The organism is Marinobacter sp. ANT_B65 (assembly GCF_002407605.1).
Taxonomy (GTDB): domain Bacteria; phylum Pseudomonadota; class Gammaproteobacteria; order Pseudomonadales; family Oleiphilaceae; genus Marinobacter.
Genome location: NZ_NXGV01000004.1, coordinates 56,856 through 114,106, shown reverse-complemented (window position 1 = coordinate 114,106; position 57,251 = coordinate 56,856). Strand labels below are relative to the sequence as shown.

Annotated in this window: 54 protein-coding genes (2 of these 54 cut by a window edge); 28 read left to right on the top strand and 26 right to left on the bottom strand. The window is 54.4% G+C overall.

Annotation, left to right across the window (positions count from 1 at the left end; genetic code table 11):
- The 7 genes from CPA50_RS16600 to CPA50_RS16570 form a co-directional block, all read left to right on the top strand.
- Window positions 1-453 carry the 3' portion of a class I adenylate cyclase gene (locus CPA50_RS16600; protein WP_227519700.1) on the top strand. The gene continues 2,451 nt to the left of window position 1, outside the view, so the window shows 453 of its 2,904 coding nt (coding positions 2,452-2,904); its start codon lies off the left edge, out of view; its stop codon occupies window positions 451-453.
- Between the two features lie 70 nt (window positions 454-523).
- Window positions 524-679, top strand: coding sequence for an LPS translocon maturation chaperone LptM (gene lptM, locus CPA50_RS16595; protein ID WP_143750760.1), 156 nt, complete (start codon window positions 524-526; stop codon window positions 677-679).
- Window positions 666-1,916, top strand: a complete 1,251-nt coding sequence (gene lysA, locus CPA50_RS16590; protein WP_096783648.1) for a diaminopimelate decarboxylase — start codon at window positions 666-668, stop codon at window positions 1,914-1,916. The genes lptM and lysA overlap by 14 nt, the downstream gene beginning before the upstream one ends.
- A 62-nt stretch (window positions 1,917-1,978) precedes the next feature.
- A complete protein-coding gene (gene dapF / locus CPA50_RS16585) occupies window positions 1,979-2,848 on the top strand; it encodes a diaminopimelate epimerase (RefSeq protein ID WP_264754021.1) in 870 nt (289 codons plus the stop codon).
- 16 nt (window positions 2,849-2,864) lie between these two features.
- Window positions 2,865-3,611, top strand: coding sequence for a DUF484 family protein (locus tag CPA50_RS16580; RefSeq protein ID WP_096783647.1), 747 nt, complete (start codon window positions 2,865-2,867; stop codon window positions 3,609-3,611).
- Between the two features lie 28 nt (window positions 3,612-3,639).
- Window positions 3,640-4,587, top strand: coding sequence for a tyrosine recombinase XerC (gene xerC / locus CPA50_RS16575; RefSeq protein WP_096783798.1), 948 nt, complete (start codon window positions 3,640-3,642; stop codon window positions 4,585-4,587).
- Window positions 4,587-6,059, top strand: coding sequence for a GGDEF domain-containing protein (locus CPA50_RS16570; protein WP_096783646.1), 1,473 nt, complete (start codon window positions 4,587-4,589; stop codon window positions 6,057-6,059). Before xerC ends, CPA50_RS16570 begins: the two co-directional genes overlap by 1 nt.
- Here CPA50_RS16570 and CPA50_RS16565 read toward each other — a convergent pair.
- Window positions 6,056-6,289 (bottom strand): DUF2789 domain-containing protein, encoded by a 234-nt coding sequence (locus CPA50_RS16565; protein ID WP_096783645.1) that lies wholly within the window; start codon window positions 6,287-6,289, stop codon window positions 6,056-6,058. The two genes, CPA50_RS16570 and CPA50_RS16565, sit on opposite strands and share 4 nt — an antisense overlap.
- Window positions 6,290-6,384: 95 nt before the next feature.
- On the opposite strand from CPA50_RS16565, the gene CPA50_RS16560 reads away from it, so the two are divergent.
- Window positions 6,385-9,168, top strand: coding sequence for an ATP-binding protein (locus CPA50_RS16560; protein WP_096783644.1), 2,784 nt, complete (start codon window positions 6,385-6,387; stop codon window positions 9,166-9,168).
- Window positions 9,169-9,198: 30 nt separating this feature from the next.
- Here the strand turns inward: CPA50_RS16560 and CPA50_RS16555 are convergent, their stop codons facing one another.
- On the bottom strand, window positions 9,199-9,564 hold the full coding sequence (locus tag CPA50_RS16555) for a hypothetical protein (RefSeq protein ID WP_096783643.1): 366 nt from the start codon (window positions 9,562-9,564) through the stop codon (window positions 9,199-9,201).
- Between the two features lie 226 nt (window positions 9,565-9,790).
- Between CPA50_RS16555 and CPA50_RS16550 the strand changes: the two genes are divergently transcribed.
- Entirely contained in the window at window positions 9,791-10,381 is a 591-nt protein-coding gene (locus CPA50_RS16550; RefSeq protein ID WP_096783642.1) for a hypothetical protein, read from the top strand.
- 49 nt (window positions 10,382-10,430) lie between these two features.
- Complete coding sequence (locus CPA50_RS16545) at window positions 10,431-12,626, top strand: patatin-like phospholipase family protein (RefSeq protein ID WP_096783797.1); 2,196 nt, start codon at window positions 10,431-10,433, stop codon at window positions 12,624-12,626.
- 29 nt (window positions 12,627-12,655) lie between these two features.
- On the opposite strand, the gene cls is transcribed toward CPA50_RS16545, so the two are convergent.
- Window positions 12,656-14,086, bottom strand: a complete 1,431-nt coding sequence (cls, locus tag CPA50_RS16540; RefSeq protein WP_096783796.1) for a cardiolipin synthase — start codon at window positions 14,084-14,086, stop codon at window positions 12,656-12,658.
- The gene (locus CPA50_RS16535) at window positions 14,086-15,135 is read right to left on the bottom strand and encodes an AraC family transcriptional regulator (RefSeq protein WP_096783641.1); all 1,050 of its coding nucleotides are present in this window, start codon (window positions 15,133-15,135) and stop codon (window positions 14,086-14,088) included. Before CPA50_RS16535 ends, cls begins: the two co-directional genes overlap by 1 nt.
- A gap of 389 nt (window positions 15,136-15,524) precedes the next feature.
- Between CPA50_RS16535 and CPA50_RS16530 the strand changes: the two genes are divergently transcribed.
- The 4 genes from CPA50_RS16530 (at window position 15,525) to CPA50_RS16515 (ending at window position 18,997) form a co-directional block, all read left to right on the top strand.
- Window positions 15,525-16,337 (top strand): alpha/beta fold hydrolase, encoded by an 813-nt coding sequence (locus CPA50_RS16530; RefSeq protein WP_096783640.1) that lies wholly within the window; start codon window positions 15,525-15,527, stop codon window positions 16,335-16,337.
- Window positions 16,338-16,367: 30 nt separating this feature from the next.
- Window positions 16,368-17,450, top strand: coding sequence for an SMP-30/gluconolactonase/LRE family protein (locus CPA50_RS16525; RefSeq protein ID WP_096783639.1), 1,083 nt, complete (start codon window positions 16,368-16,370; stop codon window positions 17,448-17,450).
- Window positions 17,450-17,911, top strand: coding sequence for an acyl-CoA thioesterase (locus CPA50_RS16520; protein ID WP_096783638.1), 462 nt, complete (start codon window positions 17,450-17,452; stop codon window positions 17,909-17,911). The genes CPA50_RS16525 and CPA50_RS16520 overlap by 1 nt, the downstream gene beginning before the upstream one ends.
- A 102-nt stretch (window positions 17,912-18,013) precedes the next feature.
- Window positions 18,014-18,997 (top strand): NADP-dependent oxidoreductase, encoded by a 984-nt coding sequence (locus CPA50_RS16515; protein WP_096783637.1) that lies wholly within the window; start codon window positions 18,014-18,016, stop codon window positions 18,995-18,997.
- A 3-nt stretch (window positions 18,998-19,000) separates the two neighbouring features.
- Here the strand turns inward: CPA50_RS16515 and CPA50_RS16510 are convergent, their stop codons facing one another.
- The 5 genes from CPA50_RS16510 to speA form a co-directional block, all read right to left on the bottom strand.
- Complete coding sequence (locus CPA50_RS16510) at window positions 19,001-20,887, bottom strand: cation:proton antiporter (protein WP_096783636.1); 1,887 nt, start codon at window positions 20,885-20,887, stop codon at window positions 19,001-19,003.
- Window positions 20,888-20,908: 21 nt separating this feature from the next.
- Window positions 20,909-21,700 (bottom strand): tRNA cyclic N6-threonylcarbamoyladenosine(37) synthase TcdA, encoded by a 792-nt coding sequence (tcdA, locus tag CPA50_RS16505; protein WP_179397252.1) that lies wholly within the window; start codon window positions 21,698-21,700, stop codon window positions 20,909-20,911.
- Between the two features lie 128 nt (window positions 21,701-21,828).
- Window positions 21,829-22,467: a ChrR family anti-sigma-E factor gene (locus CPA50_RS16500; RefSeq protein WP_096783635.1), complete on the bottom strand. Its 639-nt coding sequence runs from the start codon at window positions 22,465-22,467 to the stop codon at window positions 21,829-21,831.
- On the bottom strand, window positions 22,464-23,063 hold the full coding sequence (locus CPA50_RS16495) for a sigma-70 family RNA polymerase sigma factor (protein ID WP_096783794.1): 600 nt from the start codon (window positions 23,061-23,063) through the stop codon (window positions 22,464-22,466). The genes CPA50_RS16500 and CPA50_RS16495 overlap by 4 nt, the downstream gene beginning before the upstream one ends.
- 171 nt (window positions 23,064-23,234) lie before the next feature.
- Window positions 23,235-25,145 (bottom strand): biosynthetic arginine decarboxylase, encoded by a 1,911-nt coding sequence (gene speA, locus CPA50_RS16490; protein ID WP_096783634.1) that lies wholly within the window; start codon window positions 25,143-25,145, stop codon window positions 23,235-23,237.
- Window positions 25,146-25,361: 216 nt separating this feature from the next.
- Between speA and speE the strand changes: the two genes are divergently transcribed.
- Window positions 25,362-26,243 (top strand): polyamine aminopropyltransferase, encoded by an 882-nt coding sequence (speE, locus tag CPA50_RS16485; protein ID WP_096783633.1) that lies wholly within the window; start codon window positions 25,362-25,364, stop codon window positions 26,241-26,243.
- 74 nt (window positions 26,244-26,317) lie between these two features.
- On the opposite strand, the gene CPA50_RS16480 is transcribed toward speE, so the two are convergent.
- On the bottom strand, window positions 26,318-27,586 hold the full coding sequence (locus CPA50_RS16480) for an ammonium transporter (protein WP_096783632.1): 1,269 nt from the start codon (window positions 27,584-27,586) through the stop codon (window positions 26,318-26,320).
- Between the two features lie 70 nt (window positions 27,587-27,656).
- Window positions 27,657-27,995, bottom strand: coding sequence for a P-II family nitrogen regulator (glnK, locus tag CPA50_RS16475; protein ID WP_071264623.1), 339 nt, complete (start codon window positions 27,993-27,995; stop codon window positions 27,657-27,659).
- A 391-nt stretch (window positions 27,996-28,386) separates the two neighbouring features.
- Here glnK and CPA50_RS16470 point away from each other — a divergent pair, with 391 nt between their 5' ends.
- From CPA50_RS16470 to trmB, 3 genes are all read left to right on the top strand, one after another.
- Window positions 28,387-28,641 (top strand): accessory factor UbiK family protein, encoded by a 255-nt coding sequence (locus CPA50_RS16470; protein ID WP_096783631.1) that lies wholly within the window; start codon window positions 28,387-28,389, stop codon window positions 28,639-28,641.
- Window positions 28,642-28,722: 81 nt separating this feature from the next.
- Complete coding sequence (locus CPA50_RS16465) at window positions 28,723-30,249, top strand: YifB family Mg chelatase-like AAA ATPase (RefSeq protein ID WP_096783630.1); 1,527 nt, start codon at window positions 28,723-28,725, stop codon at window positions 30,247-30,249.
- A gap of 71 nt (window positions 30,250-30,320) precedes the next feature.
- On the top strand, window positions 30,321-31,037 hold the full coding sequence (trmB, locus tag CPA50_RS16460) for a tRNA (guanosine(46)-N7)-methyltransferase TrmB (RefSeq protein WP_096783629.1): 717 nt from the start codon (window positions 30,321-30,323) through the stop codon (window positions 31,035-31,037).
- Window positions 31,038-31,081: 44 nt separating this feature from the next.
- Here trmB and CPA50_RS16455 read toward each other — a convergent pair whose 3' ends face one another.
- The 10 genes from CPA50_RS16455 to CPA50_RS16410 all read right to left on the bottom strand — a co-directional run bounded on the left by CPA50_RS16455 (window position 31,082) and on the right by CPA50_RS16410 (window position 40,128).
- On the bottom strand, window positions 31,082-31,615 hold the full coding sequence (locus CPA50_RS16455) for a hypothetical protein (protein ID WP_096783628.1): 534 nt from the start codon (window positions 31,613-31,615) through the stop codon (window positions 31,082-31,084).
- Window positions 31,615-32,763 (bottom strand): radical SAM family heme chaperone HemW, encoded by a 1,149-nt coding sequence (hemW, locus tag CPA50_RS16450; RefSeq protein WP_202971777.1) that lies wholly within the window; start codon window positions 32,761-32,763, stop codon window positions 31,615-31,617. Before hemW ends, CPA50_RS16455 begins: the two co-directional genes overlap by 1 nt.
- Window positions 32,760-33,359, bottom strand: a complete 600-nt coding sequence (gene rdgB, locus CPA50_RS16445; protein WP_096783627.1) for an RdgB/HAM1 family non-canonical purine NTP pyrophosphatase — start codon at window positions 33,357-33,359, stop codon at window positions 32,760-32,762. The genes hemW and rdgB overlap by 4 nt, the downstream gene beginning before the upstream one ends.
- Before the next feature lie 7 nt (window positions 33,360-33,366).
- Entirely contained in the window at window positions 33,367-33,792 is a 426-nt protein-coding gene (locus tag CPA50_RS16440) for a DUF4426 domain-containing protein (protein WP_413772174.1), read from the bottom strand.
- A gap of 32 nt (window positions 33,793-33,824) precedes the next feature.
- Window positions 33,825-34,427 (bottom strand): methionine biosynthesis protein MetW, encoded by a 603-nt coding sequence (gene metW, locus CPA50_RS16435; RefSeq protein WP_096783626.1) that lies wholly within the window; start codon window positions 34,425-34,427, stop codon window positions 33,825-33,827.
- Window positions 34,424-35,572 carry a homoserine O-succinyltransferase MetX gene (metX, locus tag CPA50_RS16430; protein WP_096783625.1) on the bottom strand — a complete coding sequence of 383 codons (1,149 nt, stop codon included), beginning with the start codon at window positions 35,570-35,572 and terminating at the stop codon, window positions 34,424-34,426. The genes metW and metX overlap by 4 nt, the downstream gene beginning before the upstream one ends.
- A 114-nt stretch (window positions 35,573-35,686) precedes the next feature.
- Entirely contained in the window at window positions 35,687-37,660 is a 1,974-nt protein-coding gene (locus CPA50_RS16425) for a dynamin family protein (RefSeq protein ID WP_096783624.1), read from the bottom strand.
- 252 nt (window positions 37,661-37,912) lie between these two features.
- On the bottom strand, window positions 37,913-38,497 hold the full coding sequence (locus CPA50_RS16420; RefSeq protein WP_096783623.1) for a YggT family protein: 585 nt from the start codon (window positions 38,495-38,497) through the stop codon (window positions 37,913-37,915).
- 30 nt (window positions 38,498-38,527) lie between these two features.
- Window positions 38,528-39,361: a pyrroline-5-carboxylate reductase gene (gene proC / locus CPA50_RS16415; protein WP_096783791.1), complete on the bottom strand. Its 834-nt coding sequence runs from the start codon at window positions 39,359-39,361 to the stop codon at window positions 38,528-38,530.
- Between the two features lie 62 nt (window positions 39,362-39,423).
- Window positions 39,424-40,128 carry a YggS family pyridoxal phosphate-dependent enzyme gene (locus tag CPA50_RS16410; RefSeq protein WP_096783622.1) on the bottom strand — a complete coding sequence of 235 codons (705 nt, stop codon included), beginning with the start codon at window positions 40,126-40,128 and terminating at the stop codon, window positions 39,424-39,426.
- A 138-nt stretch (window positions 40,129-40,266) separates the two neighbouring features.
- On the opposite strand from CPA50_RS16410, the gene CPA50_RS16405 reads away from it, so the two are divergent.
- The 3 genes from CPA50_RS16405 (at window position 40,267) to CPA50_RS16395 (ending at window position 44,064) form a co-directional block, all read left to right on the top strand.
- Window positions 40,267-41,301, top strand: coding sequence for a type IV pilus twitching motility protein PilT (locus CPA50_RS16405; protein WP_096783621.1), 1,035 nt, complete (start codon window positions 40,267-40,269; stop codon window positions 41,299-41,301).
- Between the two features lie 49 nt (window positions 41,302-41,350).
- Window positions 41,351-42,472 carry a PilT/PilU family type 4a pilus ATPase gene (locus tag CPA50_RS16400; RefSeq protein WP_096783620.1) on the top strand — a complete coding sequence of 374 codons (1,122 nt, stop codon included), beginning with the start codon at window positions 41,351-41,353 and terminating at the stop codon, window positions 42,470-42,472.
- Window positions 42,473-42,594: 122 nt separating this feature from the next.
- Entirely contained in the window at window positions 42,595-44,064 is a 1,470-nt protein-coding gene (locus CPA50_RS16395) for an OmpP1/FadL family transporter (protein WP_096783619.1), read from the top strand.
- Window positions 44,065-44,097: 33 nt separating this feature from the next.
- On the opposite strand, the gene CPA50_RS16390 is transcribed toward CPA50_RS16395, so the two are convergent.
- Together CPA50_RS16390 and polA are read right to left on the bottom strand one after the other, a co-directional pair.
- A complete protein-coding gene (locus CPA50_RS16390; RefSeq protein WP_096783790.1) occupies window positions 44,098-44,460 on the bottom strand; it encodes a hypothetical protein in 363 nt (120 codons plus the stop codon).
- Window positions 44,461-44,653: 193 nt separating this feature from the next.
- On the bottom strand, window positions 44,654-47,404 hold the full coding sequence (gene polA / locus CPA50_RS16385; RefSeq protein ID WP_096783618.1) for a DNA polymerase I: 2,751 nt from the start codon (window positions 47,402-47,404) through the stop codon (window positions 44,654-44,656).
- A gap of 91 nt (window positions 47,405-47,495) precedes the next feature.
- Here polA and CPA50_RS16380 point away from each other — a divergent pair, with 91 nt between their 5' ends.
- The 3 genes from CPA50_RS16380 to CPA50_RS16360 all read left to right on the top strand — a co-directional run bounded on the left by CPA50_RS16380 (window position 47,496) and on the right by CPA50_RS16360 (window position 49,925).
- Window positions 47,496-47,834 (top strand): DUF2782 domain-containing protein, encoded by a 339-nt coding sequence (locus CPA50_RS16380; protein WP_096783617.1) that lies wholly within the window; start codon window positions 47,496-47,498, stop codon window positions 47,832-47,834.
- Between the two features lie 190 nt (window positions 47,835-48,024).
- Entirely contained in the window at window positions 48,025-48,684 is a 660-nt protein-coding gene (locus CPA50_RS16375) for a hypothetical protein (RefSeq protein WP_096783616.1), read from the top strand.
- 821 nt (window positions 48,685-49,505) lie between these two features.
- Window positions 49,506-49,925, top strand: coding sequence for a hypothetical protein (locus tag CPA50_RS16360; RefSeq protein WP_096783613.1), 420 nt, complete (start codon window positions 49,506-49,508; stop codon window positions 49,923-49,925).
- Between the two features lie 127 nt (window positions 49,926-50,052).
- On the opposite strand, the gene CPA50_RS16355 is transcribed toward CPA50_RS16360, so the two are convergent.
- Together CPA50_RS16355 and pyrE are read right to left on the bottom strand one after the other, a co-directional pair.
- Entirely contained in the window at window positions 50,053-50,706 is a 654-nt protein-coding gene (locus tag CPA50_RS16355) for a DUF4124 domain-containing protein (RefSeq protein WP_096783612.1), read from the bottom strand.
- A 3-nt stretch (window positions 50,707-50,709) separates the two neighbouring features.
- Window positions 50,710-51,348 (bottom strand): orotate phosphoribosyltransferase, encoded by a 639-nt coding sequence (gene pyrE / locus CPA50_RS16350; protein WP_096783611.1) that lies wholly within the window; start codon window positions 51,346-51,348, stop codon window positions 50,710-50,712.
- A gap of 81 nt (window positions 51,349-51,429) precedes the next feature.
- On the opposite strand from pyrE, the gene CPA50_RS16345 reads away from it, so the two are divergent.
- Window positions 51,430-52,236, top strand: a complete 807-nt coding sequence (locus CPA50_RS16345) for an exodeoxyribonuclease III (RefSeq protein WP_096783610.1) — start codon at window positions 51,430-51,432, stop codon at window positions 52,234-52,236.
- Between the two features lie 74 nt (window positions 52,237-52,310).
- Here CPA50_RS16345 and rph read toward each other — a convergent pair whose 3' ends face one another.
- The gene (gene rph, locus CPA50_RS16340; protein WP_096783609.1) at window positions 52,311-53,027 is read right to left on the bottom strand and encodes a ribonuclease PH; all 717 of its coding nucleotides are present in this window, start codon (window positions 53,025-53,027) and stop codon (window positions 52,311-52,313) included.
- Window positions 53,028-53,208: 181 nt separating this feature from the next.
- Here rph and CPA50_RS16335 point away from each other — a divergent pair, with 181 nt between their 5' ends.
- The 3 genes from CPA50_RS16335 to CPA50_RS16325 all read left to right on the top strand — a co-directional run.
- Window positions 53,209-54,075 (top strand): YicC/YloC family endoribonuclease, encoded by an 867-nt coding sequence (locus CPA50_RS16335; RefSeq protein WP_096783789.1) that lies wholly within the window; start codon window positions 53,209-53,211, stop codon window positions 54,073-54,075.
- 217 nt (window positions 54,076-54,292) lie between these two features.
- A complete protein-coding gene (locus tag CPA50_RS16330; RefSeq protein WP_096783608.1) occupies window positions 54,293-56,206 on the top strand; it encodes a TonB-dependent receptor domain-containing protein in 1,914 nt (637 codons plus the stop codon).
- Window positions 56,207-56,281: 75 nt separating this feature from the next.
- Window positions 56,282-57,251 carry the 5' portion of an alpha/beta hydrolase-fold protein gene (locus CPA50_RS16325; protein ID WP_179397251.1) on the top strand. The gene runs 620 nt beyond the window's last position, so the window shows 970 of its 1,590 coding nt (coding positions 1-970); the start codon lies at window positions 56,282-56,284; the stop codon falls past the right edge of the window.

The window sequence follows — 57,251 nt, the reverse complement described above, 5'->3', positions numbered from 1 at the left end:
TTTCTGGAAAATCTGGTTGAGCGACGAACCTTGCGCTACAGCGAGGTGCCTGGGGCCCTGGCCGGTGTGCGGTGCTATGAAATTACCGCAAACAACGGAAACTGGCGGCCGGAATACCGGCCCCAAACGGATTCAGGCATTGCTTTGTCAGGCCTTGAAGTGCAGGCCGTGGGAGTTCAGGAAGGCGGTAGCCGGGTTCGCTTTGATCTCTACTGCGGTGAGCAGGAATTTACTGTTCTGCAATACGGTGATCAGCTGATCCCGGCCGTTGCACACTATATCCATTCCCGGCGACAAAGCGGGGAGCACTATCCCGTGTACCTCACGGACGTGCATCTGCCCCATGACCTGGATCCAAGGGTTTATCAGCAGGACATACAGACCAGTCAGTACCTCTATTACCGTGCTGCTCTGGAGTATGCTCTGAACCGCGAACTGGAAGCCTTCGGATAGCTTGTCGTCCTCGCCGTGCGGGCCACGGGTCAGGTATACTTTGGCGATTATGAACTCAGGGGTGGCAAGTATGCGCGCGTGGACACTGCCCATCGTGTTTCTGGTTGTGGCGGCTACACTTGGTGGCTGCGGTCAGAAAGGGCCTTTATACCGGGAGAATCCGGAGGTATCAGCCGGGCCATACCAGACTCCGTTACACGATCAGGAATCCAATGGATCACTTTAACTACCGTGATGGCGAGCTTTACGCCGAAGATGTTGCTGTATCTGCTATTGCCGAACGCTTTGGCACGCCGGCTTACGTGTATTCCCGGGCCACACTGGAGCGTCATTACAAGGCTTATGATGAGGCTCTGAGGGGGCGTGAGCACCTTGTGTGCTACGCCGTAAAGGCCAACAGCAATCTGGCGGTTCTGAATGTCCTGGCCCGTCTGGGTTCCGGCTTTGATATTGTCTCCGCCGGTGAGCTGGAACGCGTGCTGCGTGCTGGCGGTGATGCGGGCAAGGTTGTGTTTTCCGGTGTTGGCAAGCAGGAATGGGAAATGCGCCGGGCCCTGGAAGCGGGTGTTCGCTGCTTCAACGTGGAATCTGATACTGAGCTGGACAGGCTCAATGCGGTGGCCGGTGAGCTGGGCGTTAAAGCTCCGGTTTCCCTGCGGGTTAACCCGGATGTTGATGCCGGAACTCACCCATATATTTCCACGGGTCTGAAAGAGAACAAGTTTGGTATTGATATTGCCGACGCGCCAGAGGTATATGCCCGTGCAGCAACATTACCGAACCTCGAAATCAAAGGCGTGGATTGCCATATTGGCTCTCAGCTCACATCCTTTTCTCCGTTTCTGGACGCTCTCGACCGGGTTCTGGCGCTGATCGATGTTTTGGCTGACAAAGGTATTCACATCCGGCACCTGGATATGGGTGGTGGTCTGGGTGTTACTTACAACGACGAACAACCGCCGGAGCCGTCTGAATACGTCAGGGCTCTGGACGAACGTATCGGTGACCGCAAGCTGGAGCTTATTCTTGAGCCTGGCCGCTCAATCGCGGCCAACGCAGGCATACTGGTTACCCGGGTCGAGTTTCTGAAGTGCACTGAATATCGTAACTTTGCGATTATCGATGCTGCCATGAATGATCTGATCCGCCCTGCGCTTTACAGTGCCTGGCAGGCTATTGTGCCAGTGCAGCTCCATGAGGAAGCTGAAGAAAAAACCTGGGATCTGGTCGGGCCTGTCTGTGAGACCGGGGATTTTCTGGGCAAAGACCGGCCGCTGCGGCTAAAGGCTGGTGATCTGCTGGCGGTGCGCTCGGCGGGCGCCTATGGCTTTGTTATGAGTTCTAACTACAACACCCGAAACCGCCCGCCGGAGCTTATGGTTGATGGCGGGCAGGTGCATATTGTTCGCCGTCGCGAGACTCTTGAGGATCAGCTTGCGCCAGAAAGCTGCCTGCCGGAATGAGTGGGGGGAATGAAGTGACCCATCACCGCCGAAATCAGGGGCCGCTGCTCCGGTTCAGTAAAATGCACGGGTTGGGCAACGACTTCATGGTGGTTGACGCAATCAGTCAGCCATTCCGCTTACGCCCGGAAATGATCAGGGAGCTGGCGGACCGGAATTTTGGTATCGGTTTTGATCAGTTGCTGGTTGTTGAACCGCCAGGCTTGCCGGATGTGGATTTTCGTTACCGGATATTCAACGCCGACGGTTCCGAGGTTGAACAGTGCGGTAATGGCGCCCGTTGTTTTGCGAAGTTCGTCCGGGATCAGCGCCTGACGAACAAAAAAATTATACGTGTCCAGACTGCGAGTGGTGTGATTGAGCTGCGGGTGGTCAAAGACGGCATGGTGATGGTCAATATGGGGGTGCCTGAACTGAACCCGCCGGCCATACCTTTTGCCGCGGAGCGTCGGAAAAATGTCTATACGGTGGAAGCGGGTTCTGAAACCGTTGAGCTGAGTGCCATTTCCATGGGCAACCCCCACGCGGTTATTGTGGTTGAGGATGTGGATACGGCGCCGGTTGCAGTTCTTGGGCCGCGTCTCGAAAAGCATCCCCGGTTCCCGTCGAAAGCCAATATTGGCTTTTTGCAGATAATTGACAGTAGTCATGCGCGCCTTAGGGTGTATGAGCGCGGTTCAGGCGAGACACTGGCTTGTGGCAGCGGGGCCTGTGCGGCCGTCGTTGCAGGATGTCTGCGCGGCCTGCTCGATAACCGGGTGGAAGTGGACCTGCGCGGAGGGCGGCTGGTCATTGAATGGCAGGGTGAAGGGACCCCTGTTATGATGGAAGGGCCTGCCACAAGCGTATTTGAAGGGCAGTTAAGGCTGCCTGGTGACTCAGGTGGTGGTCGGCGCAGAAAGCCCGGTCGCGCACATAAACAACGGATCTGAAAGCCAGGAGATCACGATGACAGACCAAACGGCCCGTAAGAAGGCCGGTGAGCTCACCCGGGAAGAGGTGGCAGAGTATCTGAGCAATAATCCTGATTTTTTTATTGAACAGGATGAGCTTCTGCGGAGCCTGACCCTGCCTCATGATAGTGGCCGGGCAATTTCACTGGTTGAGCGCCAGGTACACCTGTTCCGTGAGCAACGGGACACGCTGCGACATGAGTTGGTGGAACTGGTTTCTATCGCCCGTCACAATGATCGGCTATTTGAAAAAAGCAAGCGGTTGCTGATGCAGGTGATTGAAGCCCGTAACCTTATTGATATGGCATCCACTATTGATGACAGTATCCGGGGTGATTTCGGACTGGATGCCGCTTCAGTTATCCTGTTTACGGATGTGGAAGTGCCTGGCAGCGCCCAGGGCGCTCTTCATATAGTCAGCCCGGCCGAGGCCCAGAGTCGCCTTGGTAATCTGCTGGATGGCAGCAGAGCTGTCTGTGGTCAGTTCCGGGAGAGCGAACGGGAATTCCTGTTTCCGGACCGGGATGAGCCCATTGCATCGGTTGCTCTGGTGCCTTTGCGCAGTGACGGTCTGGTGGGTGTTTTCGCGGTTGGCAGTTGTGAACCCGGCTATTTCGACCAGAGCATGGGGTCTCTGTTCCTCAGCTATATCAGTGACACGCTCAGCCGGCTACTGCCACCTATGGTTCAGCGCTATACCACAGTCGCACCGGTAACCGGTCTCGCGACGGAGTCCCGCTAACGTGGCCTCATTGCCCGTGTCAGCTCAATTGCCTCATGAGTTGAGCGGGTATCTGGCAGATTTTGTTCAGCACCTCGAATCTGAAAAGCGCCACTCTCCCCGAACATCGGAAAACTACCAGCGCGACCTGCTTCGGCTTGCCTCCTGGCTCGTGGAGCATGACTGCACGGAATGGCGAGCCGTAAGCGGCCATGATCTGCGTCGTTACGTGGCCAGCCTTAGCCGTCAGGGGCTCAGTGGCCGTAGCATTGCCCGCCATTTGTCGGCCACAAGGCGTTTCTACCAGTATCTGTTGCGGGAACGGCTGGCTACGGATAACCCGGCACTGGATATCCGGGCTCCGAAGAGCAGTAAACGTCTGCCCCGGGTAGCCGATGTGGATCAGCTCAATTCTCTTCTTGACGCTCTGCCGGACGATCCGCTGGAAGTGCGTGACCGCTGTATGTTTGAACTTATGTATTCTTCTGGCTTGCGCCTGGCGGAACTGGCCAGTCTTGATGTGGATTCCGTTGACTGCAAGGGGGGCGAAGCGCGGGTCGTGGGAAAAGGCAGTAAAACACGAATACTCCCCGTGGGGCGGAAAGCGCTGGAGGCCATTGGCCAATGGATGCCCGTCCGCGCAGGATTGGCTCCTGAAGCCGAGACAGCTTTGTTTGTAAGCCGCCGGGGTGACCGTCTGAGTCATCGCAGTATTCAGGCCCGCCTGAGTCGGTGGGGGGTTGCCAAGGGCGCTGACCAGAAGCTTTACCCGCATATGCTGCGGCACTCATTTGCAAGCCATATGCTTGAATCCAGTGGAGATTTGCGTGCGGTGCAGGAATTGCTGGGCCATGCGGACATATCTACTACGCAGGTCTATACTCATCTTGACTTCCAACATTTAGCCCGGGTTTATGACCAGAGTCACCCCAGGGCTCGCCGACGCAGTGGGCACGGCTACGACGACCAGAACTCCGAACGGGAAGGAAACGTTTGATGTCATCTGATCAATCCTGGAAAGAACGATATTTTCAGGAACTTGAGGCTGCAGAACACAGGGAAAAACATTGGACGGCTGAGCGCAACTCGCTTGAGCGTATGTTAGTGCGTACATGCCTCGCTGCTGAAGGTCAGGCACCGGAACTTGATCGCCTGTTGGCCCGGGTCCGGTCTGACCTGCGCAAGAACAAGGTAGATGTGGACGGCTGGAAGGCGCTGCAGGAGAAGATCGACCGCCAGGTCGCTCTTCTGGATGAGGTACCTGCCGGAAAGGCTATGAAACGCCCCGGGCTTTCTGCAGAACCGGAAGCTGAGCCGAAGCTTTTTGCTGGAGATGAGCTTGATCTGCGCGATGGTGCGTCTGACTCCGGGTCCGAAAGCCAGCGGCTTCGTATCGCCCGGCGTGTTGGCCATCTTTTAGGGCAGTTGCTTAGCCAGGTATCTCTGGAACCAGATGCGGAGACGCGGGCGAGGAATCTGCAAAGGGCGCTGCTATCCAGTGATAACTGGGAGGAGTTGAGGGATGGGCTGAATCAGGTCGCCGACCTTATTGTCGCCGCTGTCACTCGCAGTCAGCGGGAGTTTGAAGGTTTTCTCAAGCGCCTTGATGAGCGCCTTGAAGTGTTGCAAGAGCATTTCTTCGTGCAGTCATCCGCACAGTCTGGCCGCCAGGCGGCTTCAGAAGCGCTTGATCGCAACATCCGGGAAGAAATCGAACTGGTTGGCCGGCACATTCAGGCGAGTGATGATCTCCAGGGGCTGAAGCAGTCAGTCAGCCGTCATCTGGAGTTTATTGGTCAGGCGGTGGGTAAGTTCCGGGTTGAGGAAACGGAGCGTGAAAAGATGCTTTCCGAACAGTTGCTGGCCATGCAGGAGCGAGTGGCGGTTATGGAAGCGCATTCAGAGCAGATGCAGGGGCAGGTCCGCAAGGAGCGTGAGCGGGCCATGACCGATCTGCTTACCCAGTTGCCAAATCGGGAAGCATGGCAGGAGCGATTGTCTTTTGAGTTCAATCGCTGGAAGCGTTACCAGTACCCGCTGACGATAGGTGTGATGGATATAGACCTGTTCAAGCGCGTGAATGATTCATATGGCCATAAAGCTGGTGACAGGGTGCTCCAGCTTGTGGCCAGGGAAATTGCAAGCCGGTTGCGTACGACTGACTTTGCAGCACGTTTTGGTGGTGAGGAATTTGTGCTTCTCTTTCCTGAAACCAATGCAGACAATGCATTAATTGTTATGGACAAGCTCCGTGCCCACGTCAGTGCCCTGCCGTTTCATTTCGGTGGAAGTCCTGTAACGATTACTTTTTCTGCAGGCCTGACGGCTTTTACCCCCGGAGACACCGAGGAAACGGTCTTTGATCGTGCGGATCGGGCGCTGTATCTGGCCAAGGGTGCAGGCCGCAACTGCGTCAGGGTCAGTCAGCGAGCTAGTGCCGGGATCCTTGCGACAATAACAGGGGCTTAATGTCGCATCAGGGCATTCAGCTCGTCGATCACCTCTGCCCAGTCACTATCATCTTCCAGGCCTTCTTCGAGAAACTGAGACTGGCCTTCGGACCAGAAAGGCGCATCTTGCAGGGCGATTTCGCGGGACAGGGGAGAGTGGTGGGCGATGAATGCTTCTATGCTTTTCTCGTCAGATGCCAGCCCCAGTTGATCAAAAAGCTTGCTCAGGTTGTGTTTGCTTGTGTCCATGCAGAGATTCTCCCGATTGATGATTGCCTGAATGAAATTTCGAATATTTGCAGGTATGGTCTCTTGAAATGTAGCGTAAACCCAGAGGATATCCAGTGAAGGCCACCCTTGTAGTTCTATGTAGTTGCCTGTTGCTGGTTTTTCAACCCACAGTGCTTGCGGACCCACCGCAGATATCGCCTGCGCCGGTACTGGGTAGCAATGACCTGAGCTGGCTAAGTGAAAAGAAAAGCCTTCTGATCGGAGTGCGGGGGGATCAGGTACCGTTGGTCTTTGATACGGGTAACGGAGACCTTGCCGGCACTTATATCGATTATCTGGCACGCCTTTCTGACAAGTTGGGGCTGCCCATTGAACCGGTTATTATCAATAGTAGCGTCAATGCAGGGCCTGTGCCTGAGCAGCCGGAAACCGACGCGATTCTGACTACCAGAGTACCGACAACCCCAGTTCCCGATGGCCAGCGCTTTACCGGCCCGTTGATGTCACTCACCTACGGGCTGTTCGTCAGCGCCGGCGATGCTGCAATCCGTTCACTGGCCGACCTGGAAGGTGGACGCATAGCCGTCGTTGAAGACGATCCGAATCAGTACACCATGCTTGAGTCCGTCGATAGCTTTACGCCGGTTCCTGTCCAGAGTATGGGTGAGGCGGTAAGCCAGGTGCTGTCTGGCCAGGCCGATGCCTTCCTTGGCCCTGTGCCGGTGGTGTCTGACTATCTTCAGTCAGCGATGATAAATGGTATTGGTCTGTCGGTGTTGCTTGATCAGAAATCGGTAGATGTTGTCTTTCAGGTGGATGATAGCCACGGACCATTATTCCGTATTCTGGATCAGGCAGTAGCGGCGATCAGCCATAATGAACACCGGGTTATCCGGCAGGCATGGTTGCAGGTAGATCTCACTGCGCTTGAGCAGAGCGGGGTAGAGCTCTCTGCTTCGGATGTTGACTGGCTTAAGCGACACCCTGCACTCAAGGTTGCCTATCGCTCAGACTGGCCGCCGTTTGAATACGCTCAGGATGGCCGGGCCACTGGCCTTGTGCCCGATCTCGTCGCTCGTCTGGAGGGTCAGTTGGGTGCGCGGTTCGAGAAAAAAAATCTGGCGAGTCGTGTTGCAGCAGAACAGGCACTTGTTTCGGGTGAGGTGGACATCCTGCCTGGCTTGTCCCGCACACCGCGTACCGAGGAGTCATTTCTGTTTACCCGGGCCTACCTGAGCGTTCCCATTGCTTTGGCTATCCGGGATGACGGTCGGTTTATCGGGGATCTGCGGGAGTTGCGCACGGAGAAGGTGGGTGTGGTCAACCGTCACGCGGCTCACGATTATCTGCTCATAAACCATCCGAATCTGGACCTTTACCCGATGGCAACAGTAGAAGACGGGTTGCTTGCGCTCTCCAATGGCGACCTCGATGTGATGGTGACGCACATTCCCGCGGTCAGTTATACCGTTGCCAGACTGGGGCTCTCCAATCTTCGTATTACCAGTATCACACCTTACCAGTACGATCTCAGGCTCGCAGTGCGCAAAGACAGCCCCGAACTGCACCGGATTCTGAACAAGGCTCTGGGTAACCTGAAGCCCGCCGACACTGAGGCTATATATAACCGGTGGATCCATCTGGATATCGAACAGGAAACCGATTACACCGTGGTGCGCCGGGTTGTTCTGATCGCGGTTGTGGTTGTGCTTATCTTTCTCTACTGGAACCGCAAGCTGTCGCGTGAAGTGGACGAACGTATCCGCTCTGAGAATGCCCTCCGGCGGAGTGAGGATGAGCTGCGGGCTGCGAAGCTGGAAGCCGAGCGTCTGGCCCGGCAGGCAGAAGCAGCCAGCAGGGCCAAGAGCGAGTTTCTGGCGAACATGTCCCATGAGATCCGGACGCCCATGAACGCCGTGATTGGTTACAGTGATCTTCTGAGTAACAGCGTTACCGACCCCCAGCAACGCAACTATCTGGACGCTATCCGTGCAGGTAGCCGCAGTCTGTTGATGCTGATCAACGATATTCTCGATCTTTCACGTATTGAAGCGGGGAAGATGCGGCTGGATTATTCGCCGGTATCTGTGCGCAGGCTTCTTGATGATGTTCGCCACATATTTGATTTACGCGCGCGCGAGCAGGGCATCACTCTGGAGGTAAGTGTAGGCTCGGATATGCCTGTTACCATGATGCTTGATGAAACCCGCTTCCGTCAGGTGCTGTTCAACCTGGTAGGTAACGCCATAAAGTTCACCCATGAAGGTGGAGTATCTGTACGGGCAACCGTTCAGCCAGTCAAAAGCGATACGGAAGAAACTCCCGAGCATCAGACCTACAGGCTTACGGTGAAGGTAAAGGATTCTGGTATCGGAATTTCTGCGGATCAGCGTGAGCGGATTTTTGACGCGTTCGAGCAGCAGGAGGGGCAGAATACCCGCCGCTACGGGGGTACGGGTCTTGGGCTTGCCATAAGCCGAAAACTTGCCCGGATGATGGGTGGGGAGCTCGAGGTTGAAAGTGACTCGGGGAATGGATCTGTGTTTACACTCACCTTGCCTCAGGTCCAGGCGACCGGCGAGCAGGCTGAGGACGAAGGCGAGACCAAAGAATCTGAACGGTTACTGGCTCAGACCCTGAGCATGCAGGAGCGGGGTTGGTTGAGGGAGCAGTTAACTGCAGACTTTGGAGAAGAGTGGCAGGCCGTGCGGGAAAGTGGTGATCCGGAAGAAATGAAAGGGTTTGCTCTCAGGGTGCTGGAATGGGGGCAACGTTACCGCTCCCGGTCAGTTACAGGTTACGGTGAAAAGCTACTGGCAGACGTGGAAGCGTTCAATCTGGATGCTGTCAACAGTGCACTTGAGGCCTTCCCGAAACTGCTGGGGCGACAGGACTAGGTCAGGCTGACTGATCCAGGACAAGGCAGATTACAGGCAGTCGAACTGGGAGCGGCGATCAAAAGCAACAGAGACCATATCGTACCCCGAATCAGACAGGCTGCGAACCAGTTCCCGGTCTCTCAGCAGGGCCGTGCAGACCTTGTGGACACTGGCCTGAAGGTGCTCTGACGCTGGCTGGGGGGCGGCGAGACGAAAATCCACTATCAGATACTTCCGTTCTATCGCGGCAGAAGCCGGTATGTCCTCACGCTCAATGCTCTCAAAACCGATATAGGTTGCTTGATCCTGAGGAAATACCTGACTCATCACTATGTCCAGATTCTCGGCCTGAGCGGCAGAAGCAGAACAAAATGTTGCTACGGTTGCGGTGCAGATCAGGTTCTGGATATTCATGATGTCAGCTCCCCGGGAAGTATTCCGGAACGAGTGTAACAGAATGTAATGTTACGTTACGGTTGATTATCGCAGAGACTGTCGCTTATTGCGCGGTGTTTGCCCGGTTTTTTTCAATTGTTTGCAGTTTGCATGAATTAGCCGCAGGGTTCTGCGGGCGCGGGGCTCCCCTGATGCCGCTCTATCAACTATCATGAAACCAAAATCGACGGCAGGAGAGTTGCCTATGTTTCAGCTCGTATTCAAGGGTGAGTGCACCCCCGGCACCGAAATCACGACGGCACGCAGTAATGCCCGCGCGCTGTTCAAGGCCAGTGTTGAGCAAGTAGAGCGCATGTTCAGCGGCAGCCCGGTGGTAATCCGGAACAGGCTGGATGAGGAACAGGCGGAAAAGTATCGTGCAGTGTTGAACAAGCATGGAATGGTTGCCTACGTGCAGCCTATGCCCGGGAGTACGGTTCAGCCCAAGGCTGCACCGGCGCCAGCACCCCAGGCTGTCAGTAGCGCACCGGAACCGGTGGAACCGGCCAGTCCGCCACCAGGTGCCGGCGCCCCTGAGGTTGAGCCTGGTGAACGTTTACCAATAGCAGGTGACAAGGTAGACGACATTCTTGCGGGTTCAGCGCTTGGCCTGGACCCGGTTGGCGTTACACTGATGACGTCCGAAGAGGCACAGGCTCCCATGTTTCAGCACCTGGATGACTGGACTCTGGCGCCGGCTGGCAGCGATATAGGTGTGGAGCGTGACCTGCCTCCGCCCATAGTGCCGGATGTGTCGCATCTGTCCCTGGTTGATGAAGAGCTGGAAAAAAAGTGAGTATCCGGTTTACAGAGCCTGTCAGGATTTGACGCGTTCACTGGGCTCAATGCTCATATGTCTGGCTGCCGCACTCCTTGCGTCGTTTCCTGCAGTGGCCAGCAACACCTCAACCGAAAGACCCCAGGTCGGGCTTGTACTCAGCGGCGGTGGAGCCAAAGGTATGGCCCACGTAGGTGTGCTTCGGGTACTGGAAGAAATGCACATCCCGGTGGATATGGTGGTGGGCACCAGCGCTGGCTCTGCGGTTGGCGCACTCTATGCCGCTGGCATGTCGGTAGCGGAAATTGAACAGCGCTTTATCGGGATGGACTGGTTGTCCAGCTTCAGGGATGACCCCGGCCGGGTGTACAAACCGGTTCGCCGGAAGCAGGGCGAGTGGAGGTTTCCTTTTACGCCGGGGCTTGGCGTCAGCCTGGACGGTCTGCACCTTGGCGCCGGTATTATATCTGGCCAGAACCTCGGATTTATTCTCAACGAACTGACTCATGGTTTTGCGCTTGTTGAGAGCTTCGATAGCTTACCCATTCCCTTTCGCGCGGTTGCTACCGATCTGGAAACCGGCGATATGGTGGTACTCGACAGTGGCAATATTGCTACTGCGGTGCGTGCAAGCATGAGTATTCCGGGTGTCTACGCGCCAGTGAAACTCAATGGCCGGTTGCTGGTGGATGGCGGAGTTGCCAACAACCTTCCGGTCAATGTCGCCCGTGAAATGGGGGCCGATATTATTATTGCGGTTGATATTACCGATACTCTGATGGGCCCTGACGAACTGCGTGAGGCGTTTGCCGTATTCGGGCAGTTGACCACCATAATGACCCGGCGCAATACCGACGAGCAACTCGAATCATTGGGCGGGCAGGATGTACTTATCCGCCCGGACCTGGAAGGCCAGAGCTCGGCAGATTTCTATAATGCACCGGTATTGTTTGAGCTGGGCGCCAGCGGTACTCGTGAACATGCGGTGGAATTGAACCCGCTTGCCGTATCAAACGAGGCCTGGCAGGCATACCAGTCGCGACTGGCATCTACAAGGCATCGCGCGGGGATTATTGCCCGCGTTGATATTTCCCATGACCGCCGTCTGGGGAATGAATTTCTCCGGGAGCGGATACGCCAGAAGGCCGGCAAGCCTCTGGACGTAGAAATACTGGAGGCGGATCTCAAGCGTATCTATGGCTTGGGTTATTACGAGATAGTGTCTTACGCCCTGTCCCCGTTACCGGATGGAACCTTACTGACGATCAAGGTTCAGGAGAAAAGCTGGGGGCCTAATTATCTTTCTTTTGGCATGAACTATGAGGATAATTTTGACGGCGATACCCGCTTTAATCTGGCTTCCTCCCTGCGAATGACCGAGCTGAATGAGCTCGGGGCCGAGTGGCAGACAGGTGTGCAGCTTGGCACTGAGCCGCACATACGTACTCAATGGTATCAACCTCTGGATTATGGCTATGAGCGTTTCCTGGTGGCTGGAGCTGAATACTCCCGGGACACGCTCAGTTTATATGACTCCGGTGGCGAGCGTGTCGCCGAACTGGATGTTACCTTCCGTCAGGCCGATCTGGGGCTGGGAATGGAGCTGGGTGGCAATGCGGAAGCCCGTTTCACCTACGTCCGCGGATATGCCACTGTGGACGAGCAGGTTGGTACAGCCGTTGCGCCCGAGGGTGAGGTTCACCAGGGCAGTCTCAACCTGCAACTGGTACACGACTCTCTGGACGATACTTTCTTTCCCCGTGAGGGTGCTTTTGCCGGAATTCGAGGCCGGGTTGAACGTGAAGACCTGGGGTCCGAGCGACATTTTGACTCGGTAACGGGCATGGTGCTCGGGACGGATAGCTGGAGAGGTTTTACACTGACGGGGCTGCTTTACGCGCACACGGTCACCCGGGGAGACGCGGGCATAGAAAATGCGGTGCGTCTCGGTGGTTTCCGGCGGTTATCCGCTTATGCCCCGGGCCAGATTACCGGCGACAGTGCTGCTATGGGAGCTGTCTATGCCAGCCAGGCGTTCGGAGGTCCGATTACTCCCTGGTTTGCAGGGATGGGGTTGGAGGCAGGAAATGCCTGGGCGTCTCTCAGCGATGCCGGGTGGAACCGCACTGTAAAATCCTGGAGTATCTTTTCCGGCGTGGATACCTTTCTCGGGCCCGTTCAGATAGCAACGGCATATAACAATAAAGACAACTGGACCGCGTACCTGAATATCGGGTTTTCGTTTACTCAACTCTTTTACTAGCCCTGTTCCGGGGCCTGCCCGCGACAGGGTTACAGCAAAGGTGCTAGCAAGCGAACTGCACGGCAGGTTAACCGGAACAGGATAGAACGGCCCTGGTAGTCGTGTTCGGTCATCTTGCGGCAATGGGTGAGATCTTCTGTAAGCATGGAATCCACTTCGGAAACAAAAGGCTCTGAGGTATTGATTGCCATGATTTCAAAGTTGAGGCGCATAGAGCGGTTATCGAGGTTGGCGGTTCCCACGGCTGCGTAGCGATTGTCTACCAGTAAAACCTTCTGGTGCATAAAGCCGGGTTGATACCGATAGATGCCAATGCCAGCCTGGCTGGCCTGGATCAGGTAAGAATAGGCGGCGAGGCGGACGAGCCTGCTGTCCGATTTTTCCGGGATCATGATTCGCACGTCCACCCCCCGAAGAGCTGCAAGCTGCAGTGCATTCACAATCTGGAAGTCCGGAACAAAATACGGTGAGGCGATCCAGATGCGAGACTCTGCGTTATTAATGCAGTTCAGGAAAAACAACGTGCAGGTTTCCCAGGTGTCTGCGGGGCCGGTGGGTAGCACCAGAACCTGTTCATCGCCCGGCAGGTCGTCTCCTGTGACCCAGTTCAGATCCGGAAACTCATTGCTGGCCCAGTTCCAGTCTTCGAGCCAGGCAAGCTGCAGCCCCGTCACGGCAGGGCCTTCAATCCGGCAGTGAGTATCCCGCCAGGGCTCCTGGTCTATCGCGGTGCCCAGATACTCATCGCCCAGGTTTATACCTCCCACAAAGCCGATCCTGCCGTCACAAACCAGCAGCTTTCTGTGGTTACGGAAATTAATCTGAAACCTTCGGCGCCGGATATTGCCATCGCCAAACGAGGCAACCCGCGCGCCGGCCCCGGAGAGCTCCTTCAGGTAGGTTCGGGGCAGACCGACGCTTCCTATGTCATCGTACAGAAACCAGACCTGCACACCTTGCGCGAGTTTACGTTCCAGTACGGTTTTGATGCGCTGGCCAATTTTGTCTGACCGCACAATATAGAATTCAAGAAGAATGTAGGAGGTTGCATTCTCCATGGCAGTGATCAGAGCATCGAAAGTTGCTTCGCCATTGCGCAGCAGTGTACACAGGTTCCCTTCGGTAAAAGGTTGTCGCCCGAGTTTGCAAAGAACCTGCAGCTGCTTGTCCAGGTGTTCCTGCTCCGGAGTGGATAGCGAGGTAGTCTGTTGTTCAAAGCGGTTGAGCAGGTCGGTAAGCGACTGATCTCCCATGCGCCTGGCCCTGACATACCCTCCGAAGCGAGAACGGCCAAGGACAAGGAACAGGGGTACGGCGAGATACGGGAGGCCTAGAAGCCCGATGATCCAGGCGATGGCGCCCTGAGTGGTACGATAGGTCAGAAGGATCCGGTAAATACAGGCAGCCGAGCCCAGATAGAACAGGCCAACAACCATGGCCAGGAGTAAAGAGTCGGGCATCATTGGTCGGTTTCCCGGGTCAGGTGTTGTGCCCGATATTGCGCCGGTGATACGCCTGTCCAGCGTTTAAACGCCCGGCTGAACGCACTCAGTTCGGAAAATCCGAGAAGAAATGCAATTTCCCCCAAAGCATAGTGGTCGGAAGCGACATAGCGCAGTGCCTTGTCTTTCCGTACCTCCTCCACAAGCTCATGGAAGCCTGACCCCTCTTTTTTAAGTCTGCGATAGAGAGTCTGGCGGCTCATATGGCATTGCCGGGCCAGAGTGTCAGCATCAATTTTCTCGGTGGACATCTGTCGTGATATCAGTTTGTGAATTTTCCGGCGGAATGAACGCCGGGTCTGCAGTCGTGCCAGCAGTCCGTTGACCTGTCGAAGAACGGCTGAATATACATAAGGGTTCCGGTGAGGAATCGGATGGCTCAGGTGGCGACTGTTGAATGCCAGTCGGGTAGTTGCCGTTCCGAAGGTCACCGGGCCTTTAAGAAGCGTTTCGTATTTATCTGCATAATCCGGCCGCGGATGCGCAATTTCCGCCCACTCAGCCTTTATATCGGGATAAATAAAATGCCGGGTGCGACACATGGCTGCGGCGAGAGTGCGGTCCATATCCTGGCGGCAATAGTGCTCTGGTGAATCCGCCTGCCAGGTCAGAATGGCCTGGTCTGCAATCTGTTCGAAGCTGAGAGTTACGGATTCATTGATCAGCCTGTGCAGGCGCACATACTGAGTTACTGCTTCACCCAGTGTGTCGCAATTAAAGAAAACGTGCCCGACGAGACCCATGCGCTCCGGATCAATAATCTGGCCAGCATTCAGTCCCACAGCGGGATCTCCGGTTACCCGTTCTGCAAAATCCCAGAGCCTGTAGTGCACCTCTGCCGGCACACGCCTGTCCGGATCCCCCAGTGCTGGCATGTCCAGACCGGTAAGCTGTTCTACGCGGCGACTGTCGAGAACCCCCTGGAGGTCCAGGTAATGAACCAGTGCCAGTGTACTGGAGGCCGCAACGAAGGGCGTTGTTGTAATGTCTGTAGGCGCAGTGGTCACATTATCCGTCTCATTAACCAGTTGTCATGAATGCTGATACAAAATGTCAAATGAGTGGGACAGTCTGTCAACGGGTTTTGCTGTCTCCAACGATAGCATCTAATGGTCGGATGAAAGTAATCGGAAGGCCAGCCAGGAGGCGTTTATGGAACATGATATTTTTGTACCCCGTAACGAGCAGGAGCGTGAAAACGTTATCGCACTTTTTGAGTATCTGCGTGATATGTATTGCTGCTGAGTGTTCAGACGCACCATATGTGACCTTTAGACCGGGCTTTGCCCGGTCTTTTTTTGCTGCATGAAAATACCCTCTTCCCTTGCTCATGATGCTGGCAGTGTTAATGTATCGGCATTTAAATAATCCGATTTCTGACGGAGGCTAGCTGCCCATGAGCGTTAAACTGAACCACAGAATTACCGGAGAGGGGTCCCCTTTGATCCTGCTGCACGGTTTATTCGGGTCCCTTGAGAATCTTGGTGGTGTTGCCAGGAAACTGCAGAACGAGTGGCAGATTCATGCGTTGGATCAGCGCAACCATGGCAGCTCACCCCACACCGACACCATGGATTACCCTTCTATGGCTGAGGATGTGGTTGCATACATGGATGAGCAGGGGATCGACAAAGCCTGCCTGTTAGGGCATTCGATGGGCGGAAAAGTAGCCATGCAGGTTGCCTTGCAGGCGCCGGAGCGGGTCGAAAAAATCATTGTTGCTGATATTGCGCCCGTGTCTTATAAGCCGCGTCATGATGCTGTTCTTGAAGGTCTGAAGCAGATCGATCTGACAAATGTGCGCTCGCGCCGGGAGGCCGATGTACAGATGGCCAGGTTTGTGGATATGGAAGCTACCAGGCAGTTTTTGCTTATGAACCTTGAGCGGATCCCGAAACAGGAACAGCTGGATGGAGGTCCTGTTTACCGGTGGCGCCTTAACCTGAAGGCGATTGAGGCCTGCTACGCTAATCTTGCCAGTGCGCCAGAGGGTGAAGCCCCATACGAGGGCCCCGTGCTGTTTTTGAAAGGCGCTGATTCAGCCTATATCCAGGAAAAACACAGAGATGAAATTTTCCGCCTGTTTCCACATGCTCAGCTAAGCATCATTGAAGGCACCGGGCACTGGTTGCATGCAGAGAAAACAGATACGTTTGTGGCGTTGTGCCGGCGTTTTCTGGAAGGTCGCGATATCGACGATACCCTGTAACAGTCGCCCGATAATGCGCAGGTCAAGTGTATGAAGTGGTTGATGGCTGGGTTGGTGGTTCTGTTTCTCCTGTCAGGTGGGTTTTTGCTGCTGCCGTCACCTGTCAGTGCTCTGGCATGGCAGCCGCCGTCTCCCGAGCCCATGACCGGCTTGCTGGCGCCGAATGAACGCCTGCAACAGGCAGAGTTGCTGGCACTGGGGCAGATCTATGGGCCTGAAGACACAGCGGTTAATACTGAGGGTGTGGTCTATGCGGGTACCCAGAACGGGTACATAGTGCGTGTGTTCCCGGATGGCCATGTTGAAAACTGGCTGTCAACGGGAGGCCGTCCCCTGGGGATGGTGTTTGACCACAATGGAAACCTGATTGTTGCGGATGCCTGGAAGGGGCTGCTCTCTGTCACCCGGGATGGCGATGTTACGGTGCTCAGCCGGGAGGCCGAGGGTATCCCCTTCCGGTTTACTGATGACGCTGATATAGCTGCGGATGGCCGGATATATTTCACCGATGCCAGTTCCCGCTTCCATCAGCCTGATTACCAGCTCGACCTGCTGGAAATGAGGCCCCATGGCAGGCTTTTGCGATATTCTCCGAAAACCGGGGAAACAGAGGTGTTGCTGGGCGATATGCATTTTGCCAACGGGGTGGCTGTAGCCCCGGGCGGTGATTATGTATTGGTTAATGAAACCTGGAAATACCGTATTCACCGTTACTGGATAAGCGGGCCGAGGGCCGGACAGACAGAAATCTTTGCGGATAATCTGCCGGGTTTTCCCGACAACCTGGCGGTGGATGAAAGTGGCCGGTTCTGGGTGGCATTCCCTACACTCCGCAATGCCAGTATTGATACTTTACATCCTGTCCCCTGGCTCAAGGAGCTGGTTGCCAAGCTGCCGCAAAGCCTGCAGCCGGCGCCTCAGGAATATGGCCTGGCTGTGGCGTTCGATCATACTGGCAGGGTGATAGCCAGCCTTCATGATCCCGGTGGTATGCATCTGCAGGAAATTACTTCAGTGAACCCCCACGGCGGCTACCTTTACTTTGGTTCACTTCACAACGACCGTATCGGACGGTTACCGATGCGGGTTATTCCTGGCCTTGGAGAGCAGTAATGCCTGAGCAGTCACGACAGTGGGATCTGCCGGATCCTTTTATTCTCGATATTCAGGTTAACGAGGATGATACCGACCGGCTGGGGCACGCCAATAATGTGGTTTATGTGCGCTGGCTTGAAGACATCAGCTGGGCCCACGTGGAAAGTCTGGGTATGACCTGGGAACTGCACGAGTTAACGGGCAAGGCGATGGCGATTACCCGCACGGAAATTGACTACCTGGTATCAGCCAATGCCGGAGACCATCTGGTTATGGGAACCTGGCTTACCGGCTTTGATGGCCGCTTTCGCTCAGCGAGGCAGTTTCAGCTTGTACGTCCTGCCGATGGCAAGACACTGATGCGTGCGGTTTCAACCCACGCCTGTGTTGACCTGAAAACCCAGCGCCCATCCCGAGCGCCGAAAGAGTTCGCCGATATCATGGCCGCGGCCAGAGTGGTTGGAGGGAAGGGCCTGTAGCCCGTCTGAGTCACTATTCGTGCTAACTTCTGTTAACCTGATAAAAGAACAGAATACCTACTCCCCGTCAGACACTGTCAGCGCCATTTTTTGGAGATATCCATGGATACAAACATCAATCAGCAGCCTGAATCTTCCATGAAAAAGGTGGTCTACCATGAATTTGGTGAGCGTGATGTTCTGCAGGTTGTAAGCTCGGACATTCCGTCTCCGCAAGAAGGCGAAGTGCTGATCCGCGTACACGGTGCCGGGCTTAACCCTATTGACTGGAAAACCCGCAAAGGGTTCGGGTTTGTGGCCCAGCAGATTGAAAATTCAATGCCCTGGACGCCGGGTTACGATGTTGCCGGGGAAGTCGTTGCCACAGGCGATGGAGTAATCACCCTGGCACCCGGGGATCGGGTGATGGGGATGATTGGCTTTCCATTGAATGGCGGGGGATATTCCGAGTATGCCCTTGCTACTGCAGATGAGCTGGCCATCGTGCCTGAAGAGCTTGACCTTGTAACCGCAGGGGCTCTTCCGCTTGCGGCGCTCACCGCCTGGCAGGCGCTGTTTGAAGTGGCCAAACTTGAACCTGGACAAAAAGTTCTGGTTCACGCAGGCGCTGGCGGTGTCGGGCACCTCGCTGTGCAGTTTGCGCTGGCACGTGGCGCCCATGTAATTGCAACAGCTTCAGCGGGCAACCGGGATTTCCTTGCAGAGCTTGGTGTCCATGAAGTTATTGATTATCACACAACCGATATCGCTGATGAGTGTTTCGGGCTGGATGTGGTGCTGGATCTGGTCGGAGGCGATACAGGCAAGCGATCCCTGAGGGCCTTGGGTGAGGGTGGCGTGCTGGTTACTATTCCTACAATTACCGCAGATGAGATTGTCAGTGCTGCCGAGGAGCAGGGGTTAAGGGCGCATGGTATGACCGTGCGCCCGGATGTGTTTCATCTGGATGAGATCGCCGAGCTGATTGAAGATGGCGATGTGAAGGTGCACATTGAGAAGTTTTTCAAACTGGATCAGGTTGCACAGGCCCACGAGCTTCTTGAAGGTGGGCATGTGCGTGGCAAGCTGGTACTGGACTGCCGTTAAACCTCAGCTTTCGGGTATTGAGTCTTCTGCAGAAGGCTCTTTGCCCCGTGCAGATGGCTCCGCTACCGCTCTGTTTTCCTTGTCTTTTCGCTCTTTATGGTTCTGCGGCGGCACCAGGCTGATCAGTATCCAGTCGTCGTCGGGTTTCAGGTTATCCATGCTGCGTACAGGTTTGATGCGGTTCTTGCTGTCGAATACAAACAGCACCAGAGCCTGGCCCTGATAGGTATCGAGAAAATCAGTGTATTTAAATTCCTCGCTGAGCTGAGTGGTTTTTATTGAATACCCCTGGCTTGCGAGGCTGGCCAGTTTGGCGTAGCTCACTCCGTCGAAAAGCCCTCGTGTCATCTGGATTTTTTCGGCAGTCTGATGACGTGCTTTCTGATCCTGATCACCTTCCGCAAGACTGAATACGCTGTTGTCACCGAACCAGTCCAGGAAATGGTAAGTGGCCAGCGAATTCATGTGTTTGTACGGCGAAATGACCAACAGGTTACCTATGCCGGTCAGATCAAGATGGCTTGAGGCATGCTCGGAAATCGGGTTGCCAAAGTACACCTTCAGATTGTCCATCCGTGCCTGGCGTACGTTTTCCCAGTTGGTATCCGCGAGGGTGACCGGAACCTCATGCTTTCTGAGGGCCTGGCCGATCATCCGTGCAACCTGGTTGGCGCCGAGAATCAGGAAACCATACTCTGCAGGCTCGGTCACATTCAGCAGCCTGGCCACAGGGCGGGCGGTGAGGCTTTGCAGGGTGACGGTGGCAATGATCAGTACAAAGACCATGGGAACCAGTGCTGCGGCGCTTTCATAACCCAGCTTCTGTAACTGGAAAGCAAACAGTGCGGAAACCGCTGCGGCAACAATGCCTCTGGGCGCAATCCAGCTCAAAAAGAGTTTTTCCCGCCAGTTCAGATCGGTTCCGATAGCGGATAAAAACACACTGAGCGGGCGGGCGATCAGCATCAGAACCGCCAGAACCACGGCCAGTCCCCATCCCAGATCAGCAATCGCGGCGAACTCTACCCGGGCAGCGAGAATAATGAACAGTGCCGAGATCAGCAGGACACTCAGGGACTCCTTGAATTCAAGAATGCTGTCGACAGAGACCTGCTTCATGTTGGCCATCCAGATTCCCATAACCGTAACCGTGAGCAGGCCGGATTCATGGGCCATCTCGTTGGAGAACGCATAAACCCCGAGCATGAAAGTGAGGGTGCCGGCATTGTGAAGATAATGTGGGATCAGATGTTTACGCAGTGCCAGACCATTCAGGTAGCCGGCAAGGGCGCCAAGAGCGAAGCCAATCAGCAGCGTTTTGCCGAAAATATACAGGGAGTGGCCGAACACATTGCCCTGGCCCCAGGAGACGATACCTTCGAATACCAGTACCGCCAGCAAGGCGCCCACCGGGTCAATGATGATGCCTTCCCAACGCAGGATGTTGGCTATCTTGGCACTGGGACGAACCGAGCGCAGCAGTGGCGCAATAACTGTCGGCCCGGTCACTATGGAAATGGCGCCGAAGAGCATGGCAACTGCCCAGGATATGTCGAGAACCCAGCGCGCGGCGAGGGTGCCGATAATGCCGGTTACTATCGAGCCTATCGGAATGAGGTTACGGGCCATCTTGCTGTGTCCGCGGATTTCCTCAAACCGCAATGTCAGGCTGCCCTCAAACAGGATGATGGCAACGGCCAGAGAGACCATAGGGAACAGCAGGTCACCGAATACCTCGTCCGGGTTGAGATAGCCCAGTACGGGGCCCACAAGAATCCCGCCGGCGAGCAGGAAAAGAATGGCGGGCACGCGCACGCGCCAGGCGAGCCACTGAAACGACAGTGAAAGAATACCGATGCTGGCTAGAATCAGGACTGTGCTGGCTGGCATAAAAGTCTGGAACCCGTGTGGTTATTGGTTGGCGCGTCGTGCAATGCGATTTAACAGTCGGGAGGCTGCGAACAGGCCAAAACTGCCGGTAACCGGGCAGGCAGCGCCGAAGCCAGACGCACAGTCAAGCCGCGAGGGACCTTCAGTTGCAGGCTTCTGCAGGCAGACTTCACCATCGCCTGCAGGATACGTAAGCTGTTCTGTTGAGTATACGGCCTCAATGCCAAAGCGTCGTTTGGGATTGCGGGAGAATCCGTACTCCCGGCGCAGAAGGTTGCGAACCTTGGCGAGCAGAGGGTCCTGAGTTGTCTTGCTGAGATCTGCTACAAGTATTTTCGTCGGGTCTGTCTGGCCCCCCGCGCCACCGGCGCAGATGATCGGGATCTTTCCGCGCTGACAGTGAGCAATCAGAGCTGCCTTGGGCTTTACGCTGTCTATGGCGTCGATCACTCCGGTCATATCCGGTGTGATCAGTTCTGTGAGGTTTTTCAGAGTCAGAAAACCAAAGTGAACCCGGATATCCGCATGGGGGTTGATGGCTCTGAGGCGCTCTGCCATGGCATCGGTTTTGGTGCGGCCGTACTGGCCCTCCAGAGCATGAAGCTGCCGGTTGGTATTGGATACACAGATATCATCCATATCAACCAGGGTTATGGTACCAATACCGCTGCGAGCCAGGGCTTCTGCGCCCCATGAGCCAACTCCGCCCAGGCCGATAACGGCAATATGGGCGTCGCGAAATGCGTGCAGGGCGCGGCGGCCATACAACCGTTCTATACCGCCAAAGCGGAAAGCATAATCGTCGGCGTTCATGCGGTCTCCGTACAGGTCCGGGCGCAAGCCGGAGGAAATCAAAGAGCGCAATTGTACCCTAGTGCCGGAGCAGACAGAAAATACCGTAAATAGTGCCGTTGGTGACTTACAGGGCCGGGTTCAGGATATCAGCGAATAAAGGGATTGAGCATCCGGGTAAAGGTGCCGGTCAGTTTGACCGGAGCACTCAGGACGGAGAGGGTAATGCAGTCTTCGCAGCCGACGGCTACCGGCTTGTGTTCATCCTGCTCGGTGAGGACAACAAAGTCCCACTGATTGAATACGCCTTTCTGGTCCGCAAACGCACCTTGCAGAACGATGGTCGTTTCGTGACCTCGGTGGGTATGCGCCGGAGCCTTGCCTCCAGAGACAAGTTTCTGCAAAACAACCTGCTCGTTCTGGCCCGGAAATTTCTCTGTAATATCCAGTACGCTGACATCGCCCAACTGGCGTTTCCAGGGCAGGTTATTGATATCATCCCCCAGTAGTTTCTGAAGGATACCTACCCGGGGCGCCGGTTTTAACTCTGTCTGTGGCGATGGCGTGCTGTCTATCTTCGCCAGAATGCTGTCAAACATAGAGTCGGACACGCTGACCTTTGGCTGCTGCTCCATCATCACCGCACCCAGGCTTTCGAGAGTTTCCACCCGGCTCCGGCAAAGTGCGCATTCGTTGAGGTGCAGCCGGACGCACAGGGCGTGTGGCTCGCTCAGGTTGCCCGCACTGTAATCCATCAGATGAAGGCTTTCAGGGTGATGCCGTGTCATACGTTCTGGTCCTGCAAAATCACTTTCAGCTTGCCAAGAGCCAGTCTTACCCGGCTCTTTACCGTGCCAAGGGGAATGTTCAGTTCGTCAGCCACCATCTGATGGGATTTCTGCTCCATATATACCTTGGCTATCACTGTAATCTGTTCTTCTGGCAGATGGCTCAGGGACTCTCTCACGCGCTTTTCAGACATCAGGCGATGCAGTGATGTAATTGGCTGGTTCTCATCTTCACCGGGTATTTGCCAGAGGTCTTCTGTTTCTACCTGCATCTCAGCGCTGGTGCGCCGCATCTTACGCAGCATATCGATGCGCTGGTTCCGGGCGATGGTGAAGATCCAGGTTGAGGCTGCGGCTTTTTGCCAGTCATAGAGACAGGCCCGTCTCCAGATGGAGACAAAAACTTCCTGCACCAGCTCTTCAGCGTGGCTGGCCATGCCGTTTGCCATTGCATAGTATTTGAGCTGCGGAGCGAAATGCTCAAATAGTGCATGATAAGCCTGACGGTCCTGGCTTTTTCCCACTTTCACCAACAACTGGCTCCAGGGGTCCTTTCGGCCCCCGCTGCGTGTTGGTTTTGTATCCAGTGTGGTCACCGGACGCTCCTCGACAGTCGCATGATTCAAATTTGTTTTGTTGATCATTCTATGCACTCGCCACGGGTTTGTCAGTGAGGGTGTTTACGCGCCCGTTGCCAGTGTGGATCAGCCTTCCGGTAAAGTAATTCCGGAAGCGGTGTTCTTTTACCCTTTTGTTTGCAAAAAAAACTAGTCTTCCAGGTAGGTGTACCCTTCAAGCCCGGCCGTCAGCTCTGCCAGCAGGGTGGTCTGTATATCCCCTGTCAGCTGGCTTGTGGCAAGCTTTTCACGATACGCTTCCAGAAGCTTTTCAGGCTCAAAGTTCACATATCTGAGCACGTTGGCAACGGTATCACCGACAATCGGAGTGCTGGTGTCGAAACCACCGGAATCATTGAGGCGTACATCTACCGAGTGGGTATCCCCAAACAGGTTGTGCATATCCCCCAGTATTTCCTGATAAGCACCGGTCATGAAAAAACCCATCAGCAGGGCCTCGCCCGGTTTTTCCTCAGGCAGCGGCAGGGTGGTTTCCGTGCCCTGACCGTCCACGTAGCGATCAATTCGTCCATCGGAATCGCAGGTGATATCCTGAATTACTGCGCGCCGGCTGAGTGGCCGGTTCAGGCCGTTGACCGGCATGACGGGAAATATCTGGTCAATACCCCATACATCGGGCAGGGACTGGAACAGGGAGAAGTTGACGAACAGCTTGGCGGCCAGTTTTTCATTCAGCTCGTCAATGATTTCGCGGTGAGCCCTGCTGTTTTTATCCAGCTGGCCCTGGAGCAGGCGACAGCAGCGAATATATAGTATTTCTGAATCTGCACGTTCCTGCAGAGAGAGTGTGCCATGGGCAAACTGGCCATGAATATCTGCCATGGCGTGTAGCACATCGTGGTAAATTTCGGCCAGTGAGCGTGGTGATTCTGCATCTTTCAGGCTTTCCAGGTCACGCCAGAGATCCTGTAGTGGCGCCGGTGCGTCCCGTTCGGGGGCGGCTGCAGGCCGGTCTTCCGGTTCCTCATGATCAATGACGTTGGTGACCAGAACAGAATGGTGTGCTGTCAGTGCCCGCCCCGACTCGCTGATCAGGTCAGGGTGAGGAAGGCCGTGGCGATCACACTCAGCCTGCAGCACGTGTACAACGTTGTAAGCATACTCATGCATGCTGTAGTTCATCGAGCAGGCACTGCGTGAGCGGGTGCCTTCATAGTCAACGCCCAGTCCACCACCGATATCCACGGTGTTTACAGGAGCGCCCATTTGCCGGAGCTCACTGTAAAAGCGGGCGCATTCCCGCAGGCCTGTCTGGATATCACGGATGTTGGCAATCTGGGAGCCCAGGTGAAAGTGCAGAAGCTGCAGGGTGTCCAGGGCGCCTGCTTTGCGCAGGGTATTCACCACATCCAGAACCTGACTGGCAGATAACCCGAACTTGGACTTCTCACCGCCGGTGTTCTGCCAGTTCCCCTTACCGATAGTGGCCAGGCGAACCCGCACACCGATAAGGGGAGAAACCTCAAGCTTTCTGGCCTCGTCGAGAATAAGAGGCAGTTCAGACTGCTTTTCCACCACAATAAATACCCTGTGGCCGAGTTTCTGGCCAATCAGAGCCAGGCGAATGTACTCACGGTCTTTGTAGCCGTTGCACACAATAACGGAGCCAGGCTGTTGTGACAGTGCAAGCACGGCCATTAATTCCGGTTTACTCCCTGCCTCCAGACCAATCTGCCCGTTGCTTGCCGCCGGCTCAGCGGCAACCAGTTCCTCAACCACCCGCCGCTGTTGGTTAACCTTGATCGGATAGACCGCAGTGTAGCGTCCTGCATAGCTTTGCTCTGTGGCTACTTTATTAAATGCGTTGCATAGCTTGTTGACCCGGTCGTGAAGGATGTCAGTAAAGCGAATAAGTACCGGTAGCTGGAGGCCGGAATTGACCAGTGAACGGGTAAGTTCCGGCAGGTTGATCTCTGCCTCACTCTTGCCACGGTTTGGCCGGATTACCACTTCACCTTCCGGGTTGACGCCGATATAGCCGTCGCTCCAGTGGGCAATGTTATACACCTTGTGAGCCGGGGAGGCGCTGGTGGTACTCATGGCTGCTATCCTTCCAAGAAAAACGGGGCCGGTCGGGCCTGCTGAATGGCTGGTATTGTAGGGCCTGCCTCCTGCAGCTAAAAGCCTCCAGTGTTGATAATCCCGCCGGCCATCCGGGTAAATGGCAACAATTACCAACTAATACTTTGGCTGGCTGCTTTGCGCCCCTACAATATGCTTTTCGGACATAGCACCCAGGTTTCTCAGGAGAGCACCATGACCACGCTGAATAACAACTGGTTTACGGAGATATTCCAGGATCACGGAACGGCATTTTCACTGCAGGTGAAACAGAAGCTGCACGAAGAACAGACTCCGTTTCAGAAACTGGAAATCTATGAAACCGAAACTTTCGGCAACCTGATGGTGCTGGATGGGTGTGTAATGCTCACCACCCGCGACAACTTTCTATACCACGAGATGATGACCCATCCGGCACTGTTTACCCACAAAAAGCCGAAAAAAGTCGTAATCGTCGGGGGGGGAGATTGCGGTACTCTGAAAGAAGTTCTGAAACACCCTGATGTGGAAGAAGCCTGGCAGGTTGAAATTGACGAGCGTGTTACCCGCGTATCCGAGGAATACTTTCCTGAACTGTGTGAATCCAACGATGACCCAAGGGCCAACTTTTTCTTTGGTGATGGCATACAGTGGATGCGGGAAGTGGATCCCGGCAGCATCGATATTCTTATTATCGACAGCACAGACCCGGTAGGCCCTGCAGAGGGACTGTTCGCTCTGGATTTCTACCGTGACGCGATGCTGGCGCTGGGTGAGGGCGGTATCATTGTGCAGCAGAGCGAATCGCCGTTGCTGCATACTGACACCATCATAAAAGATATTCACAGCGACATGCGCAAAGCGGGCTTCAGCCACGTGCAGACACTGCCGTTCCCGCAACCTGTTTACCCTACTGGCTGGTGGAGTTGCACCATGGCCAGTAAAGATAACCCGGTAAAGTATTTCCGTGAAGACGATGCTAACAACCGCCCGTTCGTAACCCGATACTATAACGCGGGGGTTCACCACGGCGCTCTGGCCATGCCCCAGTTTATGATTGATGCACTTGAAGACGAAGTGCGGCCCCAGGAAGGCTGATCTGAAAATATAGTTCCTGCCTATAAAAAAAGGGGCGCCTTCTCAGGCACCCCTTTTTGTTCGTTCAGCGTATATTACTTGCTGTTAACGAACTCCGGATAGGCTTCCATGCCGCATTCGGACAGATCAATACCTTCGTATTCTTCCTCTTCACTGACTCGCAGGCCCATCACAGCTTTGATGATGCCCCAGACCACCAGGCTTGCAAGGAATACCCAGGCGAAGATGGTGATGGCGCCAATCAGCTGTCCGCTGAAGGTGGCGTTGGAGTTAGTGATGGGAACCAGTGCCAGGCCGAGCAGGCCACAGACACCGTGAGCTGAGATTGCGCCGACAGGATCATCGATGCGCAGCTTGTCCAGCAGGATAACGCTGAATACAACAGCTATGCCGCCCAGAGCGCCCCAAAGGGTTGCGATCAATGCTGTAGGTGTAGAGGGTTCTGCAGTGATAACCACCAGGCCCGCAATGGCGCCGTTAAGAAGCATGGTCAGATCGGCCTTGCCGAACAGCATACGACCCGTGATCAGTGCTGCAATAGCACCACCGGCTGCTGCTGCATTGGTGTTGAGGAATACCATGGCAACAGAGTTGGCGCTGGCAATATCGCCCAGTTTCAGTACGGAGCCACCATTGAAGCCAAACCAGCCCATCCAGAGGATAAAGGTACCCAGAGCTGCCAGCGGCAGGTTGGCACCAGGGATAGCGCGGATTTCACCGTTAGGACCGTATTTGCCTTTCCGTGCACCAAGCAGGAGCACGCCAGCAAGTGCAGCAGCTGCGCCCGCGAGGTGGACTATGCCAGAACCCGCAAAGTCGCTGAAACCAAGGTCGCCCAGGTTGTACATGCCGAAGACGTCGTTGCCGCCCCAGGTCCAGGAGCCTTCCAGCGGGTAGATCACGCCTGTCATTACAACGGCGAAAACAAGGAATGCCCAGAGCTTCATGCGCTCAGCAACCGCACCGGAGACAATCGACATGGCCGTGGCCACGAACACTACCTGGAAGAAGAAGTCTGCTGCTCCAGAGTAGATAGAACCGCCTTCGAAGCCATCTTCACGGGAAGCGAAATCGCCCAGTACCGCAGTGGGGTCAGTGCTTTCGATGCCTGCTAGCAGCAGGGATCCGTCGTACATGATTGCATAGCCACACACCAGGTACATGATGGAGGCAACGGCAAAGAGTGCGACGTTCTTGGTAAGAATTTCTGTGGTATTTTTTGCTCGTACCAGCCCTGATTCGAGCATGGCGAAGCCGGCGGCCATCCACATTACTAGGGCGCCGCATACCAGGAAATAAAAGGTATCTATTGCATACTGCAGGTGAAAGAGATTGTTTTCCATAGGATGCCCTCCGCACGAGGCACTTCAAATTGGTTTTTTTTGCGTTGGCAGTTAGGTGGTCAGATCGGGATCAGACCGCTTCTTCGCCTGTTTCGCCTGTCCGGATCCGGATAGCCTGTTGCAGTTCGGTCACGAAAATCTTGCCGTCACCGATTTTTCCGGTATTGGCTGCTTTGGTAATGGACTCTATAACCTGGTCCAGCAGATTGTCGCCAATGGCAACTTCTACTTTAACCTTCGGCAGAAAATCCACTACATATTCTGCGCCACGATAAAGTTCTGTATGGCCTTTCTGCCGCCCGAAGCCTTTGACCTCAGTGACGGTTACGCCTTGTACGCCTATCTCGGATAGTGCCTCACGGACATCATCCAGCTTGAAAGGCTTAATGATCGCTGTCACAAGTTTCATTGCTTTCTCCTTGGTAAAACCGTCTCAACGTGAGAGCCCAACGGCCGGTTGTTGAGTTCGGGGTGCTGCCGCTTCGCACGTCAATTGTGCGGATTGCGTATGAGAGCTATAGCACCGTGTATGCCAACGCAAAAAAATTAAATAAAAACAACAAGTTGGTATTTCTTTGTATTGCTCTGGCATGTATTTGAGTGCCAGCTTTTGCACTATAATAGTGCGTCTTGGCAGCCCTTGACCCAGATAAGAGCAGGTTTGCGGGCCGGCTGGACTATTATAGTGCCTGCCGCACACAGTATGGCAGGGCTGGCGGTGTGATACACTCCCGCAAACCGGCCATGGCGCTACTCTTTTGGTCGAAAGCGGACATTTATTTGAATCAGTGAGGTGGTTTGTGAAAGGTCCACAGGATATTTTCGCCCAGCTACAGGGGCAGTTCGGCCAGTTTGTTCCAGATATGGCTCGTGCTGCGCGTGAAGATTTTGAAACCCAGGCGCGTGCTACGGTTATGGCGGTTCTGTCACGGTTGGAACTGGTAACCCGTGAAGAGTTTGATGCCCAGCAAGCGGTGCTTATGAAAACCCGCGAAAAGGTCGAGACTCTTGAAAAGAGAGTTGCTGATCTGGAGCAGTCTCTGAAAACGCAGTAGACTCCCAGAGGTCCCGGCAGGAAGCCGGAGCGGTCGATTTACCCCGGCCCCTGTTGATTTCCGAAACCATGGAAGGTTGTTATGCTTGCCGTTGTCCACTCCCGTGCCAGCGTTGGCGTTTCTGCGCCAGAAGTCACTGTTGAGGTTCACCTGTCGGGTGGCCTGCCCGCGCTTTCTATTGTTGGTCTGCCAGAAACCGGCGTGCGTGAAAGCCGGGAAAGAGTAAGAAGTGCCTTGCTGAATGCAGGCTTTGAGTTTCCCGCACGCAGAATTACGATCAACCTTGCTCCTGCTGACCTGCCCAAAGAGGGTGGCCGCTTCGATTTGCCCATTGCTCTGGGAATTCTTGCCGCCTCCGGGCAGATCCCGGCGGAAAGCCTGTCTTCATGCGAATTCCTGGGAGAGCTCTCACTGGATGGCGCACTTCGCCCTCTTAAAGGCGTTCTGCCTGCAGTGCTGGCCGCGCGAAAAGAAGGGCGGAGACTGCTGGTGCCTCAGGGCAATGCAGAAGAAGCGGCCCTTGCAAGCCAGAATGATGTGCTGGCGGCGAGCCACATACTTGCAGTCTGTGAGCATCTTTGTGACCGGGCGCAACTGATTCCCGTGCAGCATACGATGCCCGAACGACCTGCTGCTGCCGGCATGCCGGACCTTGCCGATGTGCGTGGTCAAAGCGTCCCGAGAAGGGCGCTGGAGGTAGCAGCAGCGGGGGCCCATAACCTGCTGTTTTTTGGCCCGCCAGGCACAGGTAAAAGCATGCTGGCAAGCCGGCTGCCCGGTATCTTGCCGGATCTGGACGATGACCATGCTATGGAAGTTGCCAGTGTGCACTCGGTCGCCGGGCTGCCAATGCGGGAGGGCGGCTGGCGCCAGCCTCCATTCAGATCTCCGCATCACACTGCCTCTGCTGTGGCTATGGTGGGAGGTGGCAGTAGCCCCAGGCCCGGAGAAATTTCCCTGGCCCACCGTGGCGTTCTGTTTCTTGATGAGTTACCTGAGTTTGAGCGCCGTGTGCTGGAGGTGTTGCGGGAGCCGATGGAAACCGGAGAAATTGCCATCAGCCGGGCGGCTCGGCAGGTTAGTTTCCCTGCACGGTTTCAGGTCGTCGGCGCAATGAATCCATGCCCGTGTGGTTACAGTGGGCACCCAACCATTGAATGTCAGTGCACACCTCAACAGGTGATGCGATACCGCGCAAAAATTTCGGGACCTTTGCTGGACAGGTTTGATCTGCACGTAGAAGTGCCGGTGCAAAGTGGTGATGTGTTGATGCAGTCCGGCGGAGACGGCGAGTGCAGTGCTGTGGTGCGCGATCGGGTGGTGCTCGCCAGGGATCGCCAGGCCCGGCGGGGTTGCGTAAATGCCACATTGTCCGGACGTGAGTTGCAGGAGGCCTGTAGCCTCGAAGAATCCGGAGAAAAGCTGCTTGCCGGTGCTATGGAGAAGCTCGGGCTCTCGGCCCGGGCGCTGCACCGGATATTGCGGGTAGCCCGGACGCTGGCAGATCTTGAGGGGTGCGATACCGTTGCTCAGCGGAATCTTGTGGAAGCTCTGGGGTACCGCCAGCTGGATCGCCAGACAGGTAAGAGTTCTGTGGTATCCGCCTGATGCCTTCTACTCTGGTAAACTGTGCGCAAATTCCGTTAATCAAATCCGCAGCCAGCGGTTAAGGATTGCAGATGACTGACCAGAAAGAGTCAAGCAATGACTCACCCGTGACCACACGCCGTGGTGTTCGCAGTTTTGTACTGCGCCAGGGGCGCATGACTGACGGCCAGAAAAAAGCCTATGAACGCAGCTGGCCCAGGTTTGGCCTGAGCCGCGAAGACGGAATGATTGATCCTCGCCAGATTTTTGGTCGGGAAGCCATGCTGAACCTGGAAATCGGTTTCGGTATGGGCCGCTCTCTTGCAGAGATGGCAGAAGCCGCGCCAGAGCAGGATTTCATCGGCGTGGAAGTGCACTTGCCCGGTGTAGGGGCACTGCTCAAGGATATTGAGGATCGAGGGCTGGAGAATGTTCGTGTTTATAACATAGACGCGAACGATGTTATCGACCTGTGTCTGCCAGACGCGTGTCTGGATCAGGTTATGGTTTTTTTCCCGGACCCCTGGCACAAAAAGAAGCACAACAAACGTCGGCTGGTTCAGCCTGAGTTTGTTCAGCGTATCCGTCATAAGTTGAGGGTGGGTGGCATCCTGCATCTTGCCACAGACTGGGAAAACTACGCTGAGCATATGATGGAAGTAATGGGTGACGCTGAAGGGTTCGCCAATACTCAGGCGCAGGGGGAATATTCACCACGGCCTGAATATCGTCCGGTAACCAAGTTTGAGAAGCGTGGAGAAAATCTGGGCCACGGCGTATGGGATCTGCTGTTTCGCCGCACCAATTAAAATACTGGCTGATGTTCCCTGAAGCTCTGGTTTTCTGACCCGGTTCAGCCTGGCGCCAACGGATGGCGTCTGGCTGCCCGGATAATTACCAGCCCGGCAATGCCTAAGGTCAGGGCAGTAAACTTGGCAAGTGCGCTTATAGTGGCGGCAAGGCTGATGGCATCCGCAGGTGCCTCCAGGTTATTCAGGAGCAACACGTTTTCCGTCACATCGGCGAATCCGGCGGTTATAAACAGTGTTCGAATCCAGCGCGCGGTGGTGCGTTCGCGAATGCCTGGTCTGTCCTGTGTGCAGTGCCTGGTAAGAAGTATGAGGGTAAGGCAGTAAAGTGGAATGAACAGGAAGTCTACCCACAGTGACAGTTTTGCCCACTGCAATCCCTCATCACCCCAGCTTTGTACGATGGCGAGCGCCTGCTCGGCATTCCCTGCCAATTGGAAGCTGATAATACCCTGATGTGCAGATCCGGTTTTCAGCGGCTGATTGATCATAAGTAAGGCTGCCAGCAGAACCAGCGTTGCGATCAGGCAGGCTTTCAGGCTTTTAGGTAAAGCCGATAATCCCTTTTCCGTGTCCATTACAGAAAACGCTCCAAAAGACTGTTCAGATACCTCTGCCCCAGGTCGGTTGCCTGAAGCCGGTCACGAACCAGCAATTTATCTTCACGTAGCCTTTCAAGTTGTACCGCAACGGATGTCAGGGGTAAACCCGTACGATCATAAAAAAGGCTTTCATCCACACCTTTTCTCAGGCGCAGTGCATTCATCAGGAATTCCAGAGGGAGTTCTGCTGCTTCAATGTTGTCGTTTCCGGCGGTGCGACTGCCGATTCTGTTCAGGTAGGCTTCTGGTTGCCGTGTTTTCCAGTAACGTTTGATTGTACCGTCTGGCAGGCTTATTTTGCCGTGGCCGCCGGCGCCAAGTGCCATATAGTCCCCAAACGACCAGTAGTTCAGGTTATGACGAGAGGCTTTTCCTTCGCGGCACCAGGCCGAAATTTCATAGTCGTTGAAGCCCTGCTGGCGAAGATAGTCTCCACCCCGTTGGGAAATCTCCCAAAGCAGGTCGTCATCCGGCAGATCTGGCGGCCGGCTGTAAAACTCGGTGTTGGGCTCCAGTGTCAGCTGGTACCAGGACAGGTGTGGTGGCTCATGGCTCATGGCAGACTGAAGATCCGCAAGAGCCTCCTCGGGGGTCTGACCTGGCAGACCGTGCATCAGATCCAGATTGAAGTTATCGAAACCCGCTTTTTTCGCAGTATCGATTGCCCGGTGAGCGGCTGCACTGTCATGGATGCGACCGAGGGCTTTCAGATGGGTAGGGTTGAAGCTTTGTACGCCAATAGAGAGGCGGTTGATGCCGGCCTCGCGAAAAGCCTCGAACCGTCCTTCTTCCAGAGTGCCCGGATTGGCCTCCAGTGTGATCTCTGCGTCCCCTGCAAAAATGAGGCGCTCGGAGAGGCCCCTGAAGAGTTTTCTGTAAAAGTCGCCGCTCATCAGTGAGGGCGTTCCTCCGCCAATAAAGACCGTCTGGATCGATCGCCCATCGGCGAGCGCAAGATCCTGGTCCAGGTCCTCAAGCAGGGCATTCAGGTAGGCGGATTCGGGAACGTCATTCTGTACCGCGTGGGAATTGAAGTCGCAGTAGGGGCATTTCCGCACACACCAGGGCACATGAATATACAGGCTCAGAGGTGGCCTGGGCTGTGCCGGGTTGAGTGCAGTCACTGGTCTGCTCTGAGTTGTTCCATAAGTAATGCCAGTGCCCGGCCCCGGTGGCTTATCCGGCTTTTCTCGTCCCGGCTCAGCTCCCCGGCACTACAGCCCGTCTCGGGGCAAAGAAATACAGGGTCATAGCCGAATCCGCCGTCGCCTTGCGGAGCCCTCAGAATCGAACCAGGCCATCGGCCGTGGCACACAATCGGTGTCGGGTCATCAGCGTGGCGAAGGTATACCAGAACACAGTGAAATTGTGCGCCGCGCTGGCCGTCAGGTACATCTGTCATGGCTTCGAGAAGCGCATTCAGATTGTCGCGATCGGAGGCTCCAGCCCCGGCATAGCGGGCCGAGCGAACTCCGGGCGCACCATCCAGCGCGTCGACGGCCAGACCACTGTCGTCAGCCAGTGCGGGCAGGCCAGTTTCCCTGGCTGCATGGCGGGCTTTGAGGATTGCGTTCTCGACAAAGGTAACCGCCGGTTCTTCGGCTTCGCCAACGCCCAGTTCACCCTGGGGCACAGGAATCAGGCCCAGTGGCGCCAGGAGATGGGCAAATTCGTTGATTTTGCCTTTGTTGTTGCTGGCTATAACAAGTCGGTCAGACATGGTTCGCTCAATCGCTGAAAAGAGTATGGGCGAATCGTACCGGCAAATCCTGACTATGCCCGGTAGGACGGGAGGTGATGTTGAAGGTCATCAGTTCTCCGGAGGAGTATTGGTACTGGGCAATGAAGTAGATAGAGTCGCCCTCCCGTATTCTGCGGAATGCCAGAAACTTCACCTGCTGGATGTCGTTTGAAACCCTGCCTTCCACCTGGCCTGCGACGGGTTTAAGTATGCCGTCTTCATTCTCCTGCATGATGGAGATGTTGACGATACCGATACCTTTGCTGCGCTGCAGGTTGTTGGCCTTTGCTGTCTCGGGGGTCAGAAAGGTGCTGGGTAATACGCTCCAGTGTACCTGATAGTCTCCGAAGTCCTCAGAGCCTGCGTGAGCAGGAAGGCTGAAGAGGGCGGCAAGCAAGGCAACTGACGCCATGGTAAAAAGACCGTGCAAAGCTCTGTTCATCATTATGTTTTCTCCCGGGTAATGCGGTAGATGGCGATTTCTCCCAACAGATTTGGCCAAAAGCGCGCCAGCCAGTTGTTTTGATGCTGGCCATCCACTACACATCTGCTCTTGATGCGAATACCTTTCTGGCGGCACAGGGCTTCAAAATCCTTGAACGTGCATAGCCGTATATTGGGTGTGTTATACCATTTATAAGGCAGCGCGTCGGATTCGGGCATGCGACCGCTGAGGGCCAGCCCCCAGCGCAGGCGCCAGTGAGCGAAGTTGGGAAAGGTGACTATGCCTTCGTTGCCAAGGCGGAGCATTTCATCCAGAACCTTGTCCGGGCGGCGGACTGCCTGTAATGCCTGCGTCATCAGAACAATGTCGAAGCTGTTGTCTTCAAAATTATCCAGCCCCTGGGTATCCAGGTTCTGTTCAATAACGGAGACTCCACGGTTCATGCAGGCCGTGATGTGATCCGGGTTAATCTCAAGGCCGAAGCCGCTGGCATTGCGCTCCTGCTTGAGGAAGTCCAGCAGGGTACCGTCTCCGCAACCCAGATCCAGCACATGATCGCCGGGCTTTACCCATTGCTGAATGATTTCAAGATCTGCTCTCATGCCCCGACCTCCCTGGCAACACGATCCATGTACGCGGTAAAAATGTCAGTGTAACGCGGCGTAGGGATCAGGAAGGCATCGTGGCCCCAGGGGGCATCAATTTCGGCATAGCTGACTTTCCGGCGGGCGGCAATCATGGCGTTTACCATTTCTTCAGACCGGGCTGGTGTAAAACGCCAGTCGGTGCTGAATGACAGCACGAGAAATTCACAGGATGCCTTGGCCAGGGCTTTGGACAGGTTGCCTCCAAACTCGAAAGCCGGGTCAAAATAATCCAGGGCCCGGGTCATCAGCAGATAGGTGTTGGCGTCGAAAACCTCCGAGAAGCGTTCCCCCTGATAGCGGAGATAGCTTTCCACCTGAAACTCAGCGTCGTAGCCAAATTTGTAGGCCTGATCTCTCAGTTCCCGGCCAAACTTTTCTCCCATGGAGGCGTCGGAGAGGTAGGTAATGTGGCCTACCATCCGGGCCAGCATCAGGCCGCGGCGTGGCAGTGTATCGAAATCGTAGTACCGGCCGTCATGGAATTCCTGATCCGAGGTGATTGCCTGTCGCGCCACCTCGTTAAATGCGATGTTTTGCGCTGTCAGGCGTGGGCTTGAGGCAATTGCCACTGAATGTCTGAGGCGGTCCGGATAGTCCAGACTCCATTGCAGTGCCTGCATGCCGCCGAGAGAACCGCCCACTACGGCTGCCCAGCACTCAATGCCCATGCGATCTGCCAGTAACGCCTGGCTTTTTACCCAGTCGCCGACTGTGACAACCGGGAAGTCCGGGCCAAAAGGCTTGCCTGTAGCCGGGTTAGTAGAGTTGGGACCGGTGCTGCCGTGACAGCCACCCAGGTTGTTGAGGCTGACGACAAAGAAACGGTTGGTATCGACAGGTTTGCCAGGCCCTATGCAGGTGTCCCACCAGCCTGGCTTGCGATCGTCTTTGGAGTGATAGCCGGCGGCATGATGATTTCCGCTCAGAGCGTGGCAGATGAGCACAGCGTTGCTGCGATCTGCGTTGAGCTCGCCATAGGTTTCAACCACCAGATCATAGTGCTCCAGTGCTTGTCCGCACGCCAGTTCAATAGGCGTTTCAAAATGGTACGTCTGTGGGGTGATTATCCCGACAGAATCCACAGGGAGGGAATCGGGCATCGGCGCGAAAGGTTCCTGGTTCGGTCCGTTAGTAACAGAGTTGCTGGCCAGGGTAAAAACCTGAACCAGCAAAACAGTTTAATGGCGGGCCGTCATGGCTGCAACCAACAGGATTTACGGGGACTGGATAATACCTGAGATATTGACCACTTTCTGCTGGATCATGGTAGGTGCAGGTTTCCGGATTTGCCGCTGCATGGCATCAGCCAGTTCCAGCTGTCTGCGCAAGTCGCTGATGGTGTTGTTTAGCCGTTCTCGCTGGAAGCGGCCGTCACGATCACTTCTTACCATGTCCCGGAGGCGCCGTATCTGGTGTTCCAGCAGCTGCTTCTGTTCCATGGAGTACTGCATTATTGGCAGCAGTGCTTCTGAGGGCCAGCGCTCTACGTCTGTGCGTACGCGCGCGTGCAGAATCCTGGCTTCACTCACCATTACATTGAAAAAACGCTGTACCAGAACGGATTGTTCTGTAAGCAGGTTTTTGGGGCTGACACGAAAGCGCCGGGCTTTTTTACGCAACTCCCTTACAGCAATAACGTGGCGGCCGGCACGCAGCGGAATGGGTTCAAGGTGGCGGGCGCGGGTATCTTCGTTGTACCTGCGATAGATGGCCCCCACCATTTTCTCTGCAAGGTGGCCCTCGCTGAGCAGATTGGTGAGGTCACCTTCCAGAAGCTCAAAAAACTGGTCCATAGCGTTATTCATGCCTGCTGTAGTCCAGCTTTTCGACATGCTTTTATGGAGGTTCCGGGCGTGGGACTCAAACCGGTCCTCAGCTACCAGTTTTTTCAGCATGTCACCCTGGGAACCCATCAGTCGACGGCTTGAACGCAGTGTGATCAGCTTCTTGTAGTAAAAGTCATAATCTTTCTGGGCTCTGTCGGCCAGCCGGGCAAGGGCTGCCTTGTCCATGGTGGCGCCAGAGCATGCATCGGATTCTTCTTCGAGCGACTCAAGGCGCGTCTGCATCGCGGCCTGGCTGTTCTGCAGCATGCCCAGAAGGTCATTTATCAGGCTCTGGGTTATCAGCTGTTCCTTATGCATAAGGATACGCTGGATAATCAGTTGTTCCAGATTCCCGATATTGGAGCGATTGAACAGGTTGCTGTCTTTTCTGACCCTTGCGACGAGTCCCTGTTTTGCAGACAGAGGTATTACATCCTGTTGCCGGATGCCCAGATGATCTGCTGTATACCCCCGTACCCGGTCAATGGCATCGCGTGTGTGCTTCTCGCCCTGGAGGTCGTCCCACAGTACATCGATCTTGTTCAGTACAGCAAAACGACCGGCACGGTGATCTGCCTGTTCTGTATCTATGTACTCTTTCCAGATGGTCATATCGCTGGCGGTAACGCCGGTATCTGCACTGAGCACAAAAATTATGGCATGAGCTTTTGGCAGCATGCTTATGGTGAGCTCAGGTTCAGAGCCAAGTGCGTTGAGGCCCGGTGTGTCCAGAATGCGCAGTCCCCGTTCAAAGAGGGGATGGCGAATACTGATCTGGGCATTGCGCCAGGCAGGAACCAGAACGTTGCCGGGGTTGTTGCGGTCATGCTCCAGCATGTCTTCGTCAAAACCGAGTGCCCGTGCCTGTTCGGGGGTAACACTTTTTACCCGGGCAACTTCTCCCAGGATTTCGCGCATGATTTCCGGGTCACTTTCGTCAAGACTGTGCTTTACCCAGCGCTCAGGCTGTTTGCGCAGCTTTTGTAAAGACAGGTCGCCAGTGCGGGTCTCTATGGGGAGCAGTAACAGGTAGTTTTCGTTGGCGTTGCGATCGAAAAACAGCTCGGTCGGACACATGGTTGTGCGTCCGGCCTGAGAGGGAAGCATGCGCTGGCCAAACTCTGCGAAGAACAGGGCGTTTATCAGCTCAGTTTTGCCGCGGGAGTACTCGCCGACAAACGCGATAGTGAGCTCGTCCTCGATAAGAAGTTCCAGGCCATGACGTATCCGGGTACTGATGTCGTCAGAGAACAGGTTGTTGTCCTGGAGCCATAACCGGTAGCGGCCGATCTGGCGGATCAGCTCCTTTTTCCAGTTGTGGTATGCCTCTACCTGCTGAGTCAGATTGCTCTGATGATTCATCGGATTTTCCTTGTCCACGACTTCCGGTACCCCTTTGGCGGACTCGCCGGGATCCACGTGATATACGGATTAATTAATTGTGGGTAATACTAGCCTGTTTGTGACGGTTTTGTGGCGGGGTGTTCGCAGGTGTGTGTTTGTTGATGACATGACTTGAATAAAAAAAACCGCAAAATCAATGGGATGAAGTTGCGGTTTTCGGATTTGGCTGTTTGTGGAGAACTGTTACAAATTGTTTGTTTGTGATGTGGTTTACAGTCCCAGTCCAATAGCCCCAAGGCCGACCGCGACCTTCATATGGTCAATGACAACAGACAGGACGTTCAGGATCAGAAAAACAATAATGGGTGACAGGTCCAGTCCGCCCATGGAAGGCATCAGCTTTCGCACTGGTCGCATGACCGGTTCGGTGATCTGTGCAACCAGCTGGATGGCCGGGTGGCCGCTGCCTGGTGCGATCCAGCTGACAACAACAACAGCGATAACCGACCAGAAGTATATTTTGACGATCAGATCCAGGACAGCAATTGCGCCCCAGACCAATAGTATGAGTGGGTTAAATGATGGAATGCCGCCGTTCAGCGCGACAAGAATCAGGAAAAAGGTAATTGCCTGAATGATAACGGCAAGAACCAGCGCTGCGCCGTCAATTCCGCCCCAGCCAGGGATGACGCGGCGCAGAGGCCTGAGTAAAGGGTTTGTGGCCTTGACTGCAAACTGGGAAATCGGGTTGTAGAAGTCGGCCCGGGCCAGCTGCAACAAAAAACGCAGCAGTATAATCGTCATGTAAAAGGTGGACGCGATCAGCAGGATCGTAATCAGGATGTCTGCCAGCATGAAGCCGTTTCTCCGTTGTCGGTGACTGTTTTACTGTTTGCCTGCCAGTTCTTTGGCCATTTCTTCCGAGCGCTTGTAAGCAGCGTTATACGCTTTTTTCACCAGGTCGCGCAGGCCGCCTTCTTCAAAGGTGTTAATCGCCTGTTCGGTTGTGCCGCCCGGAGACATTACATTTTTCTTCAGCTGAGCCGGATCGTATTCGCTTCTGGCAGCCATTTCGGCTGCGCCTGCCATGGTCTGGATGGCAAGCTGGCGTGCGGTTTCCGGGTTTACACCCGTTTCAGTTGCAGCAGCCTCAAGTGCTTCCAGTATCAGGAAAAAATAAGCTGGCCCGCTTCCCGAGAGTGCAGTTACGCCATGAAGCAGGGTTTCATCTTCCACCCATACCGCGGTACCTATGCCTTCGAAAACCGACTGCACCATTTCTTTCTGATCGTTGCTGACGCTTTCATTGGCAAAAAGCCCTGCAGCACCTTTGCCAACCAGAGAGGGGGTGTTTGGCATGACACGGACAATAGGCAGGCCGCCGCCAAGCCATTCATCAAGTGTATCTGCACCGAGACCTGCAGCTATAGACACCATTAACGGGCGGGTATTCTGGGCGATGGGCGCTATGTCACGGCACACGTCCGCCATTACCTGGGGCTTCACCGCGAGCACCACCATGTCTGCCTGCTGCGCACAGTAACGGTTGTCTGTTGTCACACTTATCCCGAAACGTTTGCGGATGGATTGCAGGTGACCGTCGTCTGGCGCGCTTGCCCATATATTGGCGGCTTTGAATCCGTTATCCAGCATGCCGCCAATAATGGCGCTGGCCATGTTGCCTGCGCCTATAAACGAAATGGTTGGTGATTTGCTCAAGGTCTGCTCCAACGGTTGTTCGGTTAGATATCCGGCTTTGATAATAACAGGAACCGGTCGATTCAGCTCTTCCGGGATCTTGTGCCAAAAACGGCCGTGCCGATGCGAACCCAGGTGGCGCCCTCTGCAACAGCCATCTCAAGATCGCCTGACATGCCCATGGACAATGTATCCAGTGGCCCGGCTTCCGGATAATCCTGTCTCAGCTCTTTAAGGGTGTTGGCAAGCTTGCGGAAACTTGCACGCAGAGCGGATTCTGTCTGTTCCGGGTCAGGGATTGCCATAAGGCCCCGCAGGGTGAGGCCGGGCAGCTGGCTTATTTCTGTAACCATTTCCGGCAGATCTTCAGGCTGGCATCCGGCCTTGCTCTGTTCATTATTAATATTGACTTGCAGGCAGATGTTCAAGGGGGGCAGCCCGGTTTCCCGTTGTTCACTGAGGCGGCGGGCGATCTTCAGCCGGTCCACGCTGTGTACCCAGGAAAAGGCTGAGGCAATCTGCCGGGTCTTGTTGGACTGTATCGGACCAATAAAGTGCCAGTCGATATCGCCCAGGTCGCTGAGGGCTTCAATTTTGTCGAGGGCTTCCTGAAGATAGTTTTCTCCGAATGCCCGTTGGCCCGCAGCCACAGCTTCTCGCAACTCATCGGGTGAGCGCGTTTTGCTGACTGCCAACAGGCTCACAGAATCGGGCTCCCGGCCCGCCTGCAATGTTGCTTTTTGTATGCGTCGGGTTACGCTCCCGAGGTTGTCTGCTATGCTGCTCATATTGTCAAATAGTCGCGTTTGGTCCGCCTGTTCGTTGGCGACACGTTACTCGCAGGCCACTGAAATTCCAAGTGGTCATAGCCGGGCAGTGCCAGACAGACGCTACCTGTGTGAAAGATAAGCCTTCCGAGGACCTCTATGGATATTACTGAACTGCTTGCCTTTTCGGCGAAACAGGGTGCGTCTGACCTGCATCTTTCTGCCGGCCTGCCTCCGATGATTCGTGTTGATGGTGATGTCCGTCGCATCAACCTTCCGCCCCTTGAGCATAAAGAAGTTCACGGGCTGATTTACGACATCATGAACGACAAGCAGCGTAAGGACTACGAAGAATTTCTGGAAACGGACTTTTCCTTTGAAGTACCTGGCGTCGCTCGTTTTCGTGTCAATGCCTTTAACCAGAACCGTGGATCGGGTGCTGTTTTCCGTACCATTCCCTCGAAAGTGCTGACTATGGATGACCTGGGTATGGGCCAGGTGTTCAAGGACATATCCTCGGTGCCCCGTGGCCTTGTGCTGGTGACCGGGCCAACCGGCTCAGGTAAGTCTACTACGCTGGCGGCAATGATGGATTACATCAACGACACCCGCTATGAGCACGTTCTTACCATAGAGGACCCCATCGAATTTGTGCACGATTCCAAGAAGTGTTTGGTCAATCAGCGGGAAGTGCACCGGGATACCCTTGGCTTTAATGAGGCTTTGCGCTCTGCGTTGCGGGAAGATCCCGACATTATTCTGGTTGGTGAGCTGCGGGATCTGGAAACTATCCGTCTGGCACTTACTGCGGCGGAAACCGGTCACCTGGTTTTCGGAACCCTGCACACCACCTCGGCGGCAAAAACCATTGACCGGGTAGTGGACGTATTCCCGGCTCAGGAAAAATCTATGGTGCGCTCCATGCTTTCCGAGTCACTGCAGGCTGTTATTTCCCAGACTCTCATGAAAAAAATGGGCGGTGGCCGTATAGCTGCACATGAAATCATGATTGGTACAGCCGCGATCCGTAACCTGATTCGCGAAGACAAGATTGCCCAGATGTACTCTTCGATCCAGACGGGTGGTTCTCTGGGTATGCAGACTTTGGATCAGTGCCTTGAGCGTTTGCTGCAGAAAGGTCTTATTTCCCGTGAAGCCGCAAGGTCCAAGGCAAAAATGCCGGATAATTTCTGATTCCCGGCTTTTGGCGGGTCGTTGAATAAAAAGAACATAGGTAATCAAAATGGAATTCGAAAAGCTGCTACGTCTGATGGTCGAAAAAGGGGGGTCAGATCTCTTTATCACTGCAGGTGTCCCGCCCAGCATGAAAGTGAATGGCAAGGTGCTGCCGGTTACCAAGAACGCGTTAACGCCGGAGCAGACCCGGGAGTTTGTGTACGGCGCGATGAGCGAAAAGCAGAGAGCCGAGTTTGAAGAAACTCATGAGTGTAACTTTGCCATCAGTGCCCGGGGCATTGGCCGCTTCCGGGTGAGCGCATTCTTTCAGCGCAACCTGTGTGGCATGGTCTTGCGGCGGATTGAAGTAAAAATCCCCCAGATTGATGATCTGTCGTTGCCGGAGATCATCAAAGACCTGGCAATGACCAAGCGCGGCCTGATTATGTTTGTGGGTGCGACCGGTACCGGTAAATCAACGTCGCTTGCCGCGATGCTTGGGCACCGCAACCGGAACAGCCGGGGGCATATTATTTCAATAGAAGACCCGATCGAGTTTGTGCATCAGCACCAGGGCTGCATTGTTACTCAGCGGGAAGTCGGGATTGATACCGAGAGCTTTGAGGTGGCGCTGAAGAACACGTTGAGGCAGGCTCCTGACGTTATTCTTATTGGTGAGGTGCGTACCCGTCAGACCATGGAGTATTCAGTTCAGTTTGCTGAAACAGGCCACCTGTGTCTCGCCACGCTGCACGCCAACAACGCTAACCAGGCGCTTGACCGGATAATCCAGTTTTTCCCGCCCGAGCAGCATAATCAGATCTGGATGGATCTGTCGCTTAACCTTCGGGCCGTCGTGGCGCAGCAGTTAATTCCGACACCGGACGGAAAAAGCCGCAAGGCGGTTATTGAAGTTCTGATCAACACCCCGCTGGTAGCGGACATGATCCGTAAAGGGGAGGTGCATAAGCTTAAGGGGTTGATGGCCAAGTCTAATGAGGCCGGCATGCAGACCTTTGATCAGGCCCTTTATCAGCTCTATGCTGAAGGCTCGATCACTTATGAAGATGCCCTTGCTCACGCTGACTCAGCTAACGATCTGCGTCTGATGATAAAACTGGGTACAGATGCTCAGGGGGCAGACAAGCTGTCTTCATCTGTTGATAAGCTGACTATTCAGGATACCTGATGTGGCAGGCATCGACTAAAGTCGTAAATAGTTAGGTTTGTAAACCAGTAGTTTTAGCATTTGAGGCTGCTCGGTGTTGGTGCGTATACTCCGCCGCAAATTACAAAGGAGACACCTCTGTTATGAGATCCTCATTGCTTACGCGTGCTGTACGGTTGACCTCTCTGGCTTTAGTCGTCGCCGCCCCTGCCAGCGCTTTTGCTGGCGGTTTTTCCCTGAACGAACAAAGTGCAAGTGCCATGGGTACGGCCAATGCCGGTGCTGCTGCGAATCCGGAAAATGCGACTGCAGTGTTATTTAACCCTGCGGGGATGAGCCAGTTGTCCGGAACTAATATCTCGTTTGGTGCTGCTGTGCTGGACATTGATGCCGAGGCCAAAAGCGACACGATACGGTCCGTCGATGCCCTTGGCCAGCCGGGCGCCTACACCGGCAATGGTGGTGACATTGCAGACCCTGCCTTGCTTCCGAATATTTATATTACCCACGAAATCAATGAGTCTATCGATGTTGGTTTTGGTATCCATGCTCCTTATGGGCTGGCGGCAGATTACGAAGATGATTTTGCCGGGCGTTATCTGGCAGACAAAACCGAACTGACGGTGATTTCCTTCACCCCGTCCATTGCTGTTAGCAATGGTAAGGGCCTGTCGATGGGAGTGGGCATTAATGTGATGTACGGCGAGGGCCGTTTAAGCCGATATCAGGATGTTCGTGGAGCGGTGGTCAGGTCAGCGCTTCAGTCCGCAGGCGTCTCCAGCCTCGATCAGTTGCCCGCAGCGCAACAACAGGCGATTGTGGCAGGAGCCAATGGTCTGGCGCAGCAGTACCCTGATACCTATTCGGATGTGGAAGGTGATGACATTGCAGTCAATTTTCGTGTGGGTTTTCTCTATGAGTTGTCTGAAGCTACGCAGTTTGGCCTGACCGCCCAGACGGGCACCGAGTTTGAGCTGGACGGGGATCTGGAAATCAGCCAGTTCCCGGGTGAGGCTTTAGGGCTTTCGGGACCTCTGTCTCTTTCTGAAAAAGCGGAAGTACCCCTGGCTATTCCTGAGAGCCTGACTGTAGGTGTACGCCACAGGCTGAGTCCGGAATTTACCCTGCTCGCCGGTGCCACCTATTCTCGCTGGAGCCGCTTTGAAGAGTTGGACGTATACAGTGCTGAAGGCGGTACAGGTCAGGTTTCTCAGGTGATTCAGCCTGCACCGGGTGATCCTGTTACCCATGTGACTGAGAAATGGGATAACAACTGGCAGTTCAATCTGGGCGGCATCTGGCAGGCAAGCGAAGCATGGGCATTCAAGGCAGGCTATGCTTATGACCAGTCGCCGGTAGACCAGTATGTCACTGCGCGTATCCCGTCCGAAGATCGTCACTGGCTGACCCTGGGCACTCAATGGCAGGATCGCCAGAGTGGCTGGAAAGTAGATGCTGCAGTCGGCACCCTGATCTTTGCGGATAATGCGAAGGTTGATGATCGTGAGTACTCGCATCAGCAGCCAACCGTTGCAACGTCCAATACCAATTATCAGGCTGAATACGAGCTAAGCGCCTGGAGTGCTGCTATCGAGTTCAGTAAAGCCTTCTGATCCGGTCTTGTGGGGCTGGTTCCATTCCCGGAATCAGCCTACCATCTGCCCTCTGTAGACCATTTTCCTGTTCCGGGCTTCTTCTCCGGAATCCCCTCCTTTCCGTTCACCTCGATCTTCAAAGATTGGCTGGCCCCGGTACATTCTAAGCGTCGGGCCCGGATCTTCTTCCATCGCGCTCAGTTCCGGCACTTTCTGTTTCAGGGTTTCCCAGGTATGAGCCAGATCACGAGACCGGGTTTTGCCCGCATAATCAGCCAGGTGTTGCCCCAGGTCGGCCTCGTCCAAGTGAAGTTTTACACCAAATTCGGACTGAATCAGGCGCCGGCATTGATATGCCAGTTTTAAAAGGGAGGGATCGAACAACCAGTTACGTTCACTTGTTAACGAATTCATGGAAAGACCTCGAATCGGTGTCACTGCATCGGATTTTACTCCGGACCCGGAGAATGATGCAGATTTTGTGCCGTTCGGGAGGTATGGCGGAATAGCGGGGTTCTGAAGAGTTGCATGAGAAAGTGCGCCCTGTTTTTGTGCATCTTGCATCAGGTGCAAACAAAAACAGGGCGTTGCGTGCCAGGTTTCGGAGCTAGTGGGCCTGATCCCAGTTGTCACCCGTGCCTGCTTCAACCAGTAGTGGCACCTTCAGGCTTGCAGCTGCAGACATACGCTGAACCAGGCCTTTCTTGACCTCCTCCAGCTTATCTTCCCTTACTTCGAGGATCAGCTCATCGTGTACTTGCATGGTCATGCTGGCGTCGTCTGCGTGTTCTTCGTGCAACCAGTTGTCTACCTCAATCATCGCCCGTTTGATGATGTCCGCCGCGGTACCCTGCATAGGAGCGTTAATGGCGGTGCGTTCGGCTGCCTGCTGAAGCTGTTTGTTGCGCGCATTAATTTCAGGCAAGTAGAGGCGCCGACCGAACAGAGTCTCAACGTAGCCATCGTCGTGGGCTTGTTTTCGGATGTTGTCCATATATTGCAAAACACCCGGGTAACGTTCGAAATACCGGTCGATATATTGCTGGGCTACCTTGCGCTCAACGTCCAGTTGGCGGGCGAGCCCAAATGCCGACATTCCATAGATCAGGCCAAAGTTTATGGCTTTGGCGCTGCGGCGCTGGTCATTATTGACCTCCTCCAGTGCAACACCAAAAACTTCGGCCGCGGTGGCTTTGTGAATGTCTTCGCCATTTTCAAAGGCGGTTAGCAGACCTTTGTCCTCAGACAGGTGCGCCATGATCCTCAGCTCAATCTGTGAGTAGTCGGCAGCGATCAGTTTGTAACCCTTTTCCGCAATAAATGCCTGGCGAATGCGCCGGCCCTGTTCAGTGCGGATAGGGATGTTCTGAAGATTGGGCTCCGATGAAGAAAGCCTTCCGGTAGCGGTGACTGCCTGATGATAGGATGTGTGCACCCGTCCGGTACGGTGATGGATCAGCTCTGGCAGAGTATCCGTGTAAGTGGATTTAAGCTTGCTCAGGCTGCGATGCTCAAGAATCAGCCTCGGCAGTTCGTGCTCATGGGCAAGTTCCTGTAATACGGGCTCTGCTGTAGATGGGGCGCCTTTTGGCGTTTTTTTGATAACAGGAAGCCCCATCTTTTCATAGAAAATGACCTGCAACTGCTTGGGTGAGCCCAGGTTGAAGTTTTCACCAGCAACTTCATGGGCCTGTTTTTCCAGCTCGGCCATTCGTTCTGCCAGTTCCTGGCTGTGCTGGCGCAGAGTACTGGCTTTAATCAAGGTGCCGCGCTGCTCCATCCGCGACAGGACTGGCACCAGGGGAAGGTCTATGTCCTCATAAACGGATTGCAGCTTGCCGGTTTTTGCCAGTTGCGGGCGTAATACCTGATGCAGCCGCAAGGTAACGTCAGCGTCTTCTGCCGCATAGGGGCCCGCCTTTTCCAGATCCAGCTGATTAAACGTGAGCTGCTTTGCGCCTTTGCCAGCAATGGATTCAAAGGTGATGGTTTCTTCACCCAGATATTTTCTGGCCAGAGTGTCCATGTCGTGGCGGGACGACACCGAGTTGAGCACGTAGGACTCCACCATGGTGTCTTCGGCGATGCCTTCCAGGCAGATATCATGATTGGCTAGCACGTTTTTGTCGTACTTCAGGTTCTGGCCGACCTTCTTGAGTTCAGGGTCTTCCAGCAGAGGCTTGAACTGAGACAGTACTTTCTCACGTTCGAGTTGTTCCGGCGCTCCCATATAGTCGTGGCCGAAGGGTACGTAAGCTGCTTCGCCCGGTTCTATGGCGAATGACATGCCTACTACCTCGGCGCTCATATAGCGAAGGCTCGTGGTTTCGGTGTCGAAGGCGAACAGCTCTGACTTTTTGAGTCTCTCTACCCACTCGTCTAGCTCTTCCTGTCGGGTAATTACGCTATACCGTTTTTCCTGCGGAGGCGGCGGGCAGTCGCTGTCGGTTGTTTCTGTGACCTCAGAGTTGCCGGCGTTGCTGCTGGCTTCGTTTGCCTTGTTCTCCAGCTCGGCAACCCAGCTCTTTAGTTCGTATTCCCTGAACAGTTCGAGCAACTCTTCGTCGTTCTGCTGCCGCTCCTGCAGATCTTCCAGGCCAAAATCGAGGGCCACATCCATCTTGATAGTTGCCAGCTCCCGGCTCAGGGGCAGGGTATCGGCTGCTTCACGCAGATATTCGCCAATTTTTCCTTTAATCTCCCCCGCATGGGCAATCACCTGGTCCAGGTTGTCGTAGGCTTGCAGCCATTTCACTGCTGTTTTCGGGCCGCACTTGTTAACGCCGGGGATGTTGTCCACCTTGTCGCCTACCAACGCCAGATAGTCGATTATCTGGTCCGGGCGTACGCCAAATTTTTCAACCACACCGTTCCTGTCCATCCGGGTATCGGTCATGGTGTTAATAAGTGTTACGTGGTCGCTGACCAGTTGAGCCATATCCTTGTCGCCGGTTGATACCACCACATCAATGCCTTTGCTTGTGGCTTCGTCGGCCAGAGTGCCAATCACATCATCCGCCTCCACGCCTTCTACTATCAGCAGCGGCAGGCCCATGGCCTTCACCATCTGGTGAATGGGGGCAATTTGCATCGCCAGGTCATCGGGCATTGGCGGACGGTTGGCTTTATAGGCTTCATACAGATCGTGGCGGAAAGTCTTGCCTTTCGCATCGAACACCACAACCAGTTTTGATCCAGGAAAGTCCTGCTCCAGGCGACGGATCATTGCGATTACGCCTTTAATGGCTCCGGTAGGGTGGTTCTTGCTGGTGGTCAGTGGTGGAAGTGCGTGATAAGCACGGAATAAATAGGACGAACCGTCCACAAGCACCACAGGTGGAGTCTTTTTTTCAGTCATGTCAAAACGGGTCCGGATTCTGATTGAAGCGTGGGTTGGCTTGTGCAACTCTGTACTTAATTTGATGGATAAATAAAAGGGTATCACGAAAATGAAACGAATCGCCTGTTCTGCATTTCTGCTTGTCTGCGGCCTCGGGTCTGCGTTGGCACAGGAAAGCGGTGCGCTGGATGAGACCGTTGTAGAAACGCCCCGAGAGCCGGTTGTAATTTCCGATTATCAGCCATCGAGTGACGGGGCGCAGATTGTCATCCGGCCAGGTGATGACAAGGTGTTTTACGAGTATCGGGTGAACGGACAGCTTATGGAGATAAAGGTGGTGCCGGAAGTCGGCGCTGAGTATTACCTGGTGCCTGCGGATGGAGGTGGCTGGATCCGGGAAACTGATTCCGACATGCTGATTCCGAGTTGGGTTTTGTTTCGTTGGTGAGTGTTTTACTCAGATACCCGACCTATACGTGCTGGTATGTGTGGCAATGATCAATGAATCAAGGCCTTGTGTGACGACGCCTATAGCTTATTCATAACTGCTTCGCGGATAGCATCGCGTCTTGACAGGGGCGCCGTCCCAGATGGATACTTTAATTAAATGGAATTACATGTCACTAAGGAAAGTGTCTATGTCTACTTTGAGTGTAAGCTCTCGTTACGTCACCTCTGAGTTCAAAGAAACCCCTCTTGTTGCTTTGGCTGACATCATGGGGTTGAAGCGGTATTCCTCTGAAATTGTTTCTCGCCCAGAAGTCTATGGGCCCATTCTGTCTGGTATTGCTACTTTTAGACTTCTATCCTCAGCCCAAAGAGCTAAGGTTCAACGAAGCATAATGACGCAAACGCCAGGGTTTATGATGGCTCCGCTAAGAACTTTGATCTCGGATCAGAGCGTTCAGCATTTTTGGTATATGTGGAGCCTTTCTGACGGCGAGCTAAAGGAGTTTTATCGCTTCTCGAAAAGAAAGGCAGAGATCACCGATCAATATGACGTAATTGATTTGCCTGATCCAAAGGTGGCCACGCTTGCAGCTGCGGTTTATGCTCTTGCAGAAAAAGGGATCAAGACCTACGCTTCAGAAATTATATCGTCTACCTTGAGAGCCCCGATAGTTCAGCAAACTTCTCAAAAACTGGGTTTAAGTGTGGCTCAAGCAAAGATCGCAGGGTCGACAGCCGTAGCGGCTCTGATATGTGTTTCCGTGGTTAACTTCATGGCGCACAAAGAATCCAATATGGCGAAGCGTGAGTTGGCCGCTCGCGGGTTGTTGGTTTACAGCGATCTGTAGCATGGTCTTTATAGGTGTCGTATCCGTATTTATGGGGTGGTTGCTATATTTTGCATGTTTGAAAGCAATGGTGGCTGGCGCCGTCAGGGTTAGTTGGGTGCTCTGGAGTAGAGGTGTTGGTGCCTGCAGCCTACTGCTGGCGAACGGCGCTATGTTTTTTATACAACTATCGTATGGCGAAAGTGATTGGTTGGTAACATTAATTTTATGGCCGATTTTTGCGCTACCAATGGATGCAGGCTACAGGTTGGCTGCCTCCCTCAGGGAGGCGTAACTAGATGCGGCAGGTTATGGAGATTAACGCTTTAAGGCTCTGTGGTCTGTTAGTTGTATTTCCGGTTCTGGGGTCGGCTAACGATCTTCTTGCCCCGGAATTGGTTCGATCACATGGCGAATTGTATGTAAACCTTCAGCTGTGCTCGAACACCTACTTGGAATATCGGCATAGCCCCCGACTTGCGAAGCATTATCTAAACGCGTCACTGGAAATTCAGAGCGCCTATATCTCCCAAGGGCAGCTCAACGCACTCGTTGATGCGGTCCAGAACGCACATGACCGGCAGGGCAGTATTGAAGTATATGCGGGAGAAGGCAGGGAGGATTTTTATAAGCGGGTATTTAGCAATGCTCGCTGTGAAAGGGAGTTGAAGCTCGCAAAAGCTTTTCGCTTTTAGTGTGAATACTCTAATTTTCCCCCGTAACCTTGGTTTCAGAATCAAAGAAAGGCTTTCAGCTCAGAGCTGATCAGGTATATCGAACACTGATCAAAAGCAGGCAGGTGAGAGCCTTAAGAGAACGTCAGTAAACCAAGGGGAAATGACATGGGTAAGCTTAAAACATATCGGGAACAGCTTCAGGAAATCGTAGACAAGGGCATCAATGCAGCTGAAGAGCAGCAGAAGAAGCTTGCGGCCAAGCCGTTTGACTATGCAGAGAAGCTTGAGTCGGGAGTTCGTGAGTACAGTGTGAAAACGCTGCGCAGTCGTTATAACGGTTACAGCGATAGCCTCTTTGGTCAGTTGCGTACTCTGAACAGTCGCTTTGGTAACTTTGCAGCCGAGCTGGTGGCAAAGCTTGAGAAAGAAGCGGTTGAAGGTGCAGACGCTGTATCTGAAGCGGCAGAGCAGGTTTCCAAAGCAGCACAGGATGCCAGTAAGCCTGTAGCAGCCAAGAAGCCGGCAGCCAGAAAGCCAGCGGCAAAGAAAGCAGCTGCAGAGAAGAGTGAAGCTACTTCAGCCTGATTTGGGCTGTGGAAGTAATATCAGCACAAAGGCTGTGTTGATGTGAATCAGGGAAGGGGTGCCAGGCTCGGTTCTGGCACCCCTTCTTTGTCTGGCTGCAGGCTTTGTCGCGTAGGTTGGTGGCCTGCTAATCCGTAGCGCCTTCCGGGTCCAGCGATAGTGTGCGGGTCTTCCCCGTGACTTTTTCAAGCCGTTTAATATCTGCTTCAAACGACTGTATCAGGGCATCTGTTTCCCGGGTCTGCCAGGAAATATCCTTCTCTATATCGCGTATCTGTGATTCAAGACGACGGATTTTTTCGAGGGTTGCCTCTGGTATTTTCTGGCCAGAGCGCTCCATGTTTGCGGCACGACTTTGTTCATTGTCGAGCTGGCTTGAGATAACGGAAATGTTACCTCGTTTGAGCTGAATCAGGCCCCGCAGTTCACCCAGCTTTCGGTGCATGGCTCTTATGGCCTGATCCGGGTGGCTGAAGCGCTTTAGCAACTGAGCGTCTTTCTCGCGCTGAATGGCGAGTTCTTCCTGACGCTGTTTTTCCGCTTCGCGAGCGGCAATTTCAGCTTCCGTCGGTGCCGGTGGAATGACTTCCACTATGCGGCCGTTCGAATTGAGAATGTCGTAGCCGCGCTTGGTCGCTTGCTGGGGAATGGTGTTGCTGATCACAACCTGGCCGTTTTCGTCTATATAACGGTACATGCCCGCTTCAGCAACGGTTGCCATACCAAGCGTCAGCAGGAGTGCTGTTGCCGTAGCTGAAAATGCAGTCAGGTGCTTGTGCATCAGTCAGACTCCGTAAAGTTCCCGGTAGCTGGCGACCTTGGCGGCATGGCCAGAAAACTCCGGATTGGTCTCAAGATAGTCCAGAACCTGTTCCAGACATATTATACTAACAACCGGGATGCCAAACTCGCTCTCTACTTCCTGTATGGCAGAGAGTTCGCTGTTCCCCCGCTCCTGCCGGTCCAGCGCGATCAGTACGCCGGCAGGCTCAGCCCCGGCGGCGCGGATAATATCAATGGATTCGCGTATGGCTGTACCAGCCGTAATCACATCATCAACAATAAGTACTTTACCCTGCAACGGGGCTCCGACAATACTGCCGCCTTCGCCGTGATCTTTCTTTTCTTTGCGGTTAAAGGCAAATGGCTTGCTGTTACCTTCGCGGGCCAGGGCCATAGCGGTCACTGTTGCCAGCGGAATGCCCTTATAGGCAGGCCCGAAAATGATGTCATAATTCAGGCCGCTGCGGTCGATGGCTTCGGCATAGGCTTTGCTTAACTGTAGTAAGTCATCTCCAGTGTTGAACAGCCCTGCGTTGAAAAAATATGGGCTGGTGCGTCCGGATTTGAGAGTAAAATCACCAAAACGAAGTACGTTACGGCGAATGGCAAACTCAATAAAATTTTGCTGATAGTTGTGCATGGCAAGGCTTCTGGCGGGTGTGGATCTTTTAATAACGCGTAAAAACGGTATCATACACACAAACCGAATCAGGGAACACGTATGCGGGTAGTATCAATCAGCGTCAATGGTCTTGCTCAGGCCGTTGAAAAAGGTTTTTTTGACTGGCTGGCCGAGCAGGATGCAGACGTTGTCTGTGTTCAGGATCACCGCATGCGAGCCTACGAGATTGAAGACTACAACCTTATCCCGGAAGGGTATGAGGCCTACTTCATAGATGGCGAAAATAATGAAGACGGTGGCGTGGGCATATACACGCGGCACTTTCCGAAAGCCATTATGTACGGTTTTGCCAACGAGCAGGCGGACCGGGAAGGACGCTTTATTCAGGCGGATTTCGACAAGGTTTCTGTGGCATGTGTGTTGGCTCCCTGTGCTCTCGGACGTGAGGAAGAGCTGATCAGCGAAGATGATCTGACCGTTCTGGACCATAAAGATGAGTTTATGGAAGCCTTTGGTCTGCATATGCAAAAAACCCTGCGTAAGCGCCGCCAGTTCATTTTTGGTGCGAACCTGCAGACTGCGCATCACGTAACCGATGCAAGCCCCTTGTACCACAAGCTGGATTTTTCAGGTTTTCTGCCCCACGAACGTGCATGGCTTGACCGGTTATTCGATGAAATGGGCTGTGTTGATGCGTTCCGCGAGATCAATAAACAGAGTAATCAGTTTACCTGGTGGCCGGAGCAGGCCGGGGGGTCACGGAAGAATGCAGGTATCCGGGTGGATTACCAGTTGATGACCCCGGGTATCCGGAAGACTATTCAGGATGGCTGGATTGACGGCAAGGCCAGCTTTTCGGATCACGCTCCGGTGATTATGGATTACGATATTGAAATTGGCTTGTAAGCCGGCTTGAGTATTCAGGGAGTGTCGGCACTGTATCAGTGCCGACATCCAGCAAACTTCCGGGTTAACTTCTCTCAGCTTTCCAGCGCTTCTTTCTGCAGCACGAACAACTTCTCAATGCCTTGTCTGGCAAGTACCAGCATACTGTCCAGTTCTTCCTGAACAAAGGGCGCGCCTTCTGCCGTTCCCTGGATTTCAATGAAGCCACCCTGGTCGGTCATGATGACGTTCATGTCGGTTTCAGCTTCAGAGTCTTCCGGGTAATCCAGATCAACCACCGGAGTGCCCTTGTAAATTCCAACGGACAGCGCCGCTACCATTTGTTTCAGAGGTGATTTCTTCAGGCGCTTTGTTGCTACCAGGTGGTTCAGGGCATCAACCAGAGCTACGCAACCGCCAGTGATTGCTGCTGTGCGTGTGCCGCCGTCTGCCTGGATTACGTCGCAATCGATAGTGATGGTGTGTTCGCCCAGGGCTTTCATATCGACGGCGGCGCGCAGGGAGCGACCGATCAGGCGCTGGATTTCAACGGTGCGTCCGCCCTGTTTGCCGCGGGCGGCTTCGCGGCCCATGCGGCTGCCAGTTGAGCGGGGCAGCATGCCGTATTCAGCGGTGATCCAGCCTTTACCTTCGCCGCGCAGGAAGGGCGGTACTTTGTTTTCTACAGAGGCAGTGCATATGACTTTTGTGTCCCCGAACTCCACCAGCACGGAACCCTCGGCATGGCGGGTGTAGTTCCGGGTCAGGCGGATTTCTCTGGGTTGTTCGGGTGTTCTGCCACTTGGACGCATAGAGTTTCCTGATATCTGAAGTAAGTGTCCGGGAGCTTGCCCCGGTCGTTTTCTGGTTAACCTGAAAGCCTGTAAGTATAACACGTTGAGTTTGATTTCCGGGGCAGCACAGGTGATCTCAGCCTGTTAGACTCGGGCTTGATTATCAATGATTGCGATTAACCACAAAACCGGAGCTGCCATGATCAAAAGTATGACCGCATTTGCCCGGAGAGACGTTCAGGATCGTCAGGGAACACTGACCTGCGAGATTCGTACCGTTAATCACCGTTATCTTGAGCCGTCTTTTCGGCTGCCGGAGGCCCTGCGAGAGCTTGAAAACCCTTTTCGGGAAGAACTGCGGAAACAGCTGAAGAGGGGCAAAGTTGACGTGTCAATTCGTCTCCAGTCTGCCTCTGCCGGTGTTCCCGGTTTTGAGATTAATGAGGAGATAGCGAATGCCGTTAACGAGGCCGCAAATCACGTCAACCGCATCCTGGATAATCCGGCTCATATCAATGCCCTTGATGTTCTGCGCTGGCCTGGAGTGCTGTCGGTGCCGGAGCAGGATTTCAGTTCTGTACGGGAGGCAGCGCTAGCGCTCTTCCGGGAGACAGTAGCAGAGCTTGCGATTGTGCGTGAACGGGAAGGTGAGCGTTTAAGGCCCCTTTTCGACACGCGGTTAACACAAATGAAAACCCTGGTGGCGACTGTTCGTGAGAATATGCCCGGGCTGCTCAAGGCTCAGGATGAGCATCTCCGCGAGCGCTTCCGGAAGGCAGGGGTGGAGCTGGAGCCCGAACGGATTGCCCAGGAAATGGTCATGCTGGCCCAGAAGAGCGATGTTGCAGAAGAACTGGACCGGCTGGATGCTCACATCAGCGAAGTTATCGACACTCTTGGGCGAGATGAAGCGATTGGGCGCCGCCTGGACTTCCTGATGCAGGAGCTGAACCGTGAAGCCAACACCCTCAGCAGCAAGAGTATTGATGCCGGGGTTACTCGTGCTGCTGTCGATCTGAAAGTATTGATTGAACAGATGCGTGAGCAGGTTCAAAACCTCGAGTAGCTTTCCCGCCTTTACGTTATAACTCTGTCCGAGCCCTGAGTCCTTCAGGGCTTTTTTGTCCAGGTCATTTCTGTGTCTCTGATTCAGTGTATGTGCTTGTTTGCATTTATTAATGATAACGATTAGCATTTCGATCCTTTGATTGTCTGACATTGTAACCAGGGGTGGATCCTTGCCCTGCATGCCCTTTTGGGGGCGGTTTTTATAAGGAAATGCTATGACCCGGAAGCCTGTTTTTGGTGCTGTCTCTCTTTCGTCGCTGGCATCTGCTTTGATGCTGATCCACTCGCCTGTGTCCGCTGAAGTTCAGGAGCTCGACGCGTTGGTGGTAACCGCCTCTGGCACGGAACATACCCAGTTGACAGCTCCGGCTTTTACCTCGGTGATTGATGAGCAAACTCTCCGGGACAATCCTTCTGCGAGCGTTGCGGATCTGATCAGCCGGAATGTGGGGGTGATTAATGCCACAGACGGTAACGGTCGGGATGAGGTTCGCATACGTGGTCTTGACGGGGGCTATACCCTGATTCTGATTGATGGGAAGCGGGTGTCATCTTCTGGTGCTCTCTGGCGAGGAGGGGACTTTGATTACAGCTCCATTCCCCGCTCAAGTATCGAGCGGATTGAAATTGTACGCGGGCCTATGTCGTCACTCTATGGTGCCGACGCTATGGGTGGTGTCATCAATATCATTACCAGGAAGGCCTCTGGCGAGTGGACAGCCTCTCTGGATGCAATGTACGAATCTGTGCTTGAAGGTGAAGAAGGGGATGAGCTGCGTACCAACCTCTCAACTGCTGGACCTCTGGCGAATGACGTCTATGTGCGGCTTAGTGGCGAGTTTTATGATCGCGATGCCTGGTATGTGAATAATGAGGATGATGTTCCGGAACGGGAGGAAAAAGAGGCCCGCAACCTGTCCGGTTCCCTGAGCTGGGATATTGATAACCGGCAGACCCTGTCGGCGGATGTCAGCGTTAACCGGGATGAGCGCCCATACGGCATATACAGCGCGGGGCCGGATTACCGTGCGCAGGAAATTGAACGGGAAACCTATTCATTGGGTCATGAGGGTAACTGGGGCTGGGGTAGTACCCGCCTGAACGTGAATTTTGAGCAGGCGGATGTCGATGATTTCAACATCCTTTATCCGGCTCCTCAGCAACGTTACCTGAAAGAAGAGAATCTTACCGTTGCGGGCAGTAGCAGTTTTGTCCTTGGTGTTCACGGCCTCACCGCCGGCTATGAGTTCAGGGAGCAGGAAGTGAGTGATGACGTTTCCTTTACCAGGACTGGTGGCGCCGATGCGCAGATCCAGGCGGTTTATCTGCAGGATGAGCTACGTCTGAATGACCGCTTGACCATGACGCTGGGTGGTCGTTATGAGAATCACGATGAATTTGATGGTGAGTTCACGCCGCGGGGTTATCTGGTGTATCGCCTGAATGAAGGCGTGTCCCTGAAGGGCGGTGTCAGTACAGCGTTCAAGGCGCCGGGTCTGTATCAGCTGGTTGAGGAATATCGGATCGTCAGTTGTGGTGGCAGCTGTTTTATCCCGGGTAATCCGGACCTTGTGCCGGAAACCAGTACCAACTACGAGATCGGTGCAGAGGTCGATCAGAATATGTGGCGCATGAGTGCGGTTCTGTTCCGTTCGGACGTTGAGGACATGATTACCGCTACTTATGATTCGGCGACCAATGCCCGGGCCTGGGTAAATCTGAACGAAGTGCAGCTCTGGGGGCTTGAGCTTGAAGGCGAGCTGGAGTTGAGCAGTGCGGTAAAAATGGATGCAGCCTATGCCTATCTGGATACCGAGGAAAACGGTGCAGGAGAGCTGGCCTACCATCCAAGGCACACTCTGAGCGCTGGTGTTAACTGGCAGGTGCTTGAAAGTACCGGTCTGCGTTTCGGTGCTGAGTATACAGGCGGGCAGAAGAACTACAGCGCCGAGAAACAGCCATCTTATACGTTATTCGATGTGTCTGTGAACAGTCGTGTGGCCAAAGGGCTGGTTTTGCGGGCGGGTATCAATAACCTGACGAACGCCAGCCTGAGCGACGATAACGATGACTATTACAGCAACCTTGTCGGCCGGAGTGTCTATGCCGGTCTGAGCTACGATTTCTGACTGGATAAACAGCAAAAGGCGGCTTTCAGGTCGCCTTTTTTCTATGGGAGGTAATGGGGGATGTTCAGGAGGTTAATGCCTTTTCTGGTGATATCGCTGGCTGCCCTGGCGGCAAATGGTGCAACGCTGGAACTACCTGTCAATATTCGTTTCACCATAGATGCAGGCGAGCATTACAGCCTGCCAGTGGCGCTGAAAAAAGGTGAGTACATTCGGGGGCATCTGTCTGGTCAGTCGGCGCTGGAAGCCATGATCCATGATGACAGTGGTCCTGTTCGTTACCTGGCTGGCCACGGCGATTCGGAAGCGTGGATTTACTTTGCAGCCCCGGAAGCCGGGAACTACCGTCTGGTCATTCAGACTTTAAGGCCTGAGGCAGAGGTGCACCTGAAACTCGAGAAGGTACCGCTGCTGGCTCCCGGAGAAAATATTCGTTCCGATATCCAGAGCAGGAGAGTCCTGTCGGCACGACAAGCGCTGCAAAACGGCCAGACTCCGGATAGCGTCTGGTCTTCGCTGGTAGCCGATGGAACCCCTCTGGTCGAATTGCCGGACGATGTACCGGATTCGGGCCTGAAAGCTGATGAGCGTCTGGTGACCTTTCTGTGGTACGGCGCCAACGACCGGGTGCTTCTCTTCGGTGGGCCTGGCTACGAGCATGATCCTTTGTTCCGGCTTGCAGGTACGGATATCTGGTACCGGAGTTACGCTATGCCTGCTGATACCCGTATGAGCTATATGCTGGCGCCGGATGTTCCCAGAGTGAATGGCTCCCCCCGGGATCAGCGGGTTGCGATTCTTGCCACGGCACAGAGGGACCCGGCCAATCCACACGTTTGGTATCCCGGCGGGGCTTCGGATGTTTACAACTCGCGCTCAGTGCTGGAATTGGACAAGGCGCCTTCGGACAACCTGCTCGATGGCGATCGTCCGTTGCCGGAGCCTTCCCGTTACCCGCTGACCAGTGACCGGCTCGGTAATACCCGGGATATCGCTATTATGGTACCTGAGGATTTAAACGCCTCCGGGGATGATGCAGTGCCCC

Bases quoted from the DNA above. Each gene is read 5' to 3' on its own strand.
- CPA50_RS16330 (WP_096783608.1), top strand. From the start codon at position 54,293: ATGACCCGGAAGCCTGTTTTTGGTGCTGTCTCTCTTTCGTCGCTGGCA.
- CPA50_RS16530 (WP_096783640.1), top strand. From the start codon at position 15,525: ATGAGCGTTAAACTGAACCACAGAATTACCGGAGAGGGGTCCCCTTTG.
- CPA50_RS16360 (WP_096783613.1), top strand. From the start codon at position 49,506: ATGGGTAAGCTTAAAACATATCGGGAACAGCTTCAGGAAATCGTAGAC.
- CPA50_RS16550 (WP_096783642.1), top strand. From the start codon at position 9,791: ATGTTTCAGCTCGTATTCAAGGGTGAGTGCACCCCCGGCACCGAAATC.
- CPA50_RS16515 (WP_096783637.1), top strand. From the start codon at position 18,014: ATGGATACAAACATCAATCAGCAGCCTGAATCTTCCATGAAAAAGGTG.
- dapF (WP_264754021.1), top strand. From the start codon at position 1,979: ATGCACGGGTTGGGCAACGACTTCATGGTGGTTGACGCAATCAGTCAG.
- CPA50_RS16355 (WP_096783612.1), bottom strand. From the start codon at position 50,706: ATGCACAAGCACCTGACTGCATTTTCAGCTACGGCAACAGCACTCCTG.
- CPA50_RS16420 (WP_096783623.1), bottom strand. From the start codon at position 38,497: ATGCTGGCAGACATCCTGATTACGATCCTGCTGATCGCGTCCACCTTT.
- CPA50_RS16335 (WP_096783789.1), top strand. From the start codon at position 53,209: ATGATCAAAAGTATGACCGCATTTGCCCGGAGAGACGTTCAGGATCGT.
- CPA50_RS16390 (WP_096783790.1), bottom strand. From the start codon at position 44,460: ATGAATTCGTTAACAAGTGAACGTAACTGGTTGTTCGATCCCTCCCTT.
- trmB (WP_096783629.1), top strand. From the start codon at position 30,321: ATGACTGACCAGAAAGAGTCAAGCAATGACTCACCCGTGACCACACGC.
- CPA50_RS16570 (WP_096783646.1), top strand. From the start codon at position 4,587: ATGTCATCTGATCAATCCTGGAAAGAACGATATTTTCAGGAACTTGAG.
- lptM (WP_143750760.1), top strand. From the start codon at position 524: ATGCGCGCGTGGACACTGCCCATCGTGTTTCTGGTTGTGGCGGCTACA.
- glnK (WP_071264623.1), bottom strand. From the start codon at position 27,995: ATGAAACTTGTGACAGCGATCATTAAGCCTTTCAAGCTGGATGATGTC.
- rdgB (WP_096783627.1), bottom strand. From the start codon at position 33,359: ATGTCTGACCGACTTGTTATAGCCAGCAACAACAAAGGCAAAATCAAC.
- CPA50_RS16510 (WP_096783636.1), bottom strand. From the start codon at position 20,887: ATGCCAGCCAGCACAGTCCTGATTCTAGCCAGCATCGGTATTCTTTCA.
- CPA50_RS16400 (WP_096783620.1), top strand. From the start codon at position 41,351: ATGGAATTCGAAAAGCTGCTACGTCTGATGGTCGAAAAAGGGGGGTCA.
- lysA (WP_096783648.1), top strand. From the start codon at position 666: ATGGATCACTTTAACTACCGTGATGGCGAGCTTTACGCCGAAGATGTT.
- CPA50_RS16410 (WP_096783622.1), bottom strand. From the start codon at position 40,128: ATGAGCAGCATAGCAGACAACCTCGGGAGCGTAACCCGACGCATACAA.
- CPA50_RS16405 (WP_096783621.1), top strand. From the start codon at position 40,267: ATGGATATTACTGAACTGCTTGCCTTTTCGGCGAAACAGGGTGCGTCT.
- metW (WP_096783626.1), bottom strand. From the start codon at position 34,427: ATGAGAGCAGATCTTGAAATCATTCAGCAATGGGTAAAGCCCGGCGAT.
- tcdA (WP_179397252.1), bottom strand. From the start codon at position 21,700: ATGAACGCCGACGATTATGCTTTCCGCTTTGGCGGTATAGAACGGTTG.
- CPA50_RS16500 (WP_096783635.1), bottom strand. From the start codon at position 22,467: ATGACACGGCATCACCCTGAAAGCCTTCATCTGATGGATTACAGTGCG.
- speE (WP_096783633.1), top strand. From the start codon at position 25,362: ATGACCACGCTGAATAACAACTGGTTTACGGAGATATTCCAGGATCAC.
- cls (WP_096783796.1), bottom strand. From the start codon at position 14,086: ATGCCCGACTCTTTACTCCTGGCCATGGTTGTTGGCCTGTTCTATCTG.
- CPA50_RS16545 (WP_096783797.1), top strand. From the start codon at position 10,431: ATGCTCATATGTCTGGCTGCCGCACTCCTTGCGTCGTTTCCTGCAGTG.
- CPA50_RS16480 (WP_096783632.1), bottom strand. From the start codon at position 27,586: ATGGAAAACAATCTCTTTCACCTGCAGTATGCAATAGATACCTTTTAT.
- CPA50_RS16465 (WP_096783630.1), top strand. From the start codon at position 28,723: ATGCTTGCCGTTGTCCACTCCCGTGCCAGCGTTGGCGTTTCTGCGCCA.
- CPA50_RS16440 (WP_413772174.1), bottom strand. From the start codon at position 33,792: ATGGCGTCAGTTGCCTTGCTTGCCGCCCTCTTCAGCCTTCCTGCTCAC.
- CPA50_RS16580 (WP_096783647.1), top strand. From the start codon at position 2,865: ATGACAGACCAAACGGCCCGTAAGAAGGCCGGTGAGCTCACCCGGGAA.
- CPA50_RS16520 (WP_096783638.1), top strand. From the start codon at position 17,450: ATGCCTGAGCAGTCACGACAGTGGGATCTGCCGGATCCTTTTATTCTC.
- CPA50_RS16525 (WP_096783639.1), top strand. From the start codon at position 16,368: ATGAAGTGGTTGATGGCTGGGTTGGTGGTTCTGTTTCTCCTGTCAGGT.
- rph (WP_096783609.1), bottom strand. From the start codon at position 53,027: ATGCGTCCAAGTGGCAGAACACCCGAACAACCCAGAGAAATCCGCCTG.
- CPA50_RS16455 (WP_096783628.1), bottom strand. From the start codon at position 31,615: ATGGACACGGAAAAGGGATTATCGGCTTTACCTAAAAGCCTGAAAGCC.
- CPA50_RS16565 (WP_096783645.1), bottom strand. From the start codon at position 6,289: ATGGACACAAGCAAACACAACCTGAGCAAGCTTTTTGATCAACTGGGG.
- polA (WP_096783618.1), bottom strand. From the start codon at position 47,404: ATGACTGAAAAAAAGACTCCACCTGTGGTGCTTGTGGACGGTTCGTCC.
- speA (WP_096783634.1), bottom strand. From the start codon at position 25,145: ATGAGTACCACCAGCGCCTCCCCGGCTCACAAGGTGTATAACATTGCC.
- CPA50_RS16345 (WP_096783610.1), top strand. From the start codon at position 51,430: ATGCGGGTAGTATCAATCAGCGTCAATGGTCTTGCTCAGGCCGTTGAA.
- CPA50_RS16395 (WP_096783619.1), top strand. From the start codon at position 42,595: ATGAGATCCTCATTGCTTACGCGTGCTGTACGGTTGACCTCTCTGGCT.
- pyrE (WP_096783611.1), bottom strand. From the start codon at position 51,348: ATGCACAACTATCAGCAAAATTTTATTGAGTTTGCCATTCGCCGTAAC.
- CPA50_RS16380 (WP_096783617.1), top strand. From the start codon at position 47,496: ATGAAACGAATCGCCTGTTCTGCATTTCTGCTTGTCTGCGGCCTCGGG.
- CPA50_RS16375 (WP_096783616.1), top strand. From the start codon at position 48,025: ATGTCTACTTTGAGTGTAAGCTCTCGTTACGTCACCTCTGAGTTCAAA.
- metX (WP_096783625.1), bottom strand. From the start codon at position 35,572: ATGCCCGATTCCCTCCCTGTGGATTCTGTCGGGATAATCACCCCACAG.
- CPA50_RS16555 (WP_096783643.1), bottom strand. From the start codon at position 9,564: ATGAATATCCAGAACCTGATCTGCACCGCAACCGTAGCAACATTTTGT.
- CPA50_RS16425 (WP_096783624.1), bottom strand. From the start codon at position 37,660: ATGAATCATCAGAGCAATCTGACTCAGCAGGTAGAGGCATACCACAAC.